General features: G+C 60.6%; 59 protein-coding genes and 1 pseudogene (2 of these 60 running past the window's edge). 26 read left to right on the top strand and 34 right to left on the bottom strand.

Annotated elements, in window-relative coordinates:
* Window positions 1-654, bottom strand: partial view of a hypothetical protein gene (locus tag KI611_RS04210; protein ID WP_226418585.1) — the 5' portion only. The gene continues 75 nt to the left of window position 1, outside the view; only the first 654 of its 729 coding nucleotides appear in the window; the start codon lies at window positions 652-654; the stop codon falls past the left edge of the window.
* 176 nt (window positions 655-830) lie between these two features.
* The gene (locus KI611_RS04205; RefSeq protein WP_226418584.1) at window positions 831-2,336 is read right to left on the bottom strand and encodes a DUF6538 domain-containing protein; all 1,506 of its coding nucleotides are present in this window, start codon (window positions 2,334-2,336) and stop codon (window positions 831-833) included.
* A 126-nt stretch (window positions 2,337-2,462) separates the two neighbouring features.
* On the opposite strand from KI611_RS04205, the gene KI611_RS04200 reads away from it, so the two are divergent.
* Complete coding sequence (locus KI611_RS04200; RefSeq protein WP_226418583.1) at window positions 2,463-3,269, top strand: class II glutamine amidotransferase; 807 nt, start codon at window positions 2,463-2,465, stop codon at window positions 3,267-3,269.
* On the opposite strand, the gene tatC is transcribed toward KI611_RS04200, so the two are convergent.
* The 10 genes from tatC to hisB are packed head-to-tail and all read right to left on the bottom strand — an operon-like array spanning window position 3,270 to window position 8,578.
* Complete coding sequence (tatC, locus tag KI611_RS04195; RefSeq protein WP_226418582.1) at window positions 3,270-4,109, bottom strand: twin-arginine translocase subunit TatC; 840 nt, start codon at window positions 4,107-4,109, stop codon at window positions 3,270-3,272.
* Window positions 4,106-4,471: a Sec-independent protein translocase protein TatB gene (gene tatB, locus KI611_RS04190; RefSeq protein WP_226418581.1), complete on the bottom strand. Its 366-nt coding sequence runs from the start codon at window positions 4,469-4,471 to the stop codon at window positions 4,106-4,108. Before tatB ends, tatC begins: the two co-directional genes overlap by 4 nt.
* 48 nt (window positions 4,472-4,519) lie before the next feature.
* The gene (tatA, locus tag KI611_RS04185; RefSeq protein WP_226418580.1) at window positions 4,520-4,750 is read right to left on the bottom strand and encodes a Sec-independent protein translocase subunit TatA; all 231 of its coding nucleotides are present in this window, start codon (window positions 4,748-4,750) and stop codon (window positions 4,520-4,522) included.
* Window positions 4,751-4,759: 9 nt separating this feature from the next.
* Window positions 4,760-5,110 (bottom strand): histidine triad nucleotide-binding protein, encoded by a 351-nt coding sequence (locus tag KI611_RS04180; RefSeq protein WP_226418579.1) that lies wholly within the window; start codon window positions 5,108-5,110, stop codon window positions 4,760-4,762.
* Window positions 5,107-5,433 carry a phosphoribosyl-ATP diphosphatase gene (locus tag KI611_RS04175; RefSeq protein ID WP_226418578.1) on the bottom strand — a complete coding sequence of 109 codons (327 nt, stop codon included), beginning with the start codon at window positions 5,431-5,433 and terminating at the stop codon, window positions 5,107-5,109. The genes KI611_RS04180 and KI611_RS04175 overlap by 4 nt, the downstream gene beginning before the upstream one ends.
* Complete coding sequence (hisI, locus tag KI611_RS04170) at window positions 5,430-5,831, bottom strand: phosphoribosyl-AMP cyclohydrolase (RefSeq protein ID WP_226418577.1); 402 nt, start codon at window positions 5,829-5,831, stop codon at window positions 5,430-5,432. Before hisI ends, KI611_RS04175 begins: the two co-directional genes overlap by 4 nt.
* Window positions 5,828-6,589, bottom strand: a complete 762-nt coding sequence (hisF, locus tag KI611_RS04165; protein ID WP_413463945.1) for an imidazole glycerol phosphate synthase subunit HisF — start codon at window positions 6,587-6,589, stop codon at window positions 5,828-5,830. Before hisF ends, hisI begins: the two co-directional genes overlap by 4 nt.
* Complete coding sequence (gene hisA / locus KI611_RS04160) at window positions 6,586-7,326, bottom strand: 1-(5-phosphoribosyl)-5-[(5-phosphoribosylamino)methylideneamino]imidazole-4-carboxamide isomerase (RefSeq protein WP_226418575.1); 741 nt, start codon at window positions 7,324-7,326, stop codon at window positions 6,586-6,588. The genes hisF and hisA overlap by 4 nt, the downstream gene beginning before the upstream one ends.
* Window positions 7,327-7,361: 35 nt before the next feature.
* Window positions 7,362-7,994, bottom strand: coding sequence for an imidazole glycerol phosphate synthase subunit HisH (gene hisH, locus KI611_RS04155; protein WP_226418574.1), 633 nt, complete (start codon window positions 7,992-7,994; stop codon window positions 7,362-7,364).
* On the bottom strand, window positions 7,991-8,578 hold the full coding sequence (gene hisB / locus KI611_RS04150; protein WP_226418573.1) for an imidazoleglycerol-phosphate dehydratase HisB: 588 nt from the start codon (window positions 8,576-8,578) through the stop codon (window positions 7,991-7,993). Before hisB ends, hisH begins: the two co-directional genes overlap by 4 nt.
* Before the next feature lie 79 nt (window positions 8,579-8,657).
* On the opposite strand from hisB, the gene hisC reads away from it, so the two are divergent.
* Entirely contained in the window at window positions 8,658-9,725 is a 1,068-nt protein-coding gene (gene hisC, locus KI611_RS04145; protein ID WP_226418572.1) for a histidinol-phosphate transaminase, read from the top strand.
* A gap of 7 nt (window positions 9,726-9,732) precedes the next feature.
* The gene (locus KI611_RS04140; RefSeq protein WP_226418571.1) at window positions 9,733-9,939 is read left to right on the top strand and encodes a hypothetical protein; all 207 of its coding nucleotides are present in this window, start codon (window positions 9,733-9,735) and stop codon (window positions 9,937-9,939) included.
* Window positions 9,940-9,974: 35 nt separating this feature from the next.
* On the opposite strand, the gene KI611_RS04135 is transcribed toward KI611_RS04140, so the two are convergent.
* The 17 genes and pseudogenes from KI611_RS04135 to KI611_RS04055 all read right to left on the bottom strand — a co-directional run bounded on the left by KI611_RS04135 (window position 9,975) and on the right by KI611_RS04055 (window position 24,457).
* Window positions 9,975-10,496, bottom strand: a complete 522-nt coding sequence (locus KI611_RS04135; RefSeq protein ID WP_226418570.1) for a chromate transporter — start codon at window positions 10,494-10,496, stop codon at window positions 9,975-9,977.
* Window positions 10,493-11,002: a chromate transporter gene (locus tag KI611_RS04130; RefSeq protein WP_226418569.1), complete on the bottom strand. Its 510-nt coding sequence runs from the start codon at window positions 11,000-11,002 to the stop codon at window positions 10,493-10,495. The genes KI611_RS04135 and KI611_RS04130 overlap by 4 nt, the downstream gene beginning before the upstream one ends.
* 67 nt (window positions 11,003-11,069) lie before the next feature.
* Complete coding sequence (gene hisD, locus KI611_RS04125; protein ID WP_226418568.1) at window positions 11,070-12,371, bottom strand: histidinol dehydrogenase; 1,302 nt, start codon at window positions 12,369-12,371, stop codon at window positions 11,070-11,072.
* Between the two features lie 5 nt (window positions 12,372-12,376).
* Window positions 12,377-13,021, bottom strand: coding sequence for an ATP phosphoribosyltransferase (hisG, locus tag KI611_RS04120; protein ID WP_226418567.1), 645 nt, complete (start codon window positions 13,019-13,021; stop codon window positions 12,377-12,379).
* A 97-nt stretch (window positions 13,022-13,118) separates the two neighbouring features.
* A complete protein-coding gene (locus KI611_RS04115; protein WP_226418566.1) occupies window positions 13,119-16,298 on the bottom strand; it encodes an EAL domain-containing protein in 3,180 nt (1,059 codons plus the stop codon).
* 23 nt (window positions 16,299-16,321) lie between these two features.
* Window positions 16,322-17,161, bottom strand: a complete 840-nt coding sequence (locus tag KI611_RS04110) for a phosphate/phosphite/phosphonate ABC transporter substrate-binding protein (protein ID WP_226418565.1) — start codon at window positions 17,159-17,161, stop codon at window positions 16,322-16,324.
* A gap of 185 nt (window positions 17,162-17,346) precedes the next feature.
* The gene (locus KI611_RS04105; RefSeq protein WP_226418564.1) at window positions 17,347-17,553 is read right to left on the bottom strand and encodes a cold-shock protein; all 207 of its coding nucleotides are present in this window, start codon (window positions 17,551-17,553) and stop codon (window positions 17,347-17,349) included.
* A gap of 224 nt (window positions 17,554-17,777) precedes the next feature.
* Window positions 17,778-19,031, bottom strand: a complete 1,254-nt coding sequence (murA, locus tag KI611_RS04100; protein ID WP_226418563.1) for a UDP-N-acetylglucosamine 1-carboxyvinyltransferase — start codon at window positions 19,029-19,031, stop codon at window positions 17,778-17,780.
* Window positions 19,024-19,266: a BolA family protein gene (locus KI611_RS04095; RefSeq protein WP_226418562.1), complete on the bottom strand. Its 243-nt coding sequence runs from the start codon at window positions 19,264-19,266 to the stop codon at window positions 19,024-19,026. The genes murA and KI611_RS04095 overlap by 8 nt, the downstream gene beginning before the upstream one ends.
* 4 nt (window positions 19,267-19,270) lie before the next feature.
* Window positions 19,271-20,023, bottom strand: a complete 753-nt coding sequence (locus KI611_RS04090) for an ABC transporter permease (protein WP_226418561.1) — start codon at window positions 20,021-20,023, stop codon at window positions 19,271-19,273.
* Window positions 20,024-20,076: 53 nt separating this feature from the next.
* Window positions 20,077-20,739: pseudogene (locus KI611_RS04085) on the bottom strand (ABC transporter ATP-binding protein); the annotation flags it as partial.
* 9 nt (window positions 20,740-20,748) lie between these two features.
* Window positions 20,749-21,030: a lipid asymmetry maintenance protein MlaB gene (locus KI611_RS04080; protein ID WP_226418560.1), complete on the bottom strand. Its 282-nt coding sequence runs from the start codon at window positions 21,028-21,030 to the stop codon at window positions 20,749-20,751.
* Window positions 21,027-21,653, bottom strand: coding sequence for a phospholipid-binding protein MlaC (locus KI611_RS04075; protein WP_226418559.1), 627 nt, complete (start codon window positions 21,651-21,653; stop codon window positions 21,027-21,029). The genes KI611_RS04080 and KI611_RS04075 overlap by 4 nt, the downstream gene beginning before the upstream one ends.
* Before the next feature lie 15 nt (window positions 21,654-21,668).
* The gene (locus tag KI611_RS04070) at window positions 21,669-22,394 is read right to left on the bottom strand and encodes a VacJ family lipoprotein (protein WP_226418558.1); all 726 of its coding nucleotides are present in this window, start codon (window positions 22,392-22,394) and stop codon (window positions 21,669-21,671) included.
* Window positions 22,391-22,861, bottom strand: a complete 471-nt coding sequence (gene mlaD, locus KI611_RS04065; RefSeq protein ID WP_226418557.1) for an outer membrane lipid asymmetry maintenance protein MlaD — start codon at window positions 22,859-22,861, stop codon at window positions 22,391-22,393. Before mlaD ends, KI611_RS04070 begins: the two co-directional genes overlap by 4 nt.
* A complete protein-coding gene (mlaE, locus tag KI611_RS04060) occupies window positions 22,858-23,652 on the bottom strand; it encodes a lipid asymmetry maintenance ABC transporter permease subunit MlaE (protein ID WP_226418556.1) in 795 nt (264 codons plus the stop codon). Before mlaE ends, mlaD begins: the two co-directional genes overlap by 4 nt.
* Entirely contained in the window at window positions 23,645-24,457 is an 813-nt protein-coding gene (locus KI611_RS04055; RefSeq protein WP_226418555.1) for an ABC transporter ATP-binding protein, read from the bottom strand. The genes mlaE and KI611_RS04055 overlap by 8 nt, the downstream gene beginning before the upstream one ends.
* A 99-nt stretch (window positions 24,458-24,556) precedes the next feature.
* Between KI611_RS04055 and KI611_RS04050 the strand changes: the two genes are divergently transcribed.
* The 12 genes from KI611_RS04050 to KI611_RS03995 all read left to right on the top strand — a co-directional run bounded on the left by KI611_RS04050 (window position 24,557) and on the right by KI611_RS03995 (window position 39,389).
* Window positions 24,557-25,987, top strand: coding sequence for a sigma-54-dependent transcriptional regulator (locus KI611_RS04050; protein ID WP_226418554.1), 1,431 nt, complete (start codon window positions 24,557-24,559; stop codon window positions 25,985-25,987).
* On the top strand, window positions 25,984-27,348 hold the full coding sequence (locus tag KI611_RS04045) for an ExeA family protein (protein ID WP_226418553.1): 1,365 nt from the start codon (window positions 25,984-25,986) through the stop codon (window positions 27,346-27,348). The genes KI611_RS04050 and KI611_RS04045 overlap by 4 nt, the downstream gene beginning before the upstream one ends.
* A gap of 97 nt (window positions 27,349-27,445) precedes the next feature.
* On the top strand, window positions 27,446-29,266 hold the full coding sequence (gene mshL / locus KI611_RS04040; protein WP_226418552.1) for a pilus (MSHA type) biogenesis protein MshL: 1,821 nt from the start codon (window positions 27,446-27,448) through the stop codon (window positions 29,264-29,266).
* Window positions 29,267-29,275: 9 nt separating this feature from the next.
* Entirely contained in the window at window positions 29,276-30,523 is a 1,248-nt protein-coding gene (locus KI611_RS04035; protein WP_226418551.1) for a tetratricopeptide repeat protein, read from the top strand.
* Window positions 30,524-30,530: 7 nt separating this feature from the next.
* Window positions 30,531-32,237 carry a GspE/PulE family protein gene (locus KI611_RS04030; RefSeq protein WP_226418550.1) on the top strand — a complete coding sequence of 569 codons (1,707 nt, stop codon included), beginning with the start codon at window positions 30,531-30,533 and terminating at the stop codon, window positions 32,235-32,237.
* Between the two features lie 2 nt (window positions 32,238-32,239).
* Window positions 32,240-33,439, top strand: coding sequence for a type II secretion system F family protein (locus KI611_RS04025; RefSeq protein ID WP_226418549.1), 1,200 nt, complete (start codon window positions 32,240-32,242; stop codon window positions 33,437-33,439).
* Window positions 33,436-34,953 carry a hypothetical protein gene (locus KI611_RS04020; RefSeq protein WP_226418548.1) on the top strand — a complete coding sequence of 506 codons (1,518 nt, stop codon included), beginning with the start codon at window positions 33,436-33,438 and terminating at the stop codon, window positions 34,951-34,953. Before KI611_RS04025 ends, KI611_RS04020 begins: the two co-directional genes overlap by 4 nt.
* Window positions 34,950-35,552: a hypothetical protein gene (locus tag KI611_RS04015; RefSeq protein ID WP_226418547.1), complete on the top strand. Its 603-nt coding sequence runs from the start codon at window positions 34,950-34,952 to the stop codon at window positions 35,550-35,552. The genes KI611_RS04020 and KI611_RS04015 overlap by 4 nt, the downstream gene beginning before the upstream one ends.
* Window positions 35,516-35,920, top strand: a complete 405-nt coding sequence (locus KI611_RS04010) for a hypothetical protein (RefSeq protein ID WP_226418546.1) — start codon at window positions 35,516-35,518, stop codon at window positions 35,918-35,920. Before KI611_RS04015 ends, KI611_RS04010 begins: the two co-directional genes overlap by 37 nt.
* Window positions 35,921-35,922: 2 nt before the next feature.
* Complete coding sequence (locus tag KI611_RS04005; RefSeq protein ID WP_226418545.1) at window positions 35,923-37,224, top strand: hypothetical protein; 1,302 nt, start codon at window positions 35,923-35,925, stop codon at window positions 37,222-37,224.
* The gene (locus tag KI611_RS04000) at window positions 37,221-37,985 is read left to right on the top strand and encodes a type II secretion system protein (protein WP_226418544.1); all 765 of its coding nucleotides are present in this window, start codon (window positions 37,221-37,223) and stop codon (window positions 37,983-37,985) included. The genes KI611_RS04005 and KI611_RS04000 overlap by 4 nt, the downstream gene beginning before the upstream one ends.
* Before the next feature lie 93 nt (window positions 37,986-38,078).
* Window positions 38,079-39,389, top strand: coding sequence for an adenylate/guanylate cyclase domain-containing protein (locus tag KI611_RS03995; RefSeq protein ID WP_226418543.1), 1,311 nt, complete (start codon window positions 38,079-38,081; stop codon window positions 39,387-39,389).
* Here the strand turns inward: KI611_RS03995 and KI611_RS03990 are convergent.
* The gene (locus KI611_RS03990; RefSeq protein WP_226418542.1) at window positions 39,367-41,043 is read right to left on the bottom strand and encodes a hypothetical protein; all 1,677 of its coding nucleotides are present in this window, start codon (window positions 41,041-41,043) and stop codon (window positions 39,367-39,369) included. The two genes, KI611_RS03995 and KI611_RS03990, sit on opposite strands and share 23 nt — an antisense overlap.
* 130 nt (window positions 41,044-41,173) lie before the next feature.
* Here KI611_RS03990 and KI611_RS03985 point away from each other — a divergent pair, with 130 nt between their 5' ends.
* Window positions 41,174-41,848, top strand: coding sequence for a prepilin-type N-terminal cleavage/methylation domain-containing protein (locus tag KI611_RS03985; protein WP_226418541.1), 675 nt, complete (start codon window positions 41,174-41,176; stop codon window positions 41,846-41,848).
* A gap of 43 nt (window positions 41,849-41,891) precedes the next feature.
* On the opposite strand, the gene KI611_RS03980 is transcribed toward KI611_RS03985, so the two are convergent.
* Complete coding sequence (locus tag KI611_RS03980) at window positions 41,892-43,844, bottom strand: monovalent cation:proton antiporter family protein (RefSeq protein ID WP_226418540.1); 1,953 nt, start codon at window positions 43,842-43,844, stop codon at window positions 41,892-41,894.
* Window positions 43,845-43,896: 52 nt separating this feature from the next.
* On the opposite strand from KI611_RS03980, the gene KI611_RS03975 reads away from it, so the two are divergent.
* From KI611_RS03975 to KI611_RS03950, 6 genes are all read left to right on the top strand, one after another.
* Window positions 43,897-44,895, top strand: a complete 999-nt coding sequence (locus tag KI611_RS03975; RefSeq protein ID WP_226418539.1) for a KpsF/GutQ family sugar-phosphate isomerase — start codon at window positions 43,897-43,899, stop codon at window positions 44,893-44,895.
* Window positions 44,895-45,422: a KdsC family phosphatase gene (locus KI611_RS03970; RefSeq protein ID WP_226418538.1), complete on the top strand. Its 528-nt coding sequence runs from the start codon at window positions 44,895-44,897 to the stop codon at window positions 45,420-45,422. The genes KI611_RS03975 and KI611_RS03970 overlap by 1 nt, the downstream gene beginning before the upstream one ends.
* On the top strand, window positions 45,419-46,000 hold the full coding sequence (gene lptC / locus KI611_RS03965) for an LPS export ABC transporter periplasmic protein LptC (RefSeq protein ID WP_226418537.1): 582 nt from the start codon (window positions 45,419-45,421) through the stop codon (window positions 45,998-46,000). Before KI611_RS03970 ends, lptC begins: the two co-directional genes overlap by 4 nt.
* Entirely contained in the window at window positions 45,997-46,599 is a 603-nt protein-coding gene (gene lptA / locus KI611_RS03960; protein ID WP_226418536.1) for a lipopolysaccharide transport periplasmic protein LptA, read from the top strand. Before lptC ends, lptA begins: the two co-directional genes overlap by 4 nt.
* A 229-nt stretch (window positions 46,600-46,828) precedes the next feature.
* The gene (locus KI611_RS03955; protein WP_226418535.1) at window positions 46,829-47,392 is read left to right on the top strand and encodes a phasin family protein; all 564 of its coding nucleotides are present in this window, start codon (window positions 46,829-46,831) and stop codon (window positions 47,390-47,392) included.
* A gap of 75 nt (window positions 47,393-47,467) precedes the next feature.
* Window positions 47,468-48,034 carry a phasin family protein gene (locus tag KI611_RS03950; RefSeq protein WP_226418534.1) on the top strand — a complete coding sequence of 189 codons (567 nt, stop codon included), beginning with the start codon at window positions 47,468-47,470 and terminating at the stop codon, window positions 48,032-48,034.
* Between the two features lie 73 nt (window positions 48,035-48,107).
* On the opposite strand, the gene KI611_RS03945 is transcribed toward KI611_RS03950, so the two are convergent.
* Window positions 48,108-48,872, bottom strand: a complete 765-nt coding sequence (locus KI611_RS03945) for a competence/damage-inducible protein A (RefSeq protein WP_226418533.1) — start codon at window positions 48,870-48,872, stop codon at window positions 48,108-48,110.
* Complete coding sequence (locus KI611_RS03940) at window positions 48,869-49,603, bottom strand: EI24 domain-containing protein (RefSeq protein WP_226418532.1); 735 nt, start codon at window positions 49,601-49,603, stop codon at window positions 48,869-48,871. The genes KI611_RS03945 and KI611_RS03940 overlap by 4 nt, the downstream gene beginning before the upstream one ends.
* 163 nt (window positions 49,604-49,766) lie before the next feature.
* Here KI611_RS03940 and KI611_RS03935 point away from each other — a divergent pair, with 163 nt between their 5' ends.
* A complete protein-coding gene (locus KI611_RS03935) occupies window positions 49,767-50,594 on the top strand; it encodes a hypothetical protein (protein WP_226418531.1) in 828 nt (275 codons plus the stop codon).
* Window positions 50,595-50,601: 7 nt separating this feature from the next.
* On the opposite strand, the gene hrpA is transcribed toward KI611_RS03935, so the two are convergent.
* Window positions 50,602-54,576, bottom strand: coding sequence for an ATP-dependent RNA helicase HrpA (hrpA, locus tag KI611_RS03930; RefSeq protein WP_226418530.1), 3,975 nt, complete (start codon window positions 54,574-54,576; stop codon window positions 50,602-50,604).
* Between the two features lie 231 nt (window positions 54,577-54,807).
* Between hrpA and trhA the strand changes: the two genes are divergently transcribed.
* The 3 genes in view from trhA to KI611_RS03915 are tightly spaced (at most 51 nt apart) and all read left to right on the top strand, a layout consistent with a single transcriptional unit that may run on beyond the window.
* The gene (gene trhA, locus KI611_RS03925; RefSeq protein ID WP_226418529.1) at window positions 54,808-55,425 is read left to right on the top strand and encodes a PAQR family membrane homeostasis protein TrhA; all 618 of its coding nucleotides are present in this window, start codon (window positions 54,808-54,810) and stop codon (window positions 55,423-55,425) included.
* A 51-nt stretch (window positions 55,426-55,476) separates the two neighbouring features.
* The gene (locus tag KI611_RS03920) at window positions 55,477-56,097 is read left to right on the top strand and encodes a DUF1294 domain-containing protein (RefSeq protein WP_226418528.1); all 621 of its coding nucleotides are present in this window, start codon (window positions 55,477-55,479) and stop codon (window positions 56,095-56,097) included.
* A gap of 4 nt (window positions 56,098-56,101) precedes the next feature.
* Window positions 56,102-56,687, top strand: partial view of an alpha/beta hydrolase gene (locus tag KI611_RS03915; protein ID WP_226418527.1) — the 5' portion only. It continues 272 nt past the right edge of the window; only the first 586 of its 858 coding nucleotides appear in the window; its start codon is at window positions 56,102-56,104; the stop codon falls past the right edge of the window.

The raw sequence follows: 56,687 nt of genomic DNA, 5'->3' as shown, positions 1-56,687 counted from the left end.
TAAAACCGTAACAATTACATTTTCTGGCGAAATAAATTCTTCCCCGCGCTCCCTGATCTTACCCAAGTTTTGAATATCTCCAATTAAAGCGACACTCAACGCAGCATAGAAAATCCGTGCTAACTCACTTGCCTCACGCTTACAAGCGGGACTTACCGCAACCGCAATATCTCTAGCAGGTGAAACACCATCATCCAATGCCTTTATTCTGTCCAACTTACATTTATGCAATCTATCATTCACAAGACTATAGATTGAGTCATTTACTTTATTCGCCTTACCTGTCAATTCCGATAGCTGTTCTGATGTCGCGTCGAGAACAGGCAATTGATTAGATATATCTTCGAACGCTGATCTTAAACACTCAGTAACCTCTGGAACATAACCTTTAATTTGACAGTTGTAGAATTTGGATATAAACAAAATCCTACTCTCCCACAACTTATTCCATTCGGCAAATGTTTGAACCCTACCTAAAGCATTAATATACTGATCGTGCGCGGACCTCCATACAGGCTGCAAATTCTTACAGAGAGCTTCATTAGTTGGTGTTGGGAACCTCAGCATTTCCTGGCATTGACTTGGAAAGCTAGCGCTTTGAGAAAGCGCACAGGGGCTGAGAAGAAGTAATACAAGACCAAGGAGAACACGCATAAATACCCTAATTGAAAACATATTAATTTCTCGCCAAGAATCTTGCCTTTCTCAGCATCACATTCTTGATAGGTAAAGTCTCAGCACAACCAATATTGGATACGCAGCAAATATTGTAATAAACGTGCGTTCATGATTTGAATCCCTTTCGCGCCTACGTGATCTATCTCTTTTCGCTAAAGTTCAATGGCTCTACGAACCAGCATCAGAGAATCCAGCCCTTTCTCCAGCGGAATACCTGAACCATACGTTGCAGCGACTCCCGGCAACTTGTGCCCCATCAAGCGCTCGCGTAACTCTGAATCTACGCCAGCATGCACAGCTAGGTCTTTCCATGAATGCCGCATCTGATACAGAGTATATCCGCTAGTCATAGCCTTGAACCTAGTACCCAGCGAGGTAACAGCGCCAGCTATTGAGCGAGTGTTTTTCTCCTGCCATTCCAACATCTCCCGCAATTGCTGAACTGGCAGAACCTCCCGAGTTCCGTCGCTTAGAGGTATATCTCGCTCCGATGCCTTGTTCTTTCCATCAACAAGCCGCAAGAACAACCCTTGTTTTCCGAACACATCTTCCTGTGTCACAAGGGCATTTGGTCTAGCCTTGATCAACTCGCTTGGCCGCATGCCAAGCACGGCCAGCACCTCAACAGCTATAGCATCGAACTGTGAAGCTCCACCCCCGAAGTCCTTCCTAACCTTTATAGGAACCGGCCTGCTCTTGAATGCATTCACCGCTGCACGTATTTCCTGAATCGGCATGCTCTGCCGATCACCGACACGCGGCTGCATAACGCCTTGAAGCTCCCGCAGCACTGGAGCAGTCAGCTTAGGTAGAACGCACCGGAGTGCAGACACCATACAGTCAAGTTGCCCCTTTACAGTTCGAGGCTGAACCTCCAGCAAGCGAGCGTTGCACCAGCCTCGTAATCCTTCCTGAATCTCCAACTCGGTGCAGCCCGCCGCCTTTACTTCAGGCAATTTCGACTGCGCCAGCTTGTACCGGGGAAGACTTACCTTGTGCTGGTACTCACGCAATGCACGGTCACAAAGCGATGCCCATGTTTCTGCACAGGACTCGTTCCCGGATAGTGCAGCAATCGGCCGTTGTAATGCGTTCGAGTCCGCAGCTGGTTGCGGGGGAAGCGGCTGCCCCTGTATTGCCAACTCGATTCCATTCAGACACGCCTGCGCTTCTATAGCCGTCTGAGGGCCGGGGCTGGGCATAGGTGCGGTAAGCGCAGACGAGTAATAATCCTTCCAGCGCCTGATGGTATCTAGCCAGCCCTGCGGATCACGTTGCTGCTCTTCCACCACCCGAGTAGCTGCAAGCCGAATCAACTCAGGAACCCGAGCTAAGACGCTCTCTGGACTTCTTTGGGCATCTGCACCGGCTGCGCTGGCTGCACTAACAACTCGCTTAGCTTCAGCCCCGTGCGCTGATGCAAGTTCCACGTGCTTTATCTCCTGCTGAAACTTGTGATCCCGCCTAGCTTCCTCACAGATCGAATCGAACTGTACCGCTACCATTCGAGCCATTCGCTCCGCGTCACGCTTAATTGAAGTCTGAAGGCTCTGCATGTGCACTGACTTTCCGACTACCCGTGCAACATCTTGCGGGAATCTACGCCGGTAGTACCAGAGGCTAGATTCCTTCTTTTTGTGTAAGAATTGCGTGGTCATGTGTCACCATGTTGTGTATCCGAATCACGGCCGTTTGTGTCACCTCAAAAAAACCCGACAAACCCCGCAAAGCGCCTGTACTGCAAGCCTTTAGAGCGGACAGGCTATCATGAAAAGAGAGAAAAAATGTGCCAGCTGCTCGGCATGAACTGCAACGTGCCGACCGACATCTGCTTTTCGTTCACCGGCTTTCAGGCCAGAGGTGGCGCCACCGATGTTCATTCCGACGGCTGGGGCATCGCCTTCTTTGAAGGCAAAGGCACCCGCCTGTTTCTCGACCCGCAACCGTCGTGCACCTCACCGGTCGCCGAACTGGTCCGCCATTATCCGATTCGTTCGAAAAACGTCATTTCCCACATCCGCAAGGCGACGCAAGGGGCCATCGGTCTCGAAAACACCCACCCGTTCATGCGCGAACTGTGGGGACGCTACTGGATTTTTGCCCACAACGGCAATCTGCTGGATTTCACGCCAAACCTCGACGGCAGCTTCCTGCCGGTCGGGCTGACCGACAGCGAGCGGGCATTTTGCTGGTTGCTCCAGGAATTGCGCCAACGCTTCGGCAGCACGGCTCCGGCGCATACCGCACTGTTCGATGCAGTCCATGCCTTGACGCTGGAAATTGCCGGTCACGGTGAATTCAACTTCCTGCTGTCGAATGGCGACTGGCTGTTTGCCCATGCCTCGACCAAGCTCAGCTACATCATCCGCCAGGCACCTTTTACCCAGGCCCACCTGATGGACCATGATGTCACGGTCGACTTCAGCAACGTCACGACGCCCGAGGACCGGGTGGCCGTGATCGCCACCTTGCCATTAACCGACAACGAGGCATGGATCGAAATGCCGGCAGGAACTCTGTGGTGGTTCGAGGAAGGGACAGCCACCAAGACGCTGGCGACCCGCCCCGGGCCGAGCAAAAAAACAGCCTGACTATTTTCCGGTCAGTTTGCGGAACTCGGCATCCGCCTTGTCGATTTCGGCATCCATTGCCACGGAATTTTCGCTGTCCACCACTGTCGCCTCTTCCGGCGCCGGCCGGGAGACCAGGCGGGCCGCCAGAATACCAATTTCGTAGAGCAGACACATCGGGATCGCCAGGGCCAATTGCGAAACGACGTCCGGCGGAGTAACCACGGCAGCGACGATAAAGGCACCGACAACAAAATATGAGCGCCATTCCTTCAGCTTTTCGACGGTCACCACGCCAAGCTTGACCAGCACGACGAGCGCCACCGGTACCTCAAAAGCAATCCCGAAGGCCAGGAACATCGTCATCACGAAAGACAGATAGGCTTCGATGTCAGGTGCGGGGGTGATGCTTTTCGGGGCAAAGCTGGCGATAAACTGGAAAACCTGCCCAAATACGAAGAAGTAGCAGAAGGACATCCCCATTACGAAAAGCAATGTGCTGGAAATAATCAACGGGATACCCAGACGCCGCTCATGGGCATACAAACCCGGCGCGATGAACGACCACATCTGGTAAAGGATGAACGGTAGCGACAGCACGAAGGCGACCATAGCGGTGACCTTGAGCGGCACCATGAACGGCGTAATGACACCGATGGCAACCATCTTGGTACCCTCGGGCAGCGCCTTGGTCAGCGGCGCGGCAAGCAGGTCGTAAATCTCGCCCGGCCCCGGATAGAAGCACAGGATGCCGAGCATTACCCCTACCGCGATCAAACTGCGCAACAGGCGGTCACGCAGTTCCACGAGATGGGAGATAAAGGATTCTTCCGGTGCCGAATTCGCCTGCTGATCAGTCATACGGTCGACTTGTCCGGCGTATCGCTGGAGAGCGGAATGGGCGAAGTGGACTGAGTAACTGCAGCCAATTCACCGACAACCTCCTGAACGGGGGCTTCGACCGCGCTACGCGCGGTTTCGTACTCGCTGCGGACTGAACTCTCCAGTTCGCGGGCCGAATCGGTGACCTGCGTCTGCAGCTTCTTCAATTCGTCGAGCTGAATTTCCCGGTTGATATCGGACTTGACGTCACTGACATAACGCTGGGCGCGACCGAGCAAATGCCCGACCGTACGGGCGACTTTCGGCAGACGCTCAGGCCCGATGACGAGCAAGGCGACGATGCCGATCACCATGAGTTCGGAGAAACCGATATCAAACATTTCCGGATACTTTGCTGGCGAGCGGGATCAGCCCGCCGTCCGTGAGGACTAGGATTTTGTTTTTTCCTTGACTTCGACATCGATGGTCTGGCCATTGACCTGCTGGGTCGGCGCGGCTTCCGCCGGCTTGCCATCGGCGTTGGCTTCCTTCATGCCATCCTTGAAACCCTTGACCGCACCGCCGAGATCCTGACCGACGTTACGCAACTTCTTGGTACCAAAAACCAGCATCACGATGACCAGAACGATCAACCAGTGCCAAATGGAAAAACTGCCCATGATTGTCTCCTAGAGGCGTTTCAGCATGGGGCCGACCGGGTCCGGTCCGCCCACGATATGTATATGCAGATGCGGCACTTCCTGCTGCCCCACCCGTCCAGTATTGATGATGACACGAAAGCCATCGGCGCTGCCCTGCGCCGTCGCGATTTCGTTGGCCTTGGCCAGCATCTTGCCAAGCACCGGCGTATCGTCGGCCGTTGCAGTAGCCAGCGACGTAATGTGTTTTTTTGGAATCAGCAACACATGTACCGGCCGTGCCGGGTTGATGTCGTTGAAAGCGAGAATATCCTCGTCTTCGTAGACCTTCTGGGCCGGAATCTTGCCGTCGACAATCTTGCAGAAAATGCAGTCGCTCACTTGGTGCCTCGTGCCGCCTTTTCGTCGATACCGGAAATACCTTCACGGCGACGCATTTCCTGCGAGACGTCCTCGATACTCAAGCCATAGAAGGCGAGCAGGACCAGCACGTGGTAAATCACGTCGGTCGACTCCCAGACGATGTTCAGACGCTTGCCATCCTTGGCCGCCATGATCAGTTCGGCACACTCCTCGCCGATCTTCTTCAGGATGGAGTCCGGGCCTTCGGAAAACAATTTGGCGGTGTAAGACTTTTCCGGATCCGCATTGCGGCGGGAAGCCAGCGTCTCGGAGAGACGGTGCAGGATGTCATGCGTGCTCATTTTGCGTAGATTTCCTTAGGGTCTTTCAAAACCGGATCGACGGGTACCCATCGCTCCGCCTGTAATTCATTGAAGAAGCAGCTTACACGACCTGTATGACAGGAAATGTTGCCGACCTGTTCAATCGACAGCAGCAGAACATCGCCGTCGCAATCGGTGCGAATCGACTTCACCTTCTGGAAGAAGCCCGACTCTTCGCCCTTGCGCCAGAGCCGCTGGCGCGAACGCGACCAGTATACGGCGCTGCCCGAACGGACCGTTTCCTGCAGCGACTCGCGATTCATGAAGGCGAACATCACGACCCGGCCGCTCTCGTCCTGGGCAATCGCCGGGATCATGCCGTCGGCGTCCCACTTCAGCGCCTCGAGCCAGGGCAGTGCGTTATCGAGATCGCTCACAACCGGACTTCGATACCGCGACTGGCCATGTATTCCTTGGCCTGACGCACCGTGTACTCGCCGAAATGAAAGATCGAAGCCGCCAGCACCGCATCGGCCCGGCCCTCGGTCACGCCGTCGGCCAGATGCTGCAGGTTGCCGACGCCACCGGAAGCGATCACCGGAATCTTGACGGCATCGGAAACGGCGCGGGTCAGCGCCAAATCAAAGCCATTCTTGGTACCGTCGCGGTCCATGCTGGTCAGCAGGATTTCACCGGCCCCGAGCATTTCGACCTTTTTCGCCCAGGCCACGGCATCCAGACCGGTGTCGTTGCGCCCGCCGTGCGTAAACACGTTCCATTTGCCGGGTGCCGTCTGCTTGGCGTCGATGGCAACGACGATGCATTGCGAACCGACCTTGCTCGAGGCATTGAAGACGAGCTCAGGATCATTCACTGCCGCCGTGTTCATCGACACCTTGTCGGCCCCGGCATTAAGCAGGCGACGAACGTCCTCGACCTTGCGCACGCCACCACCGACGGTCAGCGGAATGAAGACCTGCTCGGCGCAGGCTTCGATGATGTGCAGGATGATGTCGCGCTGATCGGACGAAGCGGTGATGTCGAGGAAGGTCACCTCGTCGGCGCCCTGCTCGTCGTAACGGCGGGCGATCTCGATCGGATCGCCTGCATCGCGCAGATCGACGAAGTTGGTCCCCTTGACGACGCGGCCAGCCGTGACATCCAGACAGGGAATGATCCGTTTGGCGAGCATCAGGCGCCCAGCTCGTCGGCCAACGCCTGCGCGGCCTTGAAGTCGAGGGAGCCATCGTACACTGCACGCCCGGCGATGGTGCCGACCACGCCTTCCTTCTCGACGGCGCACAGCGCCTTGATGTCTTCGAGGTTGGACAGGCCGCCGGAAGCGATGACCGGAATGGTCAACGCCTGAGCGAGACGCACGGTGGCTTCGATATTGAGGCCGGAGAGCATGCCGTCACGACCGATGTCGGTATAGATGATCGACTCGACGCCGTAATCTTCGTACTTTTTGCCGAGGTCGACGACATCGTGGCCGGTCAGTTTCGACCAGCCGTCGGTCGCCACCTTGCCGTCCTTGGCGTCGAGACCGACGATGATGTGACCGGGGAAGGCAACGCAGGCATCGTGCAGGAAGCCGGGATTCTTGACCGCGGCAGTACCGATGATGACGTAGCTCAGGCCGGCGTCGAGACAGCGCTCGATGGTATCGAGATCGCGGATGCCGCCACCCAGTTGCACCGGAATTTCATCGCCGACTTCGGCCAGGATGGCCTTGATCGCCACCTGGTTCTTCGGCTTGCCGGCAAAGGCGCCGTCCAGGTCGACCAGATGCAGGCGACGGGCCCCCTGCTCCAGCCAGCGACGGGCCTGTTCGGCCGGGCTGTCGGAGAAGACGGTAGCCTGTTCCATCAGGCCCTGTTTCAGACGGACACACTGGCCGTCTTTCAAGTCAATGGCGGGAATAATCAGCATGGGATTCGAATGAGAAGTAAACGGCAGGCATCTTGTTAGGGACGCCACTCGACAAAATTTTTCAGAAGCTGCAGGCCGTCCTGGGCACTTTTCTCAGGGTGGAACTGAACGGCGAAGATATTATCCCGCCCTACCGCACAGGTAAAGGGGATGCCATAATCGCAAGTTCCCCTCACCAGCACCGGATCGGCCGGTTCGACAAAGTAGCTGTGTACGAAATAGAACCGCGCGCCGTCGGCGATACCATGCCATAGCGCGTGCGGCACTTGGCGCACCTCGTTCCAGCCCATGTGCGGCACTTTCAGGCGCTCGCCAGTCGGCAGGTACATTTTTTCATCGGGAAAACGCTTGACCTTGCCCGGAAATACGCCGAGCGCCGGCACGTCGCCCTCGTCGCTGTGTTCGAAGAGCATCTGCTCGCCGACACAGATGCCTAGAAAAGGCTTGTCCCTGGCGGCAGCGAGCACGGCCGGGCGCAGGCCACGGGCTTCGAGTTCGCGCATGCAATCAGGCATCGCTCCCTGGCCGGGAAAGACGACCCGCTCGGCGCCAGCCACTACGGCTGGGTCGGCGGTTACGATCACTTTCTTGCCGCCAGCCACATGCTCCAGCGCTTTCGACACCGAGCGCAGATTGCCCATGCCATAGTCGATGACGACAATGCTCACAGCGAACCCTTCGTCGACGGCATGGCACCGGCCATCCGCGGGTCGGGCGTTACCGCCATGCGCAGCGCCCGGCCAAAGGCCTTGAAGATGGTTTCGGCCTGGTGGTGGGCGTTCTTGCCGCGCAGGTTATCGATGTGCAGCGTCATGCCGGCATGGTTGACCAGGCCATGAAAGAATTCGGAAATCAGATCGACGTCGAACTGACCGATCACGGCGCGCGTGAATTCGCAGTTGAGTTCCAGCCCCGGCCGGCCGGAGAGGTCGATCACCACACGCGACAGCGCCTCGTCGAGCGGTACGTAGCTGTGGCCGTAGCGGGTCAGCCCCTTCTTGTCGCCCCAGGCCCTGGCCAGCGCCTGACCGAAGGTGATGCCGATATCCTCGACCGTGTGATGGGCATCGATGTGCAGATCGCCCTTGGCCTCGATATCGAGATCGATCAGGCCGTGCCGGGCAATCTGGTCGAGCATGTGATCGAGAAAAGGCACGCCGGTGGCGAACTTGCCCTGACCGGTGCCATCGAGTTCGAGACGCACGGTAATCTGCGTCTCCAACGTGTTGCGAGTGATTTCGGCTTGCCGCATGGGTAATGGCTGAGAAGGCGTTGGAACGGAGGGGCATGATACCATTTCGCCCTACTTTTACGCTTTCCGTGAAAACCCCATGAGTCGCTTCTGGAGCCGGGTCGTCCGCGACCTCACCCCCTACGTACCGGGCGAGCAGCCCAAGCTGGCCAAGCTGATCAAGCTCAACACCAACGAGAACCCCTTCCCGCCCTCGCCCAAGGTGCTGGCGGCGATCCAGGCAGAGCTTGACGGCGACGGCGCGCGGCTGCGCCTTTATCCCGACCCGAATGCCGATATATTGAAAGCGGCGATCGCCCGCCGGCTTGCGGTGACAACGGCAGAGGTTTTCCTCGGCAACGGTTCGGACGAGGTGCTCGCCCATATCTTCATGGCCTTGCTCAAGCACGAACAGCCGATCCTGTTCCCGGACATCACTTACAGCTTCTACCCGGTGTATTGCGGCCTGTATGGCGTGGACTACCGCAGCGTGCCGCTGGCCGACGACTTTTCGATCAACCCGGCCGATTACGTGCAACCGAACGGCGGCATCATTTTCCCCAATCCGAATGCCCCGACCGGTCGTCTGCTGCCCCTCGCCGCCGTTGAACAAATACTGCAGGCCAACCCGGATTCGGTCGTCGTCGTCGATGAAGCCTATGTCGATTTCGGCGGCGACAGCGCCATTTCGCTGGTCGATCGCTACGACAACCTGCTGGTCGTCCACACGCTGTCCAAGTCCCGCTCGCTGGCCGGCCTGCGCGTCGGTTTCGCGGTCGGCCACCCGGCGCTGATCGAGGCATTGGAGCGGGTCAAGAACAGTTTCAATTCCTACCCGCTGGATCGCCTGGCGATTGTCGGCGCCGTCGCCGCACTGGACGATACCGAACACTTCGAACGGACTCGCCACGCCGTAATGGCCACCCGCGAGACGCTGGCCACGGCGCTCACCAAGCTGGGTTTCGAGGTACTGCCTTCGGCCGCCAATTTCATCTTCGCCCGCCATCCGCAACACGATGCGGCACAACTGGCCCTGGCGCTGCGCGAAAGAAGCATCATCGTCCGCCACTTCAAGTTGCCGCGCATCGACCAGTTCCTGCGCATCACCGTCGGCACCGACGCGGAATGCCAGGCCCTGAGCGAAGCGTTGCAACAGATCACCGCCTGAACGACAAATGGACACTATCTGGAAACGCCCGGACGGCAGCATCGTCGCCTGTACCGAGAAGATCAAGGTGCTGCGGGAAAACCTCGAGGAACTGCGTCAGATGGCGCAGGATGCCTTCGAGGATGCGCTGCTGATGGAGTGCGAGGAAAACCAGATCCGGGCGGTTTTCCAGGAAGTCGTCAGCCAGCTGAAAAACCCCTACGCTACGCCGTAAGGCCAGGCTGCGGCAAAGCCCGCAACAGGGCTAAATCAAACCAGCCCGAGCAAGCCGGCGATTGCCCCCAGCCCGATGAACCACAAGGGGTGCAACTTCGTGCGCAAATTGGCGAGCACCGTCGCCGCGACCAGCCCCCAGGCCACCCAGCCCAGGCCAGCGGATTGGCCGATCAGCGTTGCCCCGGAAAAAATCAAACCGACGGCCAGCGGCGCAACGCCGATCTGCACGGCCCGCTGCCAGCGCCGGCCCGAAAAACTTTCCCAGTGGTCGATCAGCAGATAGATCGCGATACTCATTGGCAAACACATGGCCAGCGTTGCCGCCAGGGCGCCGGCCAGGCCGGCGACCTGCCAGCCGATCAAGGTGACGACCAGGACATTCGGCCCCGGCGCGGCCTGGGCGATGGCGTAGAGATGGGTGAAAGTCGCGTCGTCTAGCCAGTGATGGTTGTCGACCACGACGCGGTGCATTTCGGGCAGCAACGCCGTCGCGCCGCCGAAGGCGACGAAGGAGAGCAGAGTGAATTCGAGGAAAAGTTCGAGGATGGCGCTCAACGTCGTCCCAGTCGCCAGAAGGCCAGCCCGCCGGACAGCGCAAGGCCGGACAGCATGACCCACAACATCGGCCAGCGCAGCCAGGCAATGGCAGCAACCACCATGACGGTAAAGGGAAGAAAGGCCAGCTTGTCCTTGATCGCCATGCCCATGCGCCAGGCCATCGCGAAGAGCAGGCCGGCACCCACCGCCGCGATGCCGCGCAACATCGACTGGACCAGCGGCAAGCTGCCGTAGGCGTCGTACAACAACGCGAGGAGCAAGACGACAGCGACCGGCCCGGCGAGCAGACCGACCGGCGCGACAATGGCACCGGCCAGACCTTGGTAGCGTTTGCCGACGATCACCGCCAGATTGACCACATTGGGTCCGGGCAAAAACTGGCAGAGACCGAGTTGGGCGTTGAACTCTTCCGGCGACATCCAGCGCCGCTCCTCGACCAGCATGCGCCGGGCAAAGGGCAGAACGCCGCCGAAGCCGGACAGGCCAACCGCGGAAAATCCCAAAAAAAGCGCCCGGAGGTCCGGGCGGCTTGGGGATTCAGGCAATGCTGCGGTCAAGGTCGTTGCCGGCTCAATTGTCCAGCCGGAATTCAGCCGACTTGGCATGGGCCGGCAGGCCTTCGCCGTGCGCCAGCGTCGAGGCGATGCGCCCCAGCGTCTGAGCACCAGCTTTGGAGACCTTGATCAGGCTGGTCCGTTTCTGGAAGTCATAGACGCCGAGCGGCGACGAGAAGCGCGCGCTGCCGGAAGTCGGCAGCACGTGGTTCGGGCCGGCACAATAGTCGCCCAGCGATTCGGAGGTGTAGTGACCGATGAAAATGGCGCCGGCGTGATGGATCTTGCCAACCCACGGATCGGGATCGGCCAGGGCCAGTTCGAGGTGTTCCGGCGCGACGCGATTGGCGATGGCGCAGGCTTCTTCGAGATCGCGGACGTGGATCAGCGCGCCACGGTCGGTCAGCGACTGGCGAATGACAGCCTGGCGCGGCATGGTCGGCAACAGCTTTTCGATGCTGGCCTGAACGCGCTCGATGAAAGCGGCGTCGGTGCAGATCAGGATCGACTGGGCCAGCTCGTCATGCTCGGCCTGCGAAAAGAGATCCATCGCCACCCAGTCCGGGTCGCTGCTGCCATCCGAGACGACCAGGATTTCCGAGGGGCCGGCCACCATGTCGATGCCGACGATGCCGAAGACGCGCCGCTTGGCGCAGGCGACATAGGCATTACCCGGCCCGACGATCTTGTCGACCTGCGGCACGCTCTGTGTCCCGAAGGCCAGCGCGCCGACTGCCTGTGCGCCGCCGATCGTGAACACGCGGTCGACACCGGCCAGACAGGCCGCCGCCAGGACCAGCGCATTATGTTCGCCGCCCGGAGTCGGGACGACCATGATCAGTTCCTTGACACCGGCCACCTTGGCCGGAATCGCATTCATCAGCACCGACGACGGGTAAGCCGCCTTGCCGCCCGGCACATAGAGACCGACCCGGTCGAGCGGGGTGATCATCTGACCGAGCATGGTGCCGTCGGCCTCGGTATAGGACCAACCTTCCAGGCGCTGCTTTTCGTGATAGACGCGGACGCGCTGCGCCGCCGCCTCCAGGGCCTGCCGCTGCTCGCCCGGCAAGCCGTCGAGCGCCTTGCGCATTTCGTCCTGGGACAATTCGAGATCAGCCATGCCGGCCACCGTCAGGCGGTCGAAACGGTTGGTGTACTCGACGACCGCTGCATCGCCTCGCGCCTTGACGTCGGCCAGGATGCCGATGACGGTACGTTCGATGCTGTCATCCTGCGCCGTCTCGAAAGCCAGCAGCGCATCCATTTTTGCCGTGAAATCGGCGTCGACCGTAGCCAGTCGTTTGATCGCGACCATAGGGATTACTTCTCCACCGCCCGGGCAAAGGCGTCAATGATGGGTTGCAGGGTTTCACGCTTGACCTTGAGCGAAGCCTGATTGACAACCAGGCGCGAGGAAATCGCCATGATGTCTTCGACCGCCACCAGCTTGTTGGCCTTCAATGTCCCGCCGGTGGACACCAGATCGACGATGGCATCGGCCAGTCCGGCCAGCGGTGCCAGTTCCATCGAACCGTAAAGCTTGATCAGATCGATATGGACCCCTTTGGCGGCGAAGTGTTCGCGCGCCATCTTGGTGTATTTGCTCGCCACCTTCAGGCGATTGCCCTGGCGGACGGCGCTGGCGTAATCGAAGCCTTCCGGCACGGCAACCATCATCCGGCATTTGGCGATATTCAGGTCGAGCGGCGAATACAACCCCTCGCCGCCATGCTCGATCAGCACGTCCTTGCCGGCCACGCCGAGATCGGCCGCGCCGTACTGGACGTAGGTCGGGACATCGGTGGCGCGGACGATGACGACGCGCACATCCGGCTTGTTGGTCTCGATGATCAGCTTGCGCGAGGTTTCCGGGTTTTCGCTCGGGACAATGCCGGCAGCAGCCAGCAGCGGCAAGGTTTCGTCGAAGATGCGGCCCTTCGAAAGGGCAATGGTGATGGTGCTCACGGGATGCAGCCTGAAGACAAAGACCGGATTTTACCGCAAGGCCGCCACGAAGCGGCTGGCCATGCCACCAAACCGCCGGGAATGGTGTACGGCAATGCTAGGTCAAGACACTTGCCGAGACGCGTTCGGCGGCAACCTCGATCTGCAATTTGCGCAGGCACTCAAGCAGCCTGTCGCGCAACGCTTCCAGTTCGGGCACCAGAAGCATCGCCTCGGCGGCCCGACCGGCATCGATCAAGCCAACGATGGTGCCGCCCAGGTGGTGCACCTCGCCATGCACCGGAGCCAGCGCGGCAAAACTCGGGAAGGCCGCATAACGGGCCATCCCTTGCGTATTCAGCCAATGTCCGAAACGACAGCGATCGGTAGATAGCGTGGGGCGATCAAGCGCCTTTGCCGGATTCTGCAGGCAGGCGATCAGCTGCTCGACCCAGTGGCGATGATCGAGATCGGCGAACAACAGCGGCAAATCGTCCTGCGGCCAGAGGATACGGCCGGCCGCCAGCCACATCGGATCCGGACGCCAGGTCGCGAACCATTCGAGGACGGCCGCCGCCGGCATCGGATGGGCAATCGCATAGCCCTGCGCCAGCGCGCAGCCGAGATGAATCAGCATCACTCCCTGCTCGGGCAGCTCGACGCCCTCGGCGACCGGGGTGCGGCGGAAAGCCCGGGTCAGGCCGATGATGCCTTCGATGATCGCCAGATATTCGGGATCGGTCAGCATTTCGTGGATGAAAGACTGGTCGATCTTCAAAACGTCGGCCGGCAGGCGCTTGAAGTAAGTCAGCGAGGAATAGCCGGTGCCGAAATCGTCGATGGCAAAACTCACGCCGAGTTGCTGGCACGCCTTCATCACCGCCGACACCGCCTCGATATCCATCAGCGCAACGGACTCCAGCACTTCCAGTTCAAGGGACTGGCGCGGCAGTTCGGGATGCGCCCGGAGGAGGCCGGCCAGGTACTCGACGAAGCCCGGCGATTCAAGATGCCGGGGCGAAATATTGACACTGACCGACCAGTCATGGCCGGCTGCCCGCCAGCGACCAAGCTCCTCGAGCGCTTGGGCGAGCACCCATTCACCGAGTGGAACGGCGATGTCACTGGCTTCGACCAGCGGCACGAAATCAGCCGGCAAAACCAGTCCGCGCTCCGGATCCTCCCAGCGGACCAGGGCTTCAAATCCAACCACGACGCCGGTCGCCAGCCTGACTTTCGGCTGGTAGTAAAGCTCGAACTCACCATCCCGCAGGGCCGACTCGACGCGGTTCAGCAAACCGCGATGGTTCCTGGCCAGGCGATCATGCTCCGGGTCAAAGAGGTAGTAGCGGTTCTTGCCCGCCTCCTTGGCAACGTACATCGCCTGATCGGCGTGTCGTAGCAAGGCATCCGGATCGCCATCGTCATCGGGGAAGATGGTCACCCCGATACTGGCCGATATCTGCATGCTCTGCCCGTCGACCACGACCTGTTCACTCAGGGCGCGCAACAGCCGGACCAGCGCCCGCTCGCATTCCTCGACCGAGCCGATGTCGGCCATCAGCAGGACGAATTCGTCGCCGCCCAGACGGGCCACCGAATCGCCACCGCGAATGCTCTGCTGCAAGCGACGAGCAATTTCTACCAGCAGGCGATCGCCGGCGTGGTGACCAAAATTGTCATTGACCATCTTGAAGCCGTCGAGATCGAGATAGGCCACCGCCAACAGGTTGCCACTGCGCCGTGCCTGGGCGATGGCGACATTCATCCGGTCGGCCAGCAACACCCGGTTCGGCAAGCCGGTCAGCGCATCGTAATGGGCGATCTGTTCGAGCTGGCGCTGCTGCTCCTTGATCTGGCTGATATCGATGAAGGTTCCGATGTAACGGCTGATCTTGCCGGCATCGTCATGAACACTGGAGATACTCAGGAACTCGGCGTAGACCTCGCCGCTCTTCCGGCGATTCCAGATTTCACCCTGCCAGTGCCCTTGCTCGACCAAGTTATGCCACATCTCCTGATAAAACGCGACATCCTGATACCCGGATTTGAGCAGGCTCGGATTTTTGCCCAAAACCTCCTCGCGGAGGTAGCCGGTTATCTCCGAAAATGCCGGATTGACATCGAGAATGATCCCCTGGGGGTCGGTAATCGTGATGCCTTCCCGGGCATGACCAAAAACACTGGCCGCCAGGCGCAGCCCCTCTTCCAGACGCCGCCGCTCGGAAATATCGTGAATGACGGCGAAGAGCAGCGTTCTGCCCTCATGCACAATCGGCGAGGCGTGCATTTCCACCGTGCGCAACTCGCCGTTCGCCAGACGATGCTTGAAAAGCAGGCAGTTGCGCTCCTCGCGCACCGCCGCATCGATTTCATCGCGCACCAACTCGGGCGACTGCAGCGAAATATCCTGGATTGAATGCTGGAGCAGCTCGCCCCGGGGGTAGCCGTAGAAAACCTCGGCCGCAAAATTGGCGATCAGGATGCGGCCGCTGACCGGGTCGAGCAGCAACATCACCGCCGCGTGCTTCTCGATCATCGAGCGAAAGCGCGACTCGCTTTCCGCCAGAGCCGCCTGCTTGTGATCGAGATCGTCCATCAGACTTTCGATACTGCTCGCCATCTGATTGAAGGAACCGATCAGCGAACGCATTTCCGGACTGCCCTCGAGCCGGGCCCGCACCGTCCAGTCACCCTTGCCGAAACGGATGGCGGCCTGATTCAAACGGCGAACCGGTGTCAAACTGCGCGTCAGGACGAAAACGATCAGCAGCAGGTCGAGACAAAGCGCAACCAGCAGGATCTGCAACTGGGTGAGCAAATGAGCCCACAGACGCGCTTCGGCCGCCCGCGTGTTCATCACGATCCGGATCTGGCCGTAGCTGCGCCCGCCAACCAGCAGCCCCGCTTCGCGCTCGATCTCGGGCAAACCAAGCCAGTCACGAAACGCCGCCGGCACCGCCGGCGAAACTATCTGGCTGGCAGCCTGCAGCACATTGCCCCGCTCGTCGATCCACGCCATTACATCAATCGACTCACGCTGCACGCGCCCATGCAAGAGCTGCCGCACCACACTGTAATCACCGATCACCACCGGCTCGGTCATCACCGCCCGCAGCAGGGCCAATTCGTTGTCCGCCTGCTCGACCAGTTCGTGCTCGACCTGCTGAACGTTCTGCCGCAAGCTGGTGTACAGCAACGCGGCCCCGGCGATCGACAAAGCCATGCCGGTAATCAGCAACAGGCGAACGGTCAGACTGAGGTGACGCCAGACCATGACAGGAAGGAAGCGGGACAAGATTTGCTTGGTTTCCGGATTGACTATTGTGGAGAACAGCCGTCGCAGTCGCGAACCAGCGTCGTCTTGTAGAAACGGCGATAGTTTTCGTAGTCACGATCGCTGGCCGGCATGAAACCGAAGGGTGGTTGTTGTTTGATGATCGCAGCGCTGTTGGCGAGGACTTCACGCCCCACCGGATCATCTTTCATCGCCAGAACAGCTGCCTGCACGGCCTTGACCTCGGCATCCGGCAACCGCGGATGGGCCGACAGTGGCCAGCTTTGGTATTTCTCCGAAGACCACAATACCCGATAGGCAAAACCTTCCCGTTCGGAAAATTCGCGCATGACCTGCGAGTGCACTGCCGCGGCCTCAATCCGGCCACTGAGCAACTGCCCCATTACCCCTTCCTGGTTGCCGGCAAAATTGGCTTTGACATGCAGCCCGCGCCGGACGATTTCGTTCATCGGCACGGCATAGGCGATGAAGACCGAGCGCGAGGAGAAACCGACCTCGGCGCCTTCGATATCGTCCAGGGTTTTCAGTTTCGAACCCTGCGCCACGACGATCTGGCCATGCACCGGCGGCCCGGCCAGACGGCCGATAACGCGGTAACCTAGAAGTTGCGACGGCGGACTGAAGATAGTCCCGGAAACGACATAATCGACTTCGCCGCGATTGATTGCCGCCACCGTCTCAGACTGCGACCGCCCAACCGTCAGTTGCAGCGGAACGCCGCTCTTGCGGCTGAGATAATCGAGAATGGGGTTCCAGTACTGCGCCGTCAGTGTGGCGCTGCGCAGATTGATGACGGTAAAACTGCGTACCTCCCCGGCCCCCGCCATTTCGACTGCACCGCCGAAGAAAATCAGCGCAGCCACTGACAAGCCAAGACATTTTTTCAACATGGCTGACATACACAAGAACTCCGGGGGCGCCGCAAAAACCGATGCTTCCATTGTAGCTGCGTTGACCGCGCGGCTTGGGCGATACAGCGGTGCGCAAGGGGCACCAAATGCAAAAAAGCCCGGAAAACCGGGCTTCTCTTGTTCAGGCTACGCCGAGCTTATTCAGCCGGGCGGATATTTGCAGCCTGCTTGCCCTTCGGGCCGGTAACGATGTCGAACGTCACCTTCTGGTTTTCGGCCAGAGTCTTGAAACCGTTGCCTTGAATGGCAGAGAAGTGAGCGAAGAGATCTTCGCCGCCTTCAGACGGGGAGATAAAACCAAAACCTTTGGAGTCGTTGAACCACTTAACGGTACCATTTGCCATTTATAGCTTCCTTGGAAAAAATTAACAGGCTTTCGCCCAAAACAATAATACGAGAACCAAGACCGAGGAGCTGACAAACCGGAGTACGGCGCAGGAACAAAACACTGCCTGGAAATCCCGAAGCGCGGAGTATGGGCTACTGCTTCGATTATGGAAAGCATTTTTTAAAAAATTTTTTGCGGGTGACTGCAAAAAATGGGCCACCCGCAGCGAAACAACAGAACTCAATGAACTCGCTTGACCGAGGCGCCCAGTCTGGCCAGTTTTTCCTCGATCCGTTCGTATCCGCGATCAAGGTGATAGATACGATCGATCAGCGTCTCACCCTGGGCTACCAGACCGGCAATGACCAGCGAGGCCGAAGCACGCAGATCGGTCGCCATTACGGTTGCCCCTTCCAGACGGGCAACGCCGCGGACGACGGCATTGTTGCCTTCGATCTGGATATCGGCTCCGAGCCGGACCAGTTCGCTGACATGCATGAAACGATTTTCGAAAATGGTTTCGCGAATGGTGGCAACACCGTCGGCCACACTGTTGATCGCCATGAACTGGGCCTGCATATCGGTCGGAAAAGCCGGATAAGGCGCCGTCCGCAAACTGACGGACTTCAGACGCCGGGGCGCCACCAGACGGATCGCATCGCGTTCAACGGTGATCTCGCAACCGGCATCCATCAACTTGTCGACCACGGTATCGAGATAGGCGGCGGAGGTTTTCAACAGACGGACATCACCGCCGGTTGCTGCCGCCGCGCAAAGATAAGTGCCGGTTTCGATGCGGTCGGGCATGATGGCGTGCGTCGCGCCATGCAGTTTTTCGACACCCTGGATACGGATGACATCGGTTCCGGCGCCGGAAATGCGCGCCCCCATGCTGACCAAGCAGTTGGCCAGATCGACCACTTCCGGTTCCCGCGCCGCATTTTCGATGACCGTCTCGCCGTCGGCCAGGCAGGCGGCCATCATCAGATTTTCCGTCCCGGTCACCGTCACCATGTCGGTGCAGATGCGGGCGCCCTTCAACCGGCTCGCCTTGGCATGAACATAGCCCTGCTCGACCTTGATCTCGGCCCCCATGGCCTGCAGGCCCTTGATATGCTGGTCGACCGGCCGCGCGCCAATTGCACAACCACCCGGCAAAGAAACCCGAGCCTCGCCACAACGCGCGACCAACGGCCCGAGCACGAGAATCGAGGCACGCATGGTCTTGACCATCTCGTAAGAGGCCACCGCATTATTCAGACCGCTGCCATCGAGAATCAGACCGTCAACACCATCCATCGTGACACCGACACCCATGTCGCCGAGCAGGCGCAACATCGTGGAAATATCGTTGAGGTGCGGCACATTGGTCAGATGCAACGGCTCGGCAGTCAGCAGCGAGGCGCAAAGGATCGGCAGTGCCGCATTCTTCGCACCGGAAATGGCAACCTCGCCGGAAAGGGCGTTGCCGCCTTGAATCAACAGTTTATCCACGCTGCGCGCTCCATTCTTCCGGGGTCAGGGTCTTGAAGGAAATAGCGTGCAATTCGCCGGTCGCCAGCTTTTCCTTGAGGGTTTGATAGACATGCTGCTGGCGCTGGACGCGACTTTTGCCGATGAATTCGGCGCTTACCACCAAGGCCTCGAAATGCTGGCCATCGCCATCAAGAGCGAGGTGTTCGCAAGACATGCCGGCGAGAATGAGTTCTTTGATTTGATCAGGATGCATGGGTTCAGGTTCTTAATTTCCAGCCACGCTTGAGAAGATTCAGCGTCAGCAGTGAGACGGCGACAAAGCAGGCGAATACGACCCCGAGACTGAATTCGGGTGCAACATCGGAGACCCCGAAAAAGCCATAGCGAAAGCCGTCAATCATGTAAAAGACGGGATTGTAATGCGACACGCCCTGCCAGAAGGCCGGCAATGTATAAATCGAATAGAAGACGCCGGAGAGCATGGTCAGCGGCATGATCAGGAAATTCTGGAAGGCGGCGAGCTGGTCGAACTTCTCCGACCAGATGCCGGCAATCATGCCAAGGGCACCGAAAAGAGCCCCGCCAATAACCGCAAAGGTGAATATCCAGAGCGGTGCCACAACCTTCATTTCGGCGAACCAGACGGTGGCCAGCAACACCCCGGCACCGACCATCAAACCGCGCGCCAGGGCTGCCAGCACGTAGGCGCCGAAGAACGCGCTATAGGGGAGCGGCGGCAACAGGACGAAGACGATGGACCCGGTAATCTTGGCCTGAATCAGACTGGATGAGGAATTGGCAAAGGCATTCTGCAAGACCTGCATCATCACCAGGCCGGGGACCAGAAAGCTGGTATAGCGTACCCCGTGGACCTGCACGTGCTCATCCAGCACATGGCCGAAAATCAGCAGATAGAGCAGCGCCGTCAGCACCGGCGCGCCAACCGTCTGGAAGGCGACCTTCCAGAAACGCAGCAATTCCTTGTAGAACAGCGTCCAGAAACCGATCATTGGTTCATCGTCCGGATGAAGACATCTTCCAGCGTACCGCCAGGATGCGCCGCCATCAGGTTGGCCGTGGTATCAAGGGCGATAACCCGCCCCTGTTTCATCAGTGCAATACGACCGCACAGCGCTTCGGCCTCTTCGAGGTAATGCGTGGTGAGAATAATGGTATGGCCTTCGCTGTTCAGGCGGCGGATAAACTGCCACAGCCCCTGGCGCAGTTCGACATCGACCCCGGCCGTCGGTTCATCGAGCACGATGACCGGCGGCTTGTGCACCAGCGCCTGGGCGACCAGTACGCGGCGCTTCATGCCACCGGACAAGCGCCGCATATTGACGTTGGCCTTGCTGGTCAGATCGAGATTCTCGAGGATTTCGTCTATCCATTCGTCGTTGTTGCGGATGCCGAAATAACCCGACTGGATCTGCAGCGTTTCGCGGACATTGAAAAACGGATCGAAGACCAGTTCCTGCGGTACGACGCCAAGCAGTCGGCGAGCCTGACGAAAATCCTTGATTACGTCGTGACCCAGCACCTTCAACGAACCGGCATCCGGGCGGACCAATCCGGCCAGCGAAGAAATCAGCGTTGTCTTGCCGGCGCCGTTCTGGCCAAGCAGGCCGAAAAATTCTCCCTCGCCAATCTCGAGCGAGACACCAGCCAGGGCTTGCAATGAACCAAAACTCTTGACGACGTCGACAATGGAAACGGCAGCAACCATAACTCTCCCTTAAGCCAGGGGAAGAAGTTCGGTGACGCCGTAGAGTTCAGCCAGCGAACGCACGCCGACCGGAATATGGGCAAAAGTGACGGTTGACTGGGACTGTTCTGCCGAGCGCAGCCAACCGAGCATCACCGCAATGGCTGACGAATCGGCTTCGCTGACTTCCGAAAAATCGAAGATCTGCTCGCCGGCCCGTAAAGCAGAACGGCCTGCTTCGAGCAGGCCGCGCGCATTGGCCATCACCAGCGGCACCTTGACGACCAGGCGCCCGCCTTCGTTTTCGATCATTTTTTCTCGACCTTGACCAGATTGGTTTCCAGAGACTTGTTCTTGGCGGCCACCGTCGCAATCAGGCCGTCCACGCCACCATTGCGAATTTCCTGGGTGAACTGCTCACGGTAGTTGGTAACCAGGCTGATACCAGCCACCACCACATCGTAGACCTTCCAGCCGGACTCCTGCTTTTCCAGGCTGTAATCCAATTGCACCGGCTTGCTACCCGGCTGCAGAACCTCGGTGCGAACCAGCACATCGGTATCCCCGGCGTTCATCTTGAACGGCTTGTAGACAATCTTCTGGTTCTTGTAGCTGGTCAAGGCGTTGGAGTAGGTGCGCACCAACAGCGTCTTGAACTCGGCCGTCAATTGCTGCTGCTGATGCGGCGTCGCTTTTCTCCATTCCTTACCGACTGCCAGTGCCGTCATGTGCTGGAAATTGAAATGCGGCAGCACTTTTTTATCGACCAGTTCGATGGCCTTCTGCGTATTGCCGCCCTGAATATCCTTGTCCCTGCGGATAATTTCCAGGACATCTTCGGTCACATCGCGAATCAGGACATCAGGCGCTTCCTGGGCGACAACAGAAGACGCGGCAAAAGCGGCAAAAAGGAAGGCAAAAATCTTTTTCATCATGTCTTTTCTGAACAATCAATCATCCAGCCGCGGCGGACGGCCATCGAAAACCTGATTACGCCGACGCTGCAGATAAGCGTCGCGAATGTAGGCATACTTATCGATCGCGGCTTCCTCGACCACCGTGTCAGACGGCAGCAGGCTGGCCCGAATGTCGACGAACCGCAATACCGCCAGGCTGTTGCGGATGGCTATCGGACGCATCCCGAGAGCGGGATCGACATAGGAATCGACTGCCCAACCGGCTGTATCGCGAGCCGTGCGCGGCCCGATGATCGGCCAGAACAGATAGCCGCCATCACTCACCCCCCAGACCGCAAGCGTCTGGCCAAAATCCTCGTCATGCCGTTCCAGACCGAGTTCGCTGGCCACATCGAAGAGGCCGAAAATGCCGATGGTCGAGTTGACCAGCAGGCGGCCAAGATCAGTGCCGGCATCGGCAAACTTGCCTTGCAGGGCACTATTAACGCCAATCCACAGATCGCCGGCATTGCCGAAAAAATTCCCGACGCCAGCCTTGACCGCGAGCGGCACGGCCTTGTCGTAGACTTGAGCGACCGGTTTCGCCGCATATTTGTCAACAGCCTCATTCACCGCAAACATCGAGCGGTTGAAACCCTCGTAGGGATCGCGCGGATTATCCTCGGCCAGCGCCTCACCGGAAAGCGCGAGCACCATCACGCAAGCGGCAAGCCGCCCACGACACATCCACCATTCAAGCGCCAGGAGCTTCCCTGTCATTGTTTATCCTGTCCGTCTGCTGCCTTGTTGAACATGAACTGGCTGATCAATTTTTCCAGAACCACTGCCGACTGCGTCTTGCTAATCGTGTCACCGGCCTTCAACATCTTTTCGTCGCCCCCGACATCGAAGCCGACATATTGCTCACCGAGCAGGCCAGCCGTATTGATCGAGGCGAAAGTGTCTTTCGGAAACTGGTAGCGACCATCGATATTCATCGTCACCACGGCCTCGTAAGTCGAGGAGTCGAACTTGATGTCGGCGATCCGTCCGATCACCACCCCGGCACTTTTCACCGGCCCGCGCACCTTGAGTCCGCCAATATTATCAAATTTGGCGTATAGCTCGTATGTATCAGACAGACGGCTCGACGAAAGGTTGCCGACCTTGAGGGCAAGAAACAACACTGCGGCGATGCCGATTGCGACGAAGAAGCCAACCCAGAGGTCAAGTGCAGTACGGTTCATGAAGTTCCTCGAAACATGAACGAAGTCAGAACGAAATCCAGCGCCAGAATGGTCAGCGCCGAGGTCACCACGGTGCGCGTAATCGCCCGCGAAACACCTTCGGCGGTAGGCGCCGAGTCGTAGCCTTCGAAAACGGCAATCAGCGAAACCGCGATGCCAAAAATAAAACTCTTGACGACCCCGTTCCAGATATCGAAACGAAAATCGACGCCAGACTGCATCTGTGACCAGAAAGCGCCATCGTCGACACCAATGAAGACGACACCGACCAGCCAGCCCCCCAGCACGCCCATCGCCGAGAACATCGCCGCCAGCAGCGGCATCGTGATCACGCCGCCCCAGAAACGCGGCGCCACGACACGGGCGATCGGATTGACCGCCATCATGTCCATGGCTTTCAACTGTTCGGTTGCCTTCATCAGGCCGATTTCAGCCGTCACCGAGGTGCCCGCGCGGGAAGCGAACAACAGGCCGGCCAGCACCGGACCGAGTTCGCGCGTCAATGACAGCGCCACCATCGTTCCCAATGCCTCGGTCGAACCGAAGCGCTGCAGGATTTCATAACCCTGCAGCCCAAGCACCATGCCGACAAACAAGCCTGAAACGAGAATAATCAGCAGCGACAACACACCACTGAAGTAGATTTCACGCAGGGTCAGCGGCAGGCGCCGGAAGGCCGTCCCCGAGTGCGTCAGAATGGCAAACAGGAAGCGGGTCGCAAAACCGAGGCGCCAGATGCGGTCGACCACCGCATGACCCAATTTCCGCAGCAGGGTCGCCGGCTTAAGCATGCGGCACTCCGGACAGAAACTCCTGCCGCACCGACGGCGCAGGATAGTCGAAATGGACCGGCCCATCGACCTCGGCATGCACAAACTGGTGTACGAACGGGTCGCTCGAAGCGCGGATTTGATCCGGCGTTCCCTCGGCGACGATCTGCCCGTTCGAGATGAAATAGATGTAATCGACGATCTGCAGAGACTCCTGCACATCGTGGGTGACCATGATCGAGGTCGCGCCGAGCGCGTCGTTCAGCTTGCGGATCAACTGGCCGATGACGCCCAGAGCAATCGGGTCGAGCCCGGTAAAGGGCTCGTCGTACATGACCAGCATCGGATCGAGCGCTACGGCACGGGCCAGCGCGACGCGCCGGGACATCCCGCCGGAAAGCTCGCCCGGCATCAATTTATGCGCACCGCGCAGGCCAACCGCCTCCAACTTCATCAGCACGAGGTCACGAATCATTTCTTCCGACATATCGGTGTGTTCGCGAATCGGGAAAGCGACATTTTCGAATACCGAGATATCGGTAAACAGGGCGCCAAACTGAAAAAGCATGCCCATCTTGCGGCGCAAACGGTAAAGCTCGGACTCCGACATCTCGCTGACGCGATGTTTTTCCAGGCGCACATGACCACCGCTCGGCCGCAACTGGCCACCAATGCAACGCAACAACGTGGTCTTGCCGCAACCGGAACCGCCCATGATCGCCACCACCTTGCCGCGCGGAATCTTCATGTTGATTCCCTGCAGCACGGGCCGGCCGTCATAGTTGAATTGCAGATCTTCGATATCGACCAGAATGTCGTCGGGCAAAGCGCAGTCCTTGAAAAAAGTCGGGCGATTTTATCAGAAACGCCCGCCAACGCCGGGAAGAGCCGAGGCTATAATCAAACAAATTTCATATGGAATGTTGTGTCCCAGCCTGTTGCCAAGCCTCTCCTGCTGATCGTCGATGACGACTCGCTGATCAGCGAGTCGCTCAGTTTTGCCTTCGCACAGGAATTCGACGTCGTCACCAGCCATGCCCGCCCGCACGCCTTGACCCTGCTGCGCCAATTGCGGCAGGCGCCGCAACTGGCCTTGGTCGACCTCGGGCTACCGCCATACCCGCATCGTCCCGACGAGGGCTTTGCCCTGATCAGCGATCTGCTCGCCCTGTCGCCGGAAATGAAGATCATCGTTCTCTCGGGGCAAAACGACGAAGACAATGCCCGCCACGCGAGAACGCTGGGCGCCGTCGACTTTGTTGGCAAGCCCTGCGACCCGGGCCGGCTGACCGCGCTTTTCCGTCAGGCGCTAAGCTTTTCCGACAACCGGCAAGAAACTCCCAGCGGCGGCCTGGTCGGCGAAAGCCTGCCGATGCAGCGCTTGCGCCTGCAGCTCGGACAGTATGCCAATCTGGCCTTTCCGGTACTGATCGAAGGCGAATCGGGTAGCGGCAAGGACATCGTCGCCAGCCACTACCTGCACCGGCAGACGGAGCGGCGCGACAAACCGTTTCTCGCCCTCAATTGCGCCGCCATTTCGCCAACCCTGCTCGAGCCGACGCTATTTGGCTATGCCAAGGGATCGTTCACCGGCGCCGGTTCGGCCAAAGCCGGTTATTTCGAAGATGCCGATGGCGGCACGCTGTTTCTCGACGAAATTGGCGAACTGCCGCTGGAGCTTCAGCCCAAGCTGTTGCGGGTTCTCGAAAATGGTGAATATCAACGCGTTGGCGAAACGCAGACACGGGTCTCCAGCGCCCGCATCATCGCCGCCACCAACCGCGACCTGCGCAAGGAAGTCCGCAACGGACGCTTCCGGGCCGACCTTTTTCACCGTCTCTCGGTGTTCTCTGTCGCCGTCCCGCCGGTCCGTGACATGGGCAACGACCGTCTGCTCCTGCTCGACCACTTTCGGAAACTTTATGCTGACCAGGCGCGCCGGCCGCCCTTCACGCTTACGCCCGGTGCCAAAGAAATCTGGCTGGACTATGCCTTCCCGGGCAATGTGCGCGAACTGCGCAACATCGTCATCCGGCTTACCGCCCGCCACCCTGGGCAAGACATCAGCCCGGAAAAACTGATCGCCGAGTTCGAATCGGCCGACATCAGCGACCCGACGACCACGGTTTCAAGCGGACTGGCGGCCGACGACCTGGCCCAAGCCAGGCAGTCGGCCCGCAAACATCTGCAAAACGCCGGCCGGCTGAACCTCGATGCGACGCTGGAACTGTGGGAGCGCGGTTATATTGAGGCCGCCATCGAGCTCAGCGCCGGCAACATGAGTCAGGCCGCGCGCCGCCTCGGCATCAATCGCACGACGCTGTATAACCGCATGGAAGGCTGGAACCGGGAATGAGCCTTTACCTCGAACACTTCGGCCTGCGCGAACCGCCATTCCGCATCACGCCGCACACCGACTTTTTCTTCACCGGCGCCAATCGTGGCCCAACCCTCGAAGCCCTGGTTTACGCCATTACCCAGGACGAAGGCATCGTCAAGGTGACCGGCGAAGTCGGCAGCGGCAAGACCATGCTCTGCCGCATGCTGCTGGAACGACTGCCGGACAACGTTGAAACCCTGTACCTCGCCAATCCCTCGCTGTCACGCCAGGAAATCCTCGGCGCGATCGCCGACGAACTCGGCATTCCAACCGACGGCAAGGCCACGCACTCGCTGACCCGAGCCCTGCAGGATGCGCTGATCGAACGTTACGCCGCCGGCAAACGGGTCGTCATGCTGATCGACGAGGCACACGCGATGCCGGCCGAATCGCTCGAAGAAATCCGCCTGCTGTCGAATCTCGAGTCGAAGGCGACCAAGCTCTTGCAGATCGCCCTCTTTGCCCAGCCGGAACTGGACGAACGGCTGGCCGCCAACGACATGCGCCAGCTCCGCGAACGGATCACCCAGCACTTCAGCCTGGCCCCTCTAAAGCCGGACGACGTCGCCAGCTATATCGAATTTCGCCTGCGCGCCGCCGGCTACCATGGCCCCAATCCCTTCACCGCCGCCGCAGTGAAACTGATTGCCGAGATTTCCGAAGGCCTCTCCCGGCGTATCAACATACTCGCCGACAAGGCCCTGCTCGCCGCCTATTCGCACGGCAGCCACCAGGTCGATAGCGGCGAAATAAGAATCGCCGCCCAGGATGCTCGCTTCTCCCCGCTGCGCCAAAAATCCGGATTCAACGTCAAGCCGCTGCTCTGGGGGCTGGCCGGTACCGGCATCGCCACCTTGCTGTTCGCCCTGGCTTTCAACCTCGGTTCGCGTAGCGTTCCTCCTCCGTTAGCCAATGCGCCAAGCGTGACAGCCAATAGCCTGCCGGCACCGCCAGCCAAGACGCTTCAACCACGCCCGCTGGGCGCCAGCCAGGCCGAATCCCCAAGCAACATACGCTTCGGTCCGCTCACCCGCCAGCATTTCGACCAGTACGATGAGTGGCTGGAAAAGGCACCGCGCCAGCATTACTTCATTCAACTGCTGGCGACCGATGCCACCCACACCGGAGAAATCGAAGGATTTCTTGCTCGCGCCGCGCCACTTCTCGACCCCAGCCAGCTCCGCGCTTATCGTTCCAGCCTGTCGGGAAGCGACCGTGTCGGCGTCATTTATGGCGATTTTCCGAATCGCGAAGCAGCGGCCGCCGCGATGCAGGCCCTGCCCGAATCGATCAAGGCCGCCCAGCCGTTTCCCAGACAGGTGACACGGCTGCGCTAGCCCCCGCCGAATCATGACGATCCACTAAATTACGTGCTAGCATCTTCAAGGAACTTTGCAAAATTTTGACACTTTCGTTCAAACAAGGCCAAGCCCGATGAAAATCGGTTTTATCAGCGCAACGCTTTTCTCCCTGTTGCTGGCAGCCTGCTCTGCGCCAACACCCCGCGAACCGCTAAAGGGGCACCTCAGCGACGAGACCGCCCAGCCGGTCGCCAGCGGGACGATCCCGGCCCCGGTGCAACAGAGTCTGGCCCTGCCCAAACCGCGCGCCACGCCGAAAGCCGAAACCTACAGCGTAGTCGTCAACAACGTACCGGTCCGTGACTTGCTCTTCGCCCTCGCCCGCGATGCCAAGGTCAATGTCGACATCCATCCGGGCATTACCGGCACGGTTTCATTGAACGCCATCGACCAGACGCTGCCGCAGCTACTGACCCGCATCTCGAAGCAGGTCGACATGCGCTTTGAAATCGACGGCCCGAATCTCGCTGTGATGCCGGACTCGCCCTTCCTGAAGCATTACAAGGTCGATTACGTGAACATGTCGCGCAATGTCACCGGCACGGTGTCAACCAATACCCAGATCGCCACGGGCACCGCAACAGCCGGCGGCAGCGGAACAAGCCCGGCGGGCGGCTCAGGCAGCAACGTTTCCAGCACCCGGATCGAAAACGCCTCGAAAAATCAATTCTGGGAATCGCTGGAAAAAAATATCAAGGACATTCTGCGCGAAACCGACAAAGTTCTGCCGGAAGGATCCAGTGAGACAGTTATCGAACAAACCACCACGCAAAGCGCTACCGGTGCTGCCGCCTTGCCGCAAGGTAGCGGCCAACGTGCGGCGCTAGCCATCGCCAATGCCCTCCAGGCCAATCCGACTCCCGGTTCGAACAGCCAGGCGGTCGGCAACACCGTGATGCACCGCAATACCTTCCGCGAAGCCGCATCCGTCATCATGAATGCCGAAAGCGGCGTGATCACCGTCCGCGCCACTCAACGCCAGCACGACAGAATTCAAGAATTTGTTGATCGGGTGATCAACTCGGCCCGCCGACAGGTCTTGATCGAGGCCACCATCGTTGAGGTAGAACTGTCTGACGGCTACAAGCAGGGGATCGACTGGAGCCGCTTTCGTTCGGACAAGTCCGGATTTTCCATCACCCGTCCGACCAGCGGGGCTGTTGCCGACACGGCCAATGCCGCATTCAATCTGGTAATCCAGCAGATGGACAAGCCATTGAACCTGATTGCCGCGGTAGATTTGCTGCAATCCTTCGGCACGACCAAGGTGCTATCCAGTCCCCGCCTATCCGTTCTCAACAACCAGACGGCAATGCTCAAGGTTGTCGAAAACATTGTCTACTTCAGCGTCAAGGCAGATACCACCATCACCGCCAATGTCGGCACCACGACGGCAGTCACCACCACGCCACAGTCTGTTTCGGTCGGTCTGGTGATGGCGGTGACACCGCAAATCAGCGATACCCAAAACGTCATCCTTAATATCCGACCGACCATTTCTGCCGTCTCAGACTGGAAAGAAGACCCCAATCCATCCAACAAGATAGCCGGCGTACAGAATTTTGTACCCCAGATTCGCACGCGCGAAATCGAGTCGGTCATGCGGGTTGCCAGCGGCGATATCGCCGTTCTCGGGGGGCTGATGGAAGACCGCATTGAATACAACACTGGCCGCCTACCCCTGCTCGGACAGATCCCGTTCGCCGGCGAGCTGGTGACCAAACGAGACAACGCCGCCAAGAAATCGGAACTGGTCATCTTCCTGCGTCCCATCGTCATCAAGGATGCCAGCCTTGACGGCGACTTTGCGGGAATGCGTGGCTTCCTGCCGGCCCAGGGCTTCTTCAATCAGCCGAACGAAGCACAACCGTTCAACGTCGTGCCGAGTCGCTGAGAGCGGGATATGAGCCTGTTGATGGATGCCCTGAAACGGGCCGAGACAAGCAAGCAGGAAGCGACACGAGCGCTGACCGGCAAGGAGGCCGCGCCGCCCGTTGGCGAAGGGCTGAGCCTGGAGCCGATCAGCACCGGCCAGGCGAAGGCGGGCAGCAGCCCCTTACCCGACCTCGCCACCCACCTTGATGCGGTCGACGCCGACCTGGCCAGCGCCGCACGCCCGGACGTGCCGCCACGGCCGCGCGCCAGCCCGAAACCAGCCGGCGAGAATACCGCCGAACAAAGCGGGCGCAATGCGGTCCGCAACGCCTTCATGGCCAAGCAAACCGCCAGCAAACCCTCGAAAGGGCCGCTCTGGCTGGCGCTTGGCACGCTCGGCATAGCCGGCCTGGCGATCGCTGCATATGTCTGGTTTCAACTGAACAGCATGGGCAACAATTCGATGGCCCCTCCCGTCAACCGGGCACCAGCCATGGCTGCACCGACTCCGCCCGCCCCCGTCAGCCCACCGCCCGCATTTGCCACATCACCCCAGCCGACCGCACAGCCCCCGGCCGACAGCGAAGCGCGGCTTTTCCCATCGCCTTCCCCGGAGCGCCGCCCCGAGCGCGTCGCACGAACCGCCCCCGAAGCTGGCCCGGGGACGCCGATTCGCCTCGCCCGCACCCGTCCGGAGCCGGACAGCAACCTGCTGCAGGGCCACGCCGATATTCAGCGCAACGATCTCGATCTGGCTCGCCGGAACTTCGAGAAGGCGCTCGGGCGTGACCCGAACAATACCGATGCCCTGCTGGCGCTGGCGGCGATTGCCCAGCGCCAGGGCCAGCCAGCCGACGCCGAGGAGTTGTATCGGCGGGCACTGGTCGCCAACCCGAGCGACGCGGCCGTCCAGGCCGCGGTACTGAACGGCACAACGGCCAGCGCCGACCCGCTGAACACCGAAAGCCGCCTGAAAACCCTGCTGGCCGCCCAGCCTGAATCGGCGCCGCTCAACTTCGCGCTGGGCAATCTGCTGTCTCGCCAGAAACGCTGGTCCGAGGCGCAACAGCTCTATTTCAACGCGGTTGCTGCCGAAAGCGACAATCCGGACTACCTGTTCAATCTGGCGGTCAGTCTCGATCATCTCCGGCAAAGCCGCCCGGCCGCCCAACATTACCGGCTGGCGCTGGAAGCTGCCGAACAGCGGCCGGCGGCCTTCGATCGGGCGCAGGTCAAAAAACGCCTGCTTGATCTCCAGCCGGAAAGACAGCCCTGACTTCGCCATGAACACCTCCGCCCTGACGCGCCGGCCACTGGGTCAAATCCTGATCGCCGAAGGCATTCTTTCGGAAGATCAGCTGCGCATCGCGCTGCTCGAGCAGATGAAGCAGAACCAGCCGATCGGCAAACTGCTGGTGTCGCTCGGTTTCGTGTCCGAAGCCACCTTGCGCCAGGCGCTGTCGGAGAGTCTGGGCAAGCAGAGCATCGACCTGACGCACGCCGTCATCGACCCCCAGGCCCTCAAGTTGGTACCGCGCGATCTGGCCAAGCGCTACCACCTGCTGCCGCTCGACTATGACCGGCAGACTCGCCGACTGACCCTGGCCATTTCCGACGTCAACGACATCGTCGGCCTGGACCGCGTCCGCGCCCTGATCGAAGAGGGCACGACAATCGAGACGCTGCTCGCCGGCGAATCGGAAATCGACCGCGCCATCGATCAGTATTACGGCCACGAACTGTCGATTGACGGCATCCTGCACGAAATCGAAACCGGCGAGATCGACTGGAAAAGCCTGTCGACCACCGACAACGAATACAGCCAGCCGGTCGTCCGGCTGATCGACTCGATCCTGACCGATGCCGTGAAGCGCGAAGCCTCCGACATCCACTTCGAGCCGGAAGCCAATTTCCTGCGCATCCGCTACCGGATCGACGGCATGCTGCGCCAGATCCGCGCCCTGCACAAATCCTACTGGCCGGCCATGACGGTGCGCATCAAGGTGCTCTCCGGCATGAACATCGCCGAAATGCGCGCGCCGCAAGATGGCCGCATCGGCCTCAGCGTTTCCGGCCGGCCGGTGGACTTCCGCGTCGCCTGCCAGCCGACGATCCATGGCGAGAATATCGTGCTGCGCATTCTCGACCGCCAGAAGGGCATCGTGCCGCTGGAAGACCTCGGTCTGTCCGAAGAACATCTGCACCAGTTGAAGCTGATGATCGCCCGGCCGGAAGGCATCATCCTGGTCACCGGCCCGACCGGCAGCGGCAAGACGACGACGCTGTACTCGGTGCTCAATCACATCAACGCCGAGGGCATCCACATCATGACCCTCGAAGACCCGGTCGAATACCCGATGGCCATGGTCCGCCAGACCTCGGTGGCGGAAAACGCCAAGCTCGACTTCGCCAACGGCATCCGCTCGATGATGCGCCAGGATCCGGACGTCATTCTGGTCGGCGAAGTACGCGATGCCGAAACGGCGGAAATGGCCTTCCGCGCCTCGATGACCGGCCATCAGGTGTATACGACCCTGCACACCAATTCGGCGATCGGCGCGGTGCCGCGCCTGCTCGACATCGGCGTGCTGCCCGACATCATGGCCGGCAACATCATCGGCATCGTCGCCCAGCGGCTGATCCGCCGGCTGTGCGAGCATTGCAAAACGCCCTACCACGCCGAGCCGCACGAGATCCGCCTGCTCGGCCCGCAGACCGAGGGTTCCCGCCCCGTGCTGTTTCGCCCGACCGGCTGCGAACTCTGCGACTTTCAGGGCTATCGCGGCCGTATCGCAATCATGGAACTGCTGCGCATCGATGCCGGCCTCGACGAATTGATTTCCCGCCGCGCCACCACTCACGAAATCCGCAGCCGGGCGCTGTTGCAGGGCTTCAGCACACTGGCCGACGACGGCCTGCGGCGCGTGCTGAACGGCACGACTTCGCTGGAAGAACTGGCGCGCGTCGTCGACCTGACCGACCGGATGTAGCCATGCTTTTCGACTACAAGGCGGTCAGCGCCGAAGGACGGATGATTTACGGGCGACTTGACGCGATCAATCTGGTCGACCTCGAAATGCGTCTGAAACGCATGGAACTCGATCTGGTGACCGGTTCAGTCGTCGAACACCGTGCGCTGTTCGGTGGCCGCAGCATCCCCCGTCCCGAGCTGATCAACTTCTGCTTTCACCTCGAACAGCTGACCCGGGCCGGTGTGCCGATACTCGACGGGCTGACCGACCTGCGCGATTCGATCGAACACCCGCGCTTCCGCGAGGTGATCGCCGTACTGATCGAGAATATCGAAGGCGGCCAGACGCTTTCGCAGGCAATGGATACCCACCAGGATGTCTTCAGCCAGGTGTTCGTCAACCTGGTCAGAGCCGGCGAATCGAGCGGCCAACTGCCGGAGGTCCTGGTCGGCCTCACCGAGTCGCTGAAATGGGAAGACGAACTCGCCTCGCACACCAAAAAGCTGCTGATGTATCCGGCCTTTGTCGCCAGCATCGTCCTTGCCGCCACGTTTTTCCTGATGATCTACATGGTGCCGCAGCTCAAGCTGTTCATTAAGAACATGGGCCAGACCCTGCCGGCCCAGACCAAGCTGCTATTTTTCATCTCCGACCTGCTGGTCAATTTCTGGTATCTGTTCCTGCTCACTCCCATCGTCGCCTTTTTGATCGGGCAGTTCATCCTGCGTACCGACCCGCGGGCCCGCCTGCGCCTCGACGGCATCAAGCTGCGCCTGCCGGTGGTCGGCCCGATTCTCAAGAAAATCATCCTGTCGCGCTTTGCCAACACCTTTGCCATGCTCTACGCATCGGGCATCCCGATTCTCGAATCGATCCGCACCACCCAGGACATCGTCGGCAACCGCGTGGTCAAACAAGCACTGCAACGGGTCGAGCATTCAATCCGCGAAGGCCGCAATGTGGCCGGCGCCTTTCACGATGTCGGGCTGTTCCCGCCGCTGGTCGTTCGCATGCTGCGGGTCGGCGAAAACACCGGCGGTCTGGACAAGGCCCTGCTCAACGTCAGTTATTTTTATACCCGCGACGTCAAGGAATCGGTCAGCAAGGCCCAGACGATGATCGAGCCGATGCTGACCCTGTTCATGGGCGCCCTGCTCGGCTGGATTATGCTGTCGGTCATCGGCCCCATCTACGACGTCATCAGCAAGATAAAAACGTGATCGCCCGTCGCCTGCTCTATCTCAATACGCACCGCCTCTCGGCCTATCTCTGGCGGCACGGCAAGCTGTTGCCGGAGGGCGCATTCGAAAATGGCGACGAAGGCCTGGCGGGCTTTGCCGAGTATCTGGCCGCGCATCGCCACAGTCATTTCTCGCTGCTCGCCAACGTCACCGAAGAAGGTCACGTTCTCGAAACCATCCCGTTCCTGCATGGCAGCGACCGGCAGGCGCTGATCACCCGCAAGATCGGCCAGCACTTCCTCGGCACGCCACTGGCCACGGCGTTTTCACTCGGTTACGAGAAAAGCCAGCGGAAGAACGAAAAACTGCTGATCTCGGCGCTGACCAATCCGATCCATTTCGAACCCTGGCTACAACGCATCAACGACGCCGAAGCCCCACTGGCCGGCGTTTATACGGTTGCCCAACTGGGTGGCCAGCTGTTGAAGAAGCTCGGCCTGGCCAACGGTCGCTGCCTGCTTCTGACGCTGCAGGATCATTCGATACGCGAAAGCTACCTGGTCAGTGGCCAAACGCTTTTCTCGCGGATGGCGCCGATTACCGACAGCAGCATTGCCGGCGTCGCCAGCAGCTTTGCCGCCGAAGCCGGGAAGCTGCACCAATACCTGATCGGCCAGCGCCTGATCAGCCGTGACGAGACCCTGCCGGTCTTCATCGTCGCCTCCCCGCCAGCCATCCCGGCCATCGAACACGCCTGCCCGGACCATGGCCACCTGGCCTTTTCGATCATCGACAGCCACGTCGCCGCGCACAAGCTCGGCCTGCACACGCCGCCCGAAGACAGTCGCAGCGACTTTCTGTTTCTTCACCTGCTGGCCACGGCAGCACCCAGCCAGCAGTTCGCCGGTGAAGTGCATCGTCACGATTTCCGGCTCTCGCAAATCCGCCAGAGCATTATCGCCGCCGGCCTGATCGCCCTGCTCGGCAGCCTGTTGTTCTCGGCCAAGGAAAACTACGATGCCTACGCGCTGCGCCAGGAAACCCAGGCGCTACGCACCAGCGAAGCCGATCTCAGCTGGCGCTATCAGGAAATCTCCGCGACTTTCCCGCAACTCGGCATCGACAATGACACCTTGCGCCGGCTGACCACCCGCCATGCCGACCTCAGTCGTCAACAGCATCTGCCCGGCGGGGCCTATCGGCTGGTCAGCCGGGCTCTCGACCAGATGCCCAACGTCATCCTCGAAGGCATCGAGTGGAAAATCGGCCGCCAGGGCACGCCCGCCGCCGCTTCAAGTATCGAAGGCAACGAGGAAATCACGACAATCCGCGGAGCGATCCGCCCTGAACCGAACGCGACACCCCGGCAGATTCTTGCCAGCTTCGAGCAATTCGCAGAGCTGTTGCGCAGCGACCCGGCCTGTTCCGTGAGCGTGCTGCAACAACCATTCGACATGGAATCCGGACGGGCGCTGCGCGGCGGCGACAGTGAGGACGAAAATGCGCAGCCGCGCCAATTCGCAGTCGAGATTACCCGGAAAATCGCGCCATGAAATTTACCGTCGGCGATCTGGTCAAACTTCGACTGCCCATCCTCGGCACACTAATCCTGTTCCTGTTAGCCGGCTTGCTCGTCTGGTGGAGCCTGCAGCAGGAACAAAAGGCCGGGCAAGAGAGGAATGGCGCAGCAGCGAGCATGAGCCAGGTGGAACAGCGCCTGCGTCAGGTTCGTACTGAAGAACAGGAGCTCAAGGAAAGAGCGCTGATGTTCCAGAAAATGCAGAACTCCGGCATCACCGGAGAAGAAAGGCGTCTGGACTGGACGGAACTGCTGCGTCAAATCCAGCAAGACATGCGCCTGCCCGGCATGAACTACGAATTTGGCGCCCAGAAGCCGTTGGAAAGCGTTAACGGCGCGGCTTTTGCCTACTTTGCCAGCTCGATGCGCCTGCAACTCCGCCTGCTCCACGAAGAAGATCTGATCAACTTCCTCGCCCGCGTGCAACGCGAAGCCAAGGCCTTGGTCCTCGTTCGCAACTGCAAGCTGGCCCCGCAGGCAGGTAGCAGCGATAACCGTTCGGCCATCGCCCAACTGAGCGCCGAATGCGAATTGCAATGGGTTACCGTGCGCCGGTCGACCGCAACGAAATGAACATCCGCCCCACACTGCTCCTGTTGCTGCTGGTTGTCGCCCCAACCCTGTGCCGGGCGCAACAGGAACCGCTCGGCCGACTGTTTCTGACGCCGCAACAACGCGCCGCACTCGACCGCCAGCGCCAGCTCAACCCCGGCTTCAGCCCCAATACCACGGAAGGCGAAGCCAGTCAGACCATCAACGGCGAAGTCCGCCGCAGCAACGGCCGCGCCACGCGCTGGATCAACGGCCAAGCCATCTGGGACGACAGCATTCCCGCGCCACGGGTACCGGTCGGCGATACCTTTCATCCGGAAACGGGGGAACGAGAAAGTCTACTGGGCGGCGGCAGGATCATTGTCAAGCCGGCCGCCAACAAGCACTAACCATGAGCAGCTCGTCTCGTTCCCAGCGCGGAATGGCATTGTTGCTATTGCTGTTTCTGGTCTTTGGCGTCGCCATAACATTGGCGCTTACGGCATGGAATAGTTCGCGCGGCCGTCTTGAGCAGGAAAGAAAGACCCAGCTTGCGTTGCAACAAGCAAAAGAGGCATTGATAGCCTATGCGGTTTCAGTCTATCCGGCAGCGGATAACCGCCCAGGCGATCTTCCTTGCCCTGACCAAGACAATGACGGCAAGAAGGAAAATTCCTGTGGCAATAGCGACGGAACGACCGGACAGGTCAATCGTCTTGGCCGCCTACCCTGGAAAGACCTGGGCCTGGAGGATCTAAAAGATGCCAACGGCGAGAGGCTTTGGTATGCGGTCTCCAGCAACTTCAAGGAAAAATATCAGCACTTTCCTTTGAACAGTGACACGAATGGCACCATTCAGGTGATCGACGCCGGAGGCACTGTCATTAAGAACGTCATCGCTGTCGTCATCGCCCCCGGCCCTCCCCTTCAGCGACTGAGCGGTGCTGCGTTCCAGAATCGCAGTATTGGCGGAGAAAACAATCCGACCAACTATCTCGACGAAACGCCAATGGAAGACAACGCCGCCTTCGTCGATGGCACAACTAATGGCTTTGTCGCCGGTCCCATTCGCGATGCGCAGGGGCGTATGCTGGTCAATGACACCATGCTTTACATTACCTACAACGACCTGATGCCGCTGCTTGAAAAGCAGGTGGCATCGACCGTAATGAACTGCCTGACGAGCTATGCCGCCTACAATATTGGCGCCTATAACAATCTCGGGCGCTACCCTTGGGCAGCGGATATCACCACATCCGCTGCCGGCAACTATAGCGACTCGCCAAACACCCTTTTCGGACGCATCCCCGATCTAATGTGCAACACAGCCGGAAACGGCACGACTGACACCTTGTGCAAGCCGGTAGTCGGCACCAACACGAAAATGTTATCAACTTGGGGAGGCGTTACAAACTGCACCATCAACGGCAGCTGGTACAAAGACAATTGGCGAGAACAGGTTTTCTACGCCATCGCCGATGCCTACAAACCGGGGGTTGGCACTCCCGCCTGCGGCACCTGCCTGACGGTCGGTACCACCAGCAATGTGCAAGTGGCGGTATTCGTAGGGCGTCAGACCCTTGTCGGACAGAATCGCGCCAACCGGGCCATCATCGGCAATTATCTGGAAGGCGAAAATGCAACACCGTATGATGCGGTCTTTGAAAGAAACGCCATATCTCAGACTTTCAACGACTTGCTGATATTCAAATGAACATCATCGCCCAGCCCAAAGCAAACGGCTTCACGCTTGTCGAGTTGGCGATCGTGCTCGTCATCATGGCTTTGTTATCAGGCGGCCTGATGATGTCCCTGATGGCCCAGCAGGAAAATATTGCATTAGCGGAAACCCAGCGACGCCTGAATGAAGCACGTGACGCGCTGCTCGGTTTCGCTGCCGCCAATGGCCGCCTGCCCTGCCCAGCCGCCCCGATGAGCACAGGCGTTGAGTTGCCGACGGGTGGAGGTGCCTGTAACAACTCGTGGAATGGCTTTCTGCCGGCCATAACCCTGGGGCTGACCCCGACCAACGAAAATGGCTACGCCCTTGACGGCTGGGGCAATCCAATTCGCTACGCGACGACCACAGATAAAGCTGCACCCTTGTGCCCCACGGCGTGCTTCACAACAGCCAACGGGGCCAAAACAGCCTGGAACGGAAGCGATGTTACCTTGAAACTTGCGCCCGACCTGCATGTCTGCAATACCGCAACAGGCGCCACAACAGGCGCTAACGCCGCTTGTGCAGCAGGTACCACATTGGCTGACAACGCAGTCGCCGTTATTTTCTCGCGGGGAAGAAACGGCGGGACCGCGCCGACAAGCGCCGACGAGATAGCCAATGGCGATGCCGACCGGCTATTCGTCTCCCACACCCCGACCCCGGCCGGTGCCAACGAATTCGACGATCTCGTCATCTGGCTCTCACCGAACATTCTCTACAACCGGATGATCGCGGCCGGACGGCTGCCCTAGGCGCTCAGGCTCCGGGTTTCGCCGTATTGACCTGGGCCGCCCCGACTGCCACACTGGTTTATGCCGAAGTTATGAGCGCTACCCGGAATTCTCGTGAACCAGCAGCCTTTCCTATTCTCCCTACGCAACGCCGGCATCAATCCGGATGACGATGCCGAAACACGGCTGAAGAAATCGCTGCTGATCTTCGCCACCGGTCTGGTCTGCCTCGGTTCGATGGTGTGGCTGTTCCTGTATGGCCAGATGGGGCCACAGTTTTCGGCGACGGCACCATTCATTTTCCAGCTGCTGCTCGTCAGCAATCTGCTGCTTTTCTTTCATACCGGCAATTTCGACTTCTTCCGCTATTCACAACTGGCGCTCTTCCTCTTCGCGCCCTTTGCCGTGCAATGGGGCATCGGCAATTTCATCACAGCCAGCGGCACCAGCCTGTGGGGCTTGCTGGCGCCAATCGGCGCGCTGCTCTTTTTCGGCGTGCGCGAATCCCTGGCCTGGTTCATCGCCTACATTTTCCTGACCGCGCTGTCCGGCTTTTTCGACTATTTTCTGGCCGACAGCGTGGCGTCGACGGCGCCGAAGATCGCCATCCGGACCAGCGTCTTCTTTTTCGCTCTAAATTTCGCCGCCATTTCCAGCATCGTCTACCTGCTGCTGCGCTATGCCGTCCAGGAGAAAGCCAAGGCACAGGCCAGCCTGGAAGCCACTCACCACTTGTTGCAGGAAGAGCAGGAGCGCTCCGAGCGGCTGTTGCTCAACATCCTTCCCGGCCCCATCGCCGAGCGTCTCAAGCACAATAAGCAAACCATCGCCGACGGCTTTGCCGACGTCACGGTGATGTTTGTCGATATCGTCAATTTCACCCGCATCGCCGAGGGCCTGTCGCCGCAACAGGTTTTTGCCATGCTCAACCGGATTTTCTCGGCCTTCGACGAGTTGGCCGAGCGCTTTGGCGTCGAGAAGATCAAGACCATAGGCGATGCCTACATGGTTGCCGGCGGCCTGAACAACGAACTGAGCAACTACTCGAAATCCATCGCCGAACTGGCCATCGCGATGCGCGACTTGCTGCGCCGCGATTTCACCATCAATGACATGCATCTCGACGTGCGCATCGGTATCGGTACCGGCCCGATCGTCGCCGGCGTAGTGGGCAAGAAGAAATTCATCTACGACCTGTGGGGCGACACTGTCAATCTGGCCAGCCGGATCACCAGCGAAGGCGTACCCGGCATGATCCAGGTCGATGAAACGACGCGTCGCCGACTAGCTGACCACTTCACCTTCGAGGCGCCGCAAACGCTTTACCTGAAAGGCAAGGGCGACACCGTGGTTTATCGCCTGATCGGCCCGTGCAACGAAAAGGGGCGGCCCGAAATTTCCCTCAGCGGCGAACTGACAGGCTAAAAGCCACCCGCCCCGGACGATTTTCAAGCAGAGCCAGACAATATCCCGCCGCTTCGGCCTGGCGAGCGGCGTGATAGAGCCCGATTCCCAAGCCATCGTGCGAACTGACCGGTTCCCGCAACAGACGGCCAACAACATCCGGAGCAATCGGACTGCCGTCATCGACCACCGTCAGGACCGAATCGGCAAAATCGACGGTGATACCCAGGCCCGCCTGGCGCTGTCGCTTCGCCAGGGCATTCTGCAACAGGTTTTCCGCCACACTATCGAACAAGCCGAGCGGCACCATGCTCTCCGCTGTCGACTGCCCATGCCAGACAATCGAGGCGTCGGCATAACGGTCCTGTAATTGACTCCACCACAGTGCCGCCGGCACGCATTCGCCGCTCTCGGCCTGCGGCGACTGCAGCTTTTCCAGGGTCACCTTCAGTCGTTCGGTAATCTGCGGCAACTGCCGGCCGAGCAAGCCGGCCAGTTGCGCCGGATCACCGGGCTGGGCGGCGGCATAGCAAAGTCCCTGCATCGATTGCAGCAGATTCTTGACGTCGTGCGTCACCCGGGCACCGGTTTCATAGACGGCCTGTAAATAGCTCATCCGCTGCAGGTCATGTGCCTGGCGCTTGACCAGATAAAACTCGGCGGTCAGGCGCAGCAGCCATTCGACATGCCAGCGCATTGACGGCGACGGGGCCAGGCGAAAACAGACCGCCAGCTCGAAGTCATTCGTCTGGTAAACGTGCCGGTGCGCCGTCTGCTGCCCCGACTGCCCAAGCTTGCCCCCGACCGCCCAGGAAACCCCACGCACCCAGGGCATGCCCTGCAAACGCAGCATCACGGCGCGGAGAAAACTCGCCGGATCAACTTGCCGTTCGCTTTCTTCGGACAACTGGACCAGCCACTGCTCGAGCGGCATGCCGACCGACAGCATGTAGCGCGACATCGCCGAGCCGATGCCGGAAAAGCCGGCTCGCGGATTCCAGGCCCAGGCCACCACCAGCAAGGCGGCGGCGACGGTCAATGAGGTCTTGAACAGCGACTCGACGTAGCTGACCCCGCCCACCAGCATGTAGGCCAGGGCGCCCAGCACGAAAACAGCAAGAACCAGAAAAACCAGAATGCCATAGAACAGATCGAAGGCATCGCCGGCCCGCCGCTGCGGCGCCCGGGCCGGAAAGACGAGGAGCAAGGGCAGAATGAACGGCATGTAATAGGCAATAACGTTGCGCGGCAAGGGGTCGAGAGCGACCGCCGACGAGACTTCCGGCACCACCCCGAACACCGTGACCCCAACCAGATAGCCGAAGGCCAGCAGATAGCCCGCCCGTTCGCCCCGCCGCTCGGTCCACAACACGCGCCCGCCAATCGCCGCCGCCAGTGCGCCACACCAGATCAACAGCAGCCATGGCCCGATGAACCAGGTTGAAACCAGTACCGCGGCAAACAGCACAGCCCCCTGACGGGCACTGATCCGGCGCTCACCGGCGACGAAGGGCTGCCAGATCAGGAACAGACCGAGCGCCGCCACCCACAGCAAGCGCACAGCAGGAATCTGCCAGCCGCCAAATGCCAGCGCATGCAACATGAGTAAATGGCCGGCCAGCAGCAAATGCGACCAGTTGGCAAGACGCCGCGAAAGCTTTGTCCCGGCGTTCATTTCTGAAACAGAATGTCCATTTTTCGACACTTTTTCACTAAATCGAGGCAGAAGCCGGCAAATTTGCACCCAACCCTACGGGCACGGTATTTGCATATACAAACTTAAGAAAATACAAGCGGAGCATGCCATGAAAAGCCATCAAAAAGGCTTCACCCTCGTCGAAATCGCCATTGTGCTGGTCATTATCGGCCTGTTGCTGGGCGGAGTACTGAAGGGGCAAGAGCTAATAAATAGCGCAAAAGTCAAGAATCTGGCGAACGATTTCAATAGCATTTCTGCATTTGTCTACGCCTATCAAGATAAATATCGCGCCCTACCTGGCGACGATCGCGCGGCAACAGATCATCTTGGCGCCAACGCTGCTTGTGCTCGCGTTGCGGCATGCACCCCGGCAGTCCCCCCGGCAGGACTTGGAGATGGTCGGATAAACGGCAATTGGATAGGTGCCGCCCAAAACGACGAATCCTACATGTTCTGGCAACACGTCAGAATGGCGAACCTCGCGACAGGAACCCCCATCGTCGGAGCAGCCGACTACATCCCGAGAAATGCCGAAGGTGGCGACATCGGCATCACGGGCGATCCCCTCAACGCGAATTGGACGGGCAGCTTCTTCATCTGTTCCTCCGGCATCCAGGGGCGCTACGCGCGACAACTCGACATAATGATCGACGACGGCAATACTCAGACCGGCTCTGTGCGTACAATCACCGATCGCCAACCGCAGGCTGCCGCATTTCAGAACATCGTCGCAGGGACTGCGCAAGACAGCCAGCTTTTCACAGTCTGCTTTGCCTCCTGAACACCACTACAAAGTTTGACCAAGCCCGCCTCGGCGGGCTTTTTCATTTCTGCAGCAGCCGTTGTTCAGCTGCCGCCACAGATCCCGGATCACCCAGCACGACGACCACGTCGCTTGATTCAAGAACCGTTTCCGGCGCCGGTTCGATAGCGCGGATGCCGCGCCGGCGGATGGCGCTGACTTCGCAGCCCAGCCCCTCCAGATTGAGCACAGCCAGCGTCTGACCAATGGCTGCCGCACCCGGGGCGAGCCAGACCGAATGTAGGCGCGGCTGGTGATCCTCATCTTCTTCGCGGTCGGTCTGGCCACGATAGAAACCGCGAAGGAGACGGTAACGTTGCGAACGGATTTGCCGGATGCGCTTCAAAACCCGATTGATCGGCACGCCAACCAGGACCAGCGCATGTGAAGCCAGCATCAGGCTGGCTTCGAGCATTTCCGGCACGACCTCCGCCGCGCCGGCTTTGGACAGACGGGCCATGTCGCGCTCATCGGAAGTCCGCACCACCACCGGCAGATCCGGGCGCAATTCCTGGACGTGGTGCAGCACCCGCTCGGCGAGCGACGTATCGCTCATCGTGACAATGACCACACTGGCCCGCATCAACCCGGCGGCGATCAGGACTTCCTTGCGTCCGGCGTCGCCAAAAACGACGCTCTCGCCACCGGCCGCCGCTTCGCGGACCCGATCCGGGTCGAGATCCATGGCGATGTAGCCAACCCCTTCCTGACTGAGAAAGCGGGCCAGATACTGACCGTTTCGCCCGAAGCCGCAGAGGATTGCGTGCTTTTCGGTCCCCATCGACTGGGCGGCGATCTGCGTCAGCTGCATCGAGCGCATCAGCCATTCGTTGGCGACAAAACGCATCACCAGCTTCTCGCTGTATTGCACGATGAAGGGGGCGATCAACATCGAAAGCACCAGCGCCGTCAGCGCGATTTGCTCAATGGCTTTCGGCATGTGGGCGATTTCGCCGAGCAGCACGAAACCGAATTCACCGCCGGCACATAGCCAGAGGGCCGAGCGCATGGCATTCCCCGGCGTCGCCCCCAGACGCCAGGAGAGCAACCCGACGATCAGGCTTTTGAAGGTCAGCAGAGCGACCAAAACCAGGAGCACCTGCCACCACAAGCCGACCAGGATGTGCAGATCGAGTTTCACCCCGATGGTCACGAAAAACAGCCCCATCAACACGTCGCGGAACGGCTTGATGTCATCCTCCACCTGCATGCGGAATTCGGTTTCCGAAATCAACATGCCGGCGACGAAGGCGCCGAGCGCCAGCGACAAACCGGCCAGTTCGGTCAGAGTGGCCAGACTGAGCGTGATCAGCAGCACGTTGAGGACGAACACCTCGGAAGACTTGGCCCGGGCGACGAAGTGGAACCACTTGCGCATCAGGCGCTGGCCAAAGACCAGAATCACCGCCAGAACGACAATCGCCTTGAGCAAGGCAATCGCCAGCAACACCGCCAGTTTTTCGGGCGGCTGGGTCAACGAGGGAATGATCACCAGCATCGGCACCACCGCCAGATCCTGGAACAGCAGCACGCCCATGATTTCGCGGCCATGCGCCGAATTGAGCTGCATCCGCTCGGCCAGCAGCTTGGTCAGCACCGCTGTCGACGACATCGCAAAAACACCGCCGAGGGCGATGCCCAGTTGCCAGCCGATACCCAGCCCGATGACCAGCAACGCGGTCAACAGCATCGTGATGACGACCTGCAGCAGACCCAGGCCGAAAACGATGCGCTTCATCGCATAGAGTTTGGGCAACGAGAACTCGAGGCCGATCGAGAACATCAGGAAAACCACGCCGAACTCCGCGAGATACTCGGCCCGGTACATGTCGTTCATCAAATTCAGTGCATGCGGGCCGATGATGCTGCCGACAAACAGGTAGCCGAGTACCGGCGGCAGGTTGAAGCGGCGGAAGATGACCACGGCCAAAACCGAGGCACCAAGCAGCAGGAGGACGAGAGACAGTGTGCTCAAGGGGACTTTCGCGATTCGGGTATACTTCGACCATCATAACCGTTGCCCGCCCATGAACCCAAGCCCACCCGCCCTTCGTTTTTCGCCGGAACGCGCTCTGGAACTGGGTCGCCAGACCCTGAGCATCGAGGCCGCCGCGGTCGCTGCCCTGATCGACCGTCTTGACGGCGATTTCGCCAAGGCCGTCGAACTGATCATCAACAGCCATGGCCGCCTGATCGTCAGCGGCATGGGCAAATCCGGCCACATCGCCCGCAAGATTGCGGCGACCATGGCCAGCACCGGCACCCCGGCCTATTTCGTTCACCCGGCCGAAGCCAGCCATGGCGACCTCGGCATGATTACCCGCGACGACGTGCTGCTCGCCCTCTCCAACTCCGGCGAATCGGAAGAATTGCTACGCATCGTGCCGCTGATCAAGCGCCAGGGGGCCCGGCTGATTTCGATGACCGGCGTGCCGAGCTCGACGCTGGCCCGCGAAGCCGACATCCATCTCGACGCCGCCGTTGAACAGGAGGCCTGTCCGCACAACCTGGCACCGACCGCCAGCACCACGGCGGCGCTGGCGCTCGGCGACGCGCTCGCCGTCGCCCTGCTCGACGCCCGCGGCTTCGGCCCCGACGACTTCGCCCGCTCGCATCCCGGCGGTTCGCTCGGCCGCCGTTTGCTGACCCGCGTCTGCGACGTCATGCGCCCGGGCGACAAGGTACCCGCCGTTGCCCCGGCGACCGACCTGACCGAGGCCATCGTCGCCATGTCGCACGGCGGCCTCGGCCTGGTCGCCATCACCGACCCGGCCGGCAAGACGCTCGGCATCTTTACCGATGGCGATTTGCGCCGCGCTTTTGAAAAGCGCATCGACCTGCGTCAGGGCGACATCGCTTCGGTGATGCATCCCGCGCCGCGCACCATCCGGCCTAATCGACTCGCCGTCGAAGCCGTCGAGATGATGGAACGCCTGCGCATCAACGCCCTGCTCGTCGTCGACGCCGACGGCGTTCTGGTCGGCGCGCTCAACATGCACGACCTGTTCACTGCGAAAGTTATCTGATGGACACCACCGCCCGCGCCGCCCGCATCAAACTCGTCGCCTTCGATATCGACGGCGTGATGACCGATGGCGGCCTGCACTACACCGATAACGGTGGCGAACTGAAAACCTTCAATGTTCAGGATGGCCTCGGCCTGAAGATGATGCAGCGTGCCGGCATCGAACTAGCTATCGTCACCGGCCGGACCTCAGGCGTCGTTGCCGCCCGCGCCGCCGACCTCGGCATCGAACATGTCTATCAGGGCGTTGCCGACAAGCGCGCCGTCGTCGGCGGCCTGCTCGACAAGCTAGGCCTGCACTGGCCGGACTGCGCCTTCATGGGCGACGACCTGATCGATCTGCCGGCCATGACCCAGTGCGGTCTGGCCATCGCCCCGGCCAACGCCCGTCCCATCGTCAAGGAGCGCGCCCACGCCGTGACCGACGCCGGCGGCGGCCACGGCGCCGTGCGCGAGGCCGTTGAATTGATCCTCGCCGCCCAGGGCAAGCTCGATGCCGCTTTCGCCCCCTATCTCGACGCCCGATGAAGCACTGGCCCAGCCAACTCTTTCCGATCATTCTGCTGGCGCTGCTCGCCGGCCTGACTTTTTGGCTGCAAAAAGTCATCGGTCAGGATGAACTCGCCAACGACGGCAAACTCCGGCACGACCCGGACGCCATCGCCGAAAATTTCATGGTCCGTCGTTTTGACGACAGCGGCCAGGTCAAGTACCGGCTGATCGCCCCATATCTGGTGCATTACCCGGACGACGACAGTTCCGAACTGACCGCCCCCAAACTGATCAGCTACCGGCCCGATGCCGCCCCGGTCGAAGTCATCGCCAAACATGCCAAGGTGACATCGAAGGGCGAAACCATTTTTCTCTGGGACGACGTCACGCTGACCCGTACCGCAACCGCCGATCGCCCAGCCATGGTCGCTCGCATGCCGGACCTCACCACCCAGCCGGATGCCGGCTTTGCCTTCACCAACAGCCCGGTCGAAATTACCCAGGGCCAGTCCTGGATCAAGGGCGTCGGCGCGCATCTCGACAACAATACCTCCACGCTCGTTCTGCAATCGCAGGTGACCGGGCTCTACATTCGCCCGAGGGCAACGCCATGATCATTCGTCTCGCCACACTCACTCTCTGCCTTCTCACCACTCAGCCAGCCCTGGCGGAACGGGCCGACCGCGACAAGCCGATGCAACTTGAAGCCAACCGGGTTTCGATCGACGATGCCAAGAAAATCCAGATCCTTGAAGGCGACGTGCTGATCACCAAAGGAACGATGACGCTGAAGGCTGACCGCGTCGTGGTTACCGAAGACCGTTACGGCTTCCAGAAAGGGACCGCCTTCGGCGGCAAGGATGGCCTCGCCCGCTTCCGCCAGAAGCGCGAAGGCAAGGAAGAGTACATGGAAGGGGAAGCCGAGCGCATCGAGTACAACAGCAACAGCGAAATCGCCGAACTGTTCCACCGGGCCTGGGTGAAGAGCGGCGAAGATCAGGTGCAGGGCGATTACATCTGGTACGACGCGATCAGCGAAAAATATCTGGTGACGGCCGGCGAGAAGCGCGATCCGAAAGCGCCGCCAACCCGCGTGCGCGCCGTGATTCAGCCCAAAAACAAAGGCGGCGAGCCGGAACGCCCCACTTCGCGCAGCGAAAACCTGGAGCTCAAGGGCGCTGGCGGCCTGAGCATACCGGCCGCACAGCCGTAGTGCATCCATCCCGGGAGCATATTGAATCGCCACCCGGGATCGGGCCAAAAGGGCCTGAAACCTTCCATCTATTCATCGGCTTACATTTTTTGTGCACCGCACAAAAAAATTGTTGACAATGCCACAATCAATCCTATAATTGGATCCATGGTGCGGTGCAACATGTGCTAAAAAAAGCACTGCAACGGTTCTGACTGTTTCGCATGACTTTTCATTTAGGAGATAACCCATGACTTACTTCACCAATCCCGAGCAACTCGCTTCCGCCAACAAAACCGCTGTTGATTCCCTGCTGTCCCTGGCCAACGCCGCCCTGGCTTCCGCCGAGCGTATCGCTGCCCTGAACCTGAACACCGCCCGTTCCGTTCTGGAAGACTCCGTCTCCGGCACCAAGGCCCTGCTCGGCGCCAAGGACGTGCAAGAAGCCCTGTCCATCCAGGCTTCCCTGGCCCAGCCGAACGTTGAAAAGGCCGTGGCCTATTCCCGTTCCGTTTATGAAATCTCCGCCCAGGCTCAGGAAGAACTGTCCAAGACCCTGGAAGGCCAGTTTGGTGGTTTCCAGAAGCAAGTTGCCGAACTGCTGGACAAGGCTGCCAAGTCCGCTCCGGCTGGTTCTGACGTTGCCGTTGCTGCCGTCAAGTCCGCCATTGCTGCCGCCAACTCCGCTTTCGACAACCTGAACAAGGCTGCCAAGCAAGTTGCCGAAATCACCGAAGCCAATGTTGCCGCCGCCACCAACGCGACGGTCAAGGCTGTCGGCGCCTCTGCCGCTGCCGGCAAGAAGAGCAAGTAATTGTTCCTAGAAGCCCCCGCCGCAAGCGGGGGCTTTGTTGCATCCTGTTCCACCAAAAATATACTGGAGAAGATGATGAGCAACCCGAATTTCGAACAACTGACTGCCGCCCAACAAGCCAACGCCGAAATCATGACAGCCCTGCTGCGCACCGCCTTCAATGGCGTCGAGCGTCTGACCGCCCTGAACATGGCCGCTTCCCGCGAATTCTTCAACAACACCGTGGCCGGAACCCAGCAACTGCTGGCCGCCAAGGATGCCAATGAAGCCGCCAAGCTGAACAGCGAACTGGCCAAGCCGAATATGGAAAAGCTGGTTGACTACTCGCGCAACGTTTACGAGCTGGTCAGCGAGATGCAGAAGGAAATCACTTCGGTGATGGAAGCCCAGTACAGCACCTTCAGCAAGACCGCCAACAGCGCCGTCGCCAAGGCCAAGTCCTCGGCCCCGGTCGGTGGTGACTTCTTCGCCGCCACCATGCAATCCATGCTCGACGCATCGAGCAAGGCTTTCGACAGCATGACCGCGATGGCCAAGCAGATGTCCGATCTCGCCGAAACCAATATCCAGACCGCCTCCAAGGCAACCGGCAAGGCCGTCAGCGCGACGACCGCTGCTGCCAAGAAGAGCACCGCCAAGTAATTCGGCGCCTCCGGCCCTACAAAAAGCCCGCGACATTCGCGGGCTTTTTTACGTCTGCCGAACGCCCCGCAACTCAGGGGCGCCAGGTCCAGACAATGCCGCGCCGCTCGATCTCGCGGCGGATTTCTTCCATTGCCTGGTCCACCAAGCCCGGCTCGCCTTCGACGCCGAGTTCCAGATGTTTCCGCTCATGGCCGATCAACGAAGGCAGAGAAAAAAGGCGGAGCGCCGGATAGTCGCGGACGATCCGTTCCATCAGATCGAGCAGCGCACTTTCATAGACATTGGGGCCGGTCAGCAGGAAGGCTTTTTCCACGACACCGTCGACCGGCTTGAACAGATCGCGGTAATGGGTATCGAGCGCCCATTCGATCATCGGATGGGCCATCTGCGGAAAGCCCGGCACGAAGTAGTGCTCGTTGGCCGTGAAGCCGGGAATGCGGTTGAAGGGATTGGGAATGATCCGGACGCCGGCCGGGAAGGTGACCAGTTGCCGACGCTGATCGGTGACCTCCTCGCCGGCGAAGCGGGCCTTCAGCTCCTCGTAGCCCTCCGGATGCAGTTCCAATCCGACGCCGAGGGCGGCCGCGGCGGCCTGCCGGGTGTGGTCGTCTGGCGTATTGCCGATGCCGCCGCAGGAAAACACCACGTCGCCGGCTGCCATCGTGCGCTTGAAGGTGGCGGCCAGGCGCTCCCGGTCATCACCCAGATACTCGACCCAGGACAGGCGCAGGCCGCGCACCCCGAGCATTTCGGCAATTTTCGCGAAGTGCTTGTCCTGCCGCTTGCCGGACAGGATCTCGTCGCCGATGATAATGGCGCCAAAGGTGCGACTCATACACGTTCCCCTTCAATGGTAACGACCGCGCCGCTGCGCGAACGACGCAGCGCTTCAAGACCGTAGTGAACGAATGATAGCGCCGCCAGCGCCGGCACCAGCAATCCCAGGATCGGCACATGGGCGAACAGCGCCATGCTCAGTCCGAGCATGAACATCGGGCCCTTGCCCTGGCGCTGCAGCGCCGCCCATTCGGCTTCGGTCGCGTGCATCGACAGGGCGTCGTAGGCGAAGGTCCGGCGGTTGAGCCAGGCCATCAGCAACATCGGCACGATCAGCGACAGGCCGGGTATCAACCAGAGCGGCAAGGTCAGCAGCCAGGCGGCGACGAACAGCAGCGAAGCGACGATGCTGTTGACTGCGGCGGCAACGAAACTGTCCTTGCCCATCGCCGCAACGTCACGGTATTCGTTTTCCGACAGATACTTGAGCAGCAGCGGCATGACCAGGATGGCCGCAAGCAGCGAGGCCGTCAGATAGGCCGCGGCGAAGATCGCCATCCAGCCGCCGAGGTAAGCCAGCAGATAGGCGAGCCACAGCGCCCCCCAGCCGATCAGCCAGCTCATCGGCGGGTAGAGCAGCATCTGCTCGACCAGTCCGCCGAGCACCCAAACGGCCAGCATAATCGACAACGCCAGCGAGACAAGCGCCGGCAGCAGCACATAGCCCCAGATCCGCCCCGACCGTAAACTGGACAGGGTGCGCATCAGCGCAAGGAGCACATCGTTCATCAGAGAAACCTCGCTATTGGTCGGATTGCAAGCACACCGCAGAACACAATGCGGCCCTGCCCGGGCCGCGTTTTCGTGCCGGTATGTCGAAGCCTTTGGGCGGCAACGTTCAAGTTTATCCGCAATATGTCGTTAAATTAATTTCACTCTCCGGAAGCCCGCCATGAAACTCGATTCCTCAACATGGGCCGGGTCGATCAGCCTGTTGGCTTCGGCCGGCACTAAGCGCAAGACCGGTAGCCCCTTGCGCGAAGCGGACGATCCGCAGGCGAAGTGGATGCAGGACATGAAGTCGGCCTTGCAGCGCCTGAAAGCCATGCCGAGCGCCAAGGACAGCGCGAAAGAGGCGGCCACGGCGAAAGCCGCCTTCATCAAACGCCAGCTCGATTCGCTGAAGGCGATGCTGCTCCATGCTTCCCCAGAACAAGCCGCGGCCATCGCCCGCCAGGTGCGCGGACTGGCCAAAGAGCTGGCCGCTCTCGGGCATTTGCTGAAAACGGGAGGTAGTTCGGCCAGTACCACGCTACCGAGCGCAGGTGCGGCGGCGAGCGCCGATGCGTCGTCGGCCGAAGCGAGCCCGGAGGCCGCACCGGTGGCGGCCGAAGCGGGCGTGTCGGCCACCGCTGCCGAAGACAGCAGCGAGGCCGGCGAAGACAATCAGGCTGCGGCCGACCCCGCCGCAGCAGAGGCAAAGGAAAACAAAGACGCGAATGCCACCGATGATGACAAGGAATTGCGTGCCGCGCTGCTCGAAGCGCGGAAAGTCCTGAAGCAGATCATCGCGCTGTTGAAAGCCAAGCTGGCAGCCGCCGACAAGGAAACCAAGGGGGACGTCCAGGCCGCCGAAAAGAGCCTGAACGAACTGAACAACACGCTGGCCCAGGGAGCCGGTTCCGACCTCTATACCGCGCTGGGTTCGCTGGGCAGCGGCCTGGCCGACTCGTCGATATCGGTCGATGTCGGCGGCGGCAGTATCGACGTCAAGGCCTGACGCCGCCTTACCGGCCGCTCGACGAGAGCAGGCCTTCCCACTGCTTCTGCAGCCGCTTTACCGAAACGGGAACCGGCGTGCGCAACTCCTGGGCGAACAGGCTGATGCGCAGCTCCTCCAGCAACCAGCGGAACTGTTCGATTTGCGGATCGGCGGCGCCCAGCTTGGCAAGCTGGATGGCGCGCCTTTCGTAGTTGGTCCACAACGGCGCGTACTCGGCCATCAGACGGGCATCGCGCGCCGGGTCGGCCTTCAGCTTGTCGAGGCGGACCTGGATGCCTTTCAGGTAACGCGGGTAGTGCTGCAGCCGTTCGATCGGCGTATCGAGCACGAAACGCTTGCCCATCAGCCGCTTCAGCTGCGCTTCGACATCCTGTACGGCGGCCGCATGCACCTTGAAGGCGGGCAGCTTCTTGACCACCGCCTGCCATTCGGTAAGGACCGTGCCGACCATCCGGCAGACTTCCTGCATCACCAGGCCAAGCCGTGCCTTGCTTTCGGCGCAGCGGCTTGTGAACGCCGCCGGCGTCGTCGGCAGCGGTTCGTTCAGGCAGGCGCGTTCGAAAGTCAGGTCGATGATCTGCCGCTTCAGGTCGTCGTTGCTGCCCAACGCCATGTATTGCATGGCCATCTGGCTCAGGCCGGGGACGTTCTTGTCGAAATACTTCACCTGCTCGCGACATTGCAGCATGAACAGGCGGAGCAGCCCGGCGCGGTGCACGGCGGCCGCTTCCTCGGCCGAATCGAAGACCTTCAGGCTGACCGTTTCGCCTTCGTCGGTCAGCGCCGGGTAGCCGAGCACGGTCTGGCCGGCGACCGGCACTTCCATCAGCTCCGGCAGTTCGCCGAAGGTCCAGTCGGTCAATTTGGTGTATTCGGACGGCGTTTCGTGCAGCTCGGCGAATTCCTGCTTGGCTTCCCTGCCCCAGTCGGCGCGCAACTGCATCAGGCTGCGGTTCATGTCGAGCTGTCGGCCATGCTCGTCGATCAGCTTGTAGTTCATTGAAAAATGCGCGGGCAGCGCATCCGGCCGGAAAGCGTCCGGCGTCACCGCCCAGCCGCGCGCATTCAGGCCGCGCGCCTCGAGGATGTAGTCGATCAGCGGCGGGATCAGTCCCAGCCCCATCTTCTTGTCGTTGCCGGCGACCGCCGCCATGAATTCTTCGACGAACTCCGGCACCGGCACCAGCTTGGCGCGGATTTTCTGCGGCAGCGTCTTGATCAGCTGCACCAGCTTTTCCTTCAGCAGCCCCGGCACCAGCCATTCCAGACGACCCGCCGGGATCTGGTTGAGCTGCGCCAGCGGCAGGGTCAGCGTCACGCCATCGCGCGGCGAACCGGGCTCGAAATGATAGGTGAGCGCATACTCCACGCCGCCGACCTTGAGGTGATGCGGGAAGGCTTCGGTCGTCACGCCGGCCGCCGAATGCCGCATCAGGTCGTCCTTGGCGAGGAACAGCAGCTGCGCATTGTCGCGCTCGGCCTCCTTGCGCCAGTGGTCGAAGGTGGCCCCGTTGTGGATGCCTTCGGGAATCAGGTGGTCGTAGAAGGCGAAGATCAGTTCGTCGTCGACCAGTACGTCCTGGCGGCGCTGCTTGTGTTCGAGGCGCTCGATGTCGCGGATCTGCTTCTGGTTGTGCTGATAGAACGGCCAGCGCTTGGCAAAGGCTTCGTCGATTTCCTCGCCGACCAGCCCCTGGCGGATGAAGATTTCCCGTGCTTCGGCCGGCGCCATCGGCCCGTAATGAATGCGCCGTTTCGGATTGATCACCACGCCGTACAGCGTCGTCCGCTCCCAGGCGGCGACCTGCATCGACTTCTTTTCCCAGTGCGGGTCGAAGTACTGGCGCTTGATCAGGTGAGCGCCCACTTTCTCCAGCCAGTCCGCTTCGATGCGGGCGACGCAGCGGCCGAACAGCCGCGTCGTCTCGGTGATCTCGGCGGCCATGATCCACTTGCCGGCCTTCTTCTGCAGCGGCGACGAGGGATGGATCAGGTAGCGGATGCCGCGCGCGCCGAGGTAATAGCCGGACTCGTCGGACTTGCAGCCGATATTGCCGAGCAGGCCGGAGAGCAGCGCCTGGTGGATCGCCTCGAAGGTGCCGGCAATCTCGTTCTCCTTCCAGCCCAGTTCTGCCACCATCGCATGCAGCTGCCCATGCACTTCGCGCCACTCGCGCAAGCGCAGGTAGGAAAGGAAATGCGCATGGCAGTTGTCGACCAGCTGCTTGTTGGTCTTCTTGTGCTCGACGGCATTCTGGAACCAGTTCCACAACTTCCACCAGCTGAGGAATTCCGATTTCTCGTCGGCGAACAGCTTGTGCTTCTCGTCCGCCGCCTGCTGGCGCTCCTGCGGCCGTTCGCGCGGGTCCTGCGCCGACAGGCCGGCGGCGATCACCATCACTTCCTTCAGGCAACCGAGGTCGCGCGCCGCCACCAGCATGCGGCCGATGCGCGGATCGAGCGGCAGCTTGGCCAGCGACTGGCCGATCGGCGTCAGGACATTCTCTTCGTCGAGCGCGCCGAGCTCCTGCAACAGCGCGTAGCCGTCGGCAATGGCCTTGGGCGGCGGCGGCTCGATGAAGGGGAAACTCTCGACATCGGTCAGGCGCAGCGACTTCATGCGCAGGATGACGCCGGCCAGCGACGAGCGCAGGATTTCGGGATCGGTGAACGGCGAACGGGCGTTGAAATCCAGCTCGTCGTAGAGCCGGATGCAAACCCCCGCCGCCACCCGGCCGCAACGCCCGGCCCGCTGGCGGGCCGCGGCCTGCGAAATGGACTCGATCTGCAGTTGCTCGACCTTGTTGCGGTAGGAGTAACGCTTGACCCGGGCCAGCCCGCTGTCGATCACGTAACGGATGCCCGGCACGGTGAGCGAGGTTTCGGCGACGTTGGTGGCCAGCACGATGCGCCGCTGGCTGCCGGACGGCTTGAAGATGCGGTCCTGCTCGCCGGCCGACAGGCGCGAGAACAGCGGCAGGATTTCCGGCGCATGCGCCGACGACAGGCCCGGCCGGGCCAGCGCGTGCTTGCGCAGGGCTTCGGCCGCTTCGCGGATTTCCCGTTCGCCGGGCAGGAAAACGAGGATGTCGCCACTGCCCAGCCGCGACAACTCGTCGGCGGCATCGACGATGGCGTCGTACAGATCGCGCTCGTCGTCCTTCTTTTCCAGATCGGCGACCGGCCGGTAACGCACATCGACCGGATAGAGCCGGCCGGAGACCTCGATCACCGGCGCCAGCTGTTCGCCGACGGCGAAATGCGCGGCGAAGCGCTCGGCATCGATGGTCGCCGAGGTGATGATCAGCTTCAGATCGGGGCGCTTCGGCAGCAACTGCTTGAGGTAACCGAGCAGGAAATCGATGTTCAGGCTGCGCTCATGCGCCTCGTCGATGATGATCGTGTCGTAGGCGCTCAAATACGGGTCGGACTGCGACTCGGCGAGCAGGATGCCGTCGGTCATCAGCTTGATCCAGCTATCCGGGCTGGAGCGGTCCTGGAAGCGGATCTTGACGCCGACCCCGGCGCCGACCTGGGTCTTCAGTTCCTGCGCCAGCCGCGTCGCCACCGACCGCGCCGCCAGCCGGCGCGGCTGCGTGTGGCCGATCAGCCCGGCCGCGCCGCGCCCGAGTTCGAGGCAGATTTTCGGCAGCTGCGTCGTCTTGCCGGAGCCGGTTTCGCCGCAAACGATGACCACCTGATGCCTGGCAATCAGCTCGGCGATTTCGCCGCGCCGTTCGTTGACCGGCAGATCGGCCTGGAACTCCGGCTTGGGCAGCGCCGCCTGGCGCTTGGCCAGGCCGGCCTGCGAGCGTTCGAGCAGCGCGGCAAAATCCGCCTGCAGCTTGGCGCGTTTTTCGCCGGTCGAGCGCAGCAAATTGCGCTGCATGCCGCGCAGCCGGCCGTAGTCGGCCGACAGGCAGGACAAGCGCTCGCCAGCAGTCTGGCGCGGTCTTTTTTGTTCAGTATTCGTTGCCATCGTGCACAGCGCGCGGCCGAAACAATCCGGCCTGAGCGGCATCCATCTTTCCCGCAAAAGTTAAGCCGTGAATTGTGCAGGAAAACCCCGCCCCGATCCATGCGAGAAGTGGCAATCGGCGATTGTCTATACTGTTCTTAGTACGACGGCGAAACGAACGCCGGCGGCGGGCCGCTGTCTAATTGCGCTGCAGCAAACCTTGTGCGCTGTCACTTTGAACAAAGGCAAACGATGTACCCCGGAGAAAAATTCAACGCCTGGACGCACCTGATCGGGGCTTTGCTCGCCGCGACCGGCGCCGTCTGGCTGCTGGTCCTGGCGCTGACCGGCGGCGATGGCTGGAAAGTGTTCAGCGTCGCGGTTTATGGCACGACACTGGTCATGCTCTACAGCATTTCGACGATCTATCACAGCATCCGCGGGCGGGCGAAAAGCATCCTGCGCAAGCTCGATCACCTGTCGATCTATCTGCTGATCGCCGGCAGCTACACGCCCTTCTGCCTGATCAGCCTGCGCGGGCCGTGGGGCTGGTCGCTGTTCGGCGTGGTCTGGGCGCTGGCGCTGATCGGCATGTTGCAGGAAATCAAGCCGCGCTCCGAAGCGCGGGTCATGTCGCTGGTCATCTATGCGCTGATGGGCTGGATCGTCCTGGTCGCCATCAAGCCCTTGCTCGAAAATCTCGGCCTCCCCGGCTTCCTCTGGCTGGCCGGCGGCGGCATCTTCTACACGGTGGGCATCATATTTTTCGCCTTCGACCAGCGCTTCCGGCACTGGCACGGGATCTGGCACCTGTTCGTGATCGCCGGCAGCCTGATGCATTTCATTGCCATCTTGTTTTATGTCGTATGAAAAGGCGACAATGACGGACAGTTACCCATTACAGATACCGTCAGCGAGAGCATGCGCCACCAAGGCAAGATCACGACCTGGAAAGACGAGCAGGGATTCGGCTTCATCACCCCGAACGGCGGCGGCGAGCCGGTATTTGTGCACATCAAGACTTTCGCTAACCGGCAGCGCCGGCCACTGGTCAACGAGATCGTCACCTATGAACTGGCCAGCGACGGCCAGGGACGCGCCCAGGCCCGTCACGTGGACTATCCCGGCGGCCGGTGTGGCAAGCCGGCCGCCTCGTCCGGACCCAGCCGCCTCCCGCTGATCGTCGCCGCGCTGTTCCTGGCTTTTGTCACGGCCGGCGCGTTGACCGCAAAACTGCCGCTGCTTGTCCTTGGCTGGTACGTTGGCGCCAGCCTCGTCACCTTCATTGCCTATGCCATTGATAAATCAGCCGCCCAGGCCGACCGGCGACGGACGCCGGAAGACCGCCTGCATCTGCTCGCCCTGATCGGCGGCTGGCCGGGTGCACTGGTGGCGCAGAACCGCTTGCGCCACAAGTCGCGCAAGCAATCGTTCCTGGTGGTTTTCTGGGCGACGGTGCTGGTCAACTGTGGCGCCCTCGGCTGGACGCTGAGCGCCAACGGTGGCCGAGTGCTGCGCTCGGCGCTCAACAGCCTCGTCTGAAGCCATGCTTCGACGCGTGCGCGACGGCCGTCCGCTGATCCTGCTTCTTGTCGCCTGTCTGCTCAGTGCCGGCGCCTTGGCCGACAATCTGGTCCGGCGCAATATCGCCTACGGCGCCGAGGACGAGCAACGCTTCGACGTCTATGCCCCGGAGCAGGCGCGCCGCGCCCCGGTCATCTTCCTCGTGCCCGACGGCGGCGGGAGCAATGGCGACAAGGATGCGCGCCGCGTCCTCGAAAACAAGCTGGGCCGCTGGCTGCCCCGCGGCTTCGCCGTGGTTACCGTCAATTACCGAGCGGCACCGAAAGCCGGCCCTTACGAGCAGGCCCGGGACGTTGCGTTGGCCCTCGCCAAAGCCCAGGAGATGGCCGACAACTGGGGCGGCGACCGGAAACGTTTCATCCTGATCGGCCATTCGGCCGGCGCCCATCTGATCGCGCTGCTCGCCAGCACGCCACGCTTGAGCACCGACCTGCAGACCGCTCCCTGGCTCGGCAGCATCCTGCTCGATAGCGGCACCCTCGATGTTCCGGGCATCATGACCGGGCGGCACTTCAAGCTCTACGACGAGGCCTTCGGCAGCGACCCGA

The sequence above is a fragment of the Dechloromonas denitrificans genome, from assembly GCF_020510685.1.
Classification (GTDB): Bacteria; Pseudomonadota; Gammaproteobacteria; order Burkholderiales; family Rhodocyclaceae; genus Azonexus; species Azonexus denitrificans_A.
Note: the sequence above shows the minus strand (reverse complement) of the source record. Positions and strands in the feature narration are given on the sequence as shown.

What these genes read in the sequence shown, in the direction of transcription:
- KI611_RS04205 (WP_226418584.1), bottom strand. Translation starts at nt 2,336, where the DNA reads ATGACCACGCAATTCTTACACAAAAAGAAGGAATCTAGCCTCTGGTAC.
- KI611_RS04200 (WP_226418583.1), top strand. Translation starts at nt 2,463, where the DNA reads ATGTGCCAGCTGCTCGGCATGAACTGCAACGTGCCGACCGACATCTGC.
- tatC (WP_226418582.1), bottom strand. Translation starts at nt 4,109, where the DNA reads ATGACTGATCAGCAGGCGAATTCGGCACCGGAAGAATCCTTTATCTCC.
- tatB (WP_226418581.1), bottom strand. Translation starts at nt 4,471, where the DNA reads ATGTTTGATATCGGTTTCTCCGAACTCATGGTGATCGGCATCGTCGCC.
- tatA (WP_226418580.1), bottom strand. Translation starts at nt 4,750, where the DNA reads ATGGGCAGTTTTTCCATTTGGCACTGGTTGATCGTTCTGGTCATCGTG.
- KI611_RS04175 (WP_226418578.1), bottom strand. Translation starts at nt 5,433, where the DNA reads ATGAGCACGCATGACATCCTGCACCGTCTCTCCGAGACGCTGGCTTCC.
- hisA (WP_226418575.1), bottom strand. Translation starts at nt 7,326, where the DNA reads ATGCTGATTATTCCCGCCATTGACTTGAAAGACGGCCAGTGTGTCCGT.
- hisB (WP_226418573.1), bottom strand. Translation starts at nt 8,578, where the DNA reads ATGCGGCAAGCCGAAATCACTCGCAACACGTTGGAGACGCAGATTACC.
- hisC (WP_226418572.1), top strand. Translation starts at nt 8,658, where the DNA reads ATGAGTCGCTTCTGGAGCCGGGTCGTCCGCGACCTCACCCCCTACGTA.
- KI611_RS04140 (WP_226418571.1), top strand. Translation starts at nt 9,733, where the DNA reads ATGGACACTATCTGGAAACGCCCGGACGGCAGCATCGTCGCCTGTACC.
- hisD (WP_226418568.1), bottom strand. Translation starts at nt 12,371, where the DNA reads ATGGTCGCGATCAAACGACTGGCTACGGTCGACGCCGATTTCACGGCA.
- KI611_RS04105 (WP_226418564.1), bottom strand. Translation starts at nt 17,553, where the DNA reads ATGGCAAATGGTACCGTTAAGTGGTTCAACGACTCCAAAGGTTTTGGT.
- KI611_RS04095 (WP_226418562.1), bottom strand. Translation starts at nt 19,266, where the DNA reads ATGCATCCTGATCAAATCAAAGAACTCATTCTCGCCGGCATGTCTTGC.
- KI611_RS04090 (WP_226418561.1), bottom strand. Translation starts at nt 20,023, where the DNA reads ATGATCGGTTTCTGGACGCTGTTCTACAAGGAATTGCTGCGTTTCTGG.
- KI611_RS04080 (WP_226418560.1), bottom strand. Translation starts at nt 21,030, where the DNA reads ATGATCGAAAACGAAGGCGGGCGCCTGGTCGTCAAGGTGCCGCTGGTG.
- KI611_RS04075 (WP_226418559.1), bottom strand. Translation starts at nt 21,653, where the DNA reads ATGATGAAAAAGATTTTTGCCTTCCTTTTTGCCGCTTTTGCCGCGTCT.
- KI611_RS04070 (WP_226418558.1), bottom strand. Translation starts at nt 22,394, where the DNA reads ATGACAGGGAAGCTCCTGGCGCTTGAATGGTGGATGTGTCGTGGGCGG.
- mlaD (WP_226418557.1), bottom strand. Translation starts at nt 22,861, where the DNA reads ATGAACCGTACTGCACTTGACCTCTGGGTTGGCTTCTTCGTCGCAATC.
- mlaE (WP_226418556.1), bottom strand. Translation starts at nt 23,652, where the DNA reads ATGCTTAAGCCGGCGACCCTGCTGCGGAAATTGGGTCATGCGGTGGTC.
- KI611_RS04045 (WP_226418553.1), top strand. Translation starts at nt 25,984, where the DNA reads ATGAGCCTTTACCTCGAACACTTCGGCCTGCGCGAACCGCCATTCCGC.
- mshL (WP_226418552.1), top strand. Translation starts at nt 27,446, where the DNA reads ATGAAAATCGGTTTTATCAGCGCAACGCTTTTCTCCCTGTTGCTGGCA.
- KI611_RS04035 (WP_226418551.1), top strand. Translation starts at nt 29,276, where the DNA reads ATGAGCCTGTTGATGGATGCCCTGAAACGGGCCGAGACAAGCAAGCAG.
- KI611_RS04030 (WP_226418550.1), top strand. Translation starts at nt 30,531, where the DNA reads ATGAACACCTCCGCCCTGACGCGCCGGCCACTGGGTCAAATCCTGATC.
- KI611_RS04025 (WP_226418549.1), top strand. Translation starts at nt 32,240, where the DNA reads ATGCTTTTCGACTACAAGGCGGTCAGCGCCGAAGGACGGATGATTTAC.
- KI611_RS04015 (WP_226418547.1), top strand. Translation starts at nt 34,950, where the DNA reads ATGAAATTTACCGTCGGCGATCTGGTCAAACTTCGACTGCCCATCCTC.
- KI611_RS04010 (WP_226418546.1), top strand. Translation starts at nt 35,516, where the DNA reads ATGGGTTACCGTGCGCCGGTCGACCGCAACGAAATGAACATCCGCCCC.
- KI611_RS04005 (WP_226418545.1), top strand. Translation starts at nt 35,923, where the DNA reads ATGAGCAGCTCGTCTCGTTCCCAGCGCGGAATGGCATTGTTGCTATTG.
- KI611_RS04000 (WP_226418544.1), top strand. Translation starts at nt 37,221, where the DNA reads ATGAACATCATCGCCCAGCCCAAAGCAAACGGCTTCACGCTTGTCGAG.
- KI611_RS03990 (WP_226418542.1), bottom strand. Translation starts at nt 41,043, where the DNA reads ATGAACGCCGGGACAAAGCTTTCGCGGCGTCTTGCCAACTGGTCGCAT.
- KI611_RS03985 (WP_226418541.1), top strand. Translation starts at nt 41,174, where the DNA reads ATGAAAAGCCATCAAAAAGGCTTCACCCTCGTCGAAATCGCCATTGTG.
- KI611_RS03975 (WP_226418539.1), top strand. Translation starts at nt 43,897, where the DNA reads ATGAACCCAAGCCCACCCGCCCTTCGTTTTTCGCCGGAACGCGCTCTG.
- KI611_RS03970 (WP_226418538.1), top strand. Translation starts at nt 44,895, where the DNA reads ATGGACACCACCGCCCGCGCCGCCCGCATCAAACTCGTCGCCTTCGAT.
- lptC (WP_226418537.1), top strand. Translation starts at nt 45,419, where the DNA reads ATGAAGCACTGGCCCAGCCAACTCTTTCCGATCATTCTGCTGGCGCTG.
- lptA (WP_226418536.1), top strand. Translation starts at nt 45,997, where the DNA reads ATGATCATTCGTCTCGCCACACTCACTCTCTGCCTTCTCACCACTCAG.
- KI611_RS03955 (WP_226418535.1), top strand. Translation starts at nt 46,829, where the DNA reads ATGACTTACTTCACCAATCCCGAGCAACTCGCTTCCGCCAACAAAACC.
- KI611_RS03950 (WP_226418534.1), top strand. Translation starts at nt 47,468, where the DNA reads ATGAGCAACCCGAATTTCGAACAACTGACTGCCGCCCAACAAGCCAAC.
- KI611_RS03945 (WP_226418533.1), bottom strand. Translation starts at nt 48,872, where the DNA reads ATGAGTCGCACCTTTGGCGCCATTATCATCGGCGACGAGATCCTGTCC.
- KI611_RS03940 (WP_226418532.1), bottom strand. Translation starts at nt 49,603, where the DNA reads ATGAACGATGTGCTCCTTGCGCTGATGCGCACCCTGTCCAGTTTACGG.
- KI611_RS03935 (WP_226418531.1), top strand. Translation starts at nt 49,767, where the DNA reads ATGAAACTCGATTCCTCAACATGGGCCGGGTCGATCAGCCTGTTGGCT.
- hrpA (WP_226418530.1), bottom strand. Translation starts at nt 54,576, where the DNA reads ATGGCAACGAATACTGAACAAAAAAGACCGCGCCAGACTGCTGGCGAG.
- trhA (WP_226418529.1), top strand. Translation starts at nt 54,808, where the DNA reads ATGTACCCCGGAGAAAAATTCAACGCCTGGACGCACCTGATCGGGGCT.
- KI611_RS03920 (WP_226418528.1), top strand. Translation starts at nt 55,477, where the DNA reads ATGCGCCACCAAGGCAAGATCACGACCTGGAAAGACGAGCAGGGATTC.